The organism is Streptomyces sp. NPDC039465, from assembly GCF_055639315.1.
On the sequence record NZ_JBVKAP010000001.1, the window covers coordinates 1319945 to 1377615 of the forward strand.

Annotated in this window: 44 protein-coding genes and 1 other RNA gene (1 of these 45 cut by a window edge); 14 read left to right on the forward strand and 31 right to left on the reverse strand. The window is 71.3% G+C overall.

The genetic code is table 11. The features are described 5' to 3' along the window. Window positions 1-255: 255 nt before the first annotated feature. The 10 genes from ACZ7LT_RS05925 to ACZ7LT_RS05970 form a co-directional block, all read right to left on the reverse strand. Complete coding sequence (locus tag ACZ7LT_RS05925; RefSeq protein WP_017237029.1) at window positions 256-537, reverse strand: HU family DNA-binding protein; 282 nt, start codon at window positions 535-537, stop codon at window positions 256-258. A gap of 313 nt (window positions 538-850) precedes the next feature. Next, window positions 851-2284 carry an NAD-dependent malic enzyme gene (locus tag ACZ7LT_RS05930; protein ID WP_471234703.1) on the reverse strand — a complete coding sequence of 478 codons (1434 nt, stop codon included), beginning with the start codon at window positions 2282-2284 and terminating at the stop codon, window positions 851-853. Window positions 2285-2649: 365 nt separating this feature from the next. Beyond that, window positions 2650-4926 (reverse strand): HelD family protein, encoded by a 2277-nt coding sequence (locus ACZ7LT_RS05935; RefSeq protein WP_471234704.1) that lies wholly within the window; start codon window positions 4924-4926, stop codon window positions 2650-2652. Between the two features lie 75 nt (window positions 4927-5001). Then, the gene (locus tag ACZ7LT_RS05940; RefSeq protein WP_471234705.1) at window positions 5002-5775 is read right to left on the reverse strand and encodes an anti-sigma factor family protein; all 774 of its coding nucleotides are present in this window, start codon (window positions 5773-5775) and stop codon (window positions 5002-5004) included. Then, the gene (locus ACZ7LT_RS05945; RefSeq protein WP_471234706.1) at window positions 5772-6359 is read right to left on the reverse strand and encodes a sigma-70 family RNA polymerase sigma factor; all 588 of its coding nucleotides are present in this window, start codon (window positions 6357-6359) and stop codon (window positions 5772-5774) included. Before ACZ7LT_RS05945 ends, ACZ7LT_RS05940 begins: the two co-directional genes overlap by 4 nt. A 118-nt stretch (window positions 6360-6477) precedes the next feature. Further along, window positions 6478-7029, reverse strand: a complete 552-nt coding sequence (locus ACZ7LT_RS05950) for a CGNR zinc finger domain-containing protein (protein WP_471234707.1) — start codon at window positions 7027-7029, stop codon at window positions 6478-6480. Window positions 7030-7092: 63 nt separating this feature from the next. Beyond that, window positions 7093-7605 carry a GNAT family N-acetyltransferase gene (locus ACZ7LT_RS05955; protein ID WP_471234708.1) on the reverse strand — a complete coding sequence of 171 codons (513 nt, stop codon included), beginning with the start codon at window positions 7603-7605 and terminating at the stop codon, window positions 7093-7095. Between the two features lie 45 nt (window positions 7606-7650). Next, window positions 7651-8799, reverse strand: a complete 1149-nt coding sequence (locus tag ACZ7LT_RS05960; RefSeq protein ID WP_471234709.1) for a uroporphyrinogen-III synthase — start codon at window positions 8797-8799, stop codon at window positions 7651-7653. A gap of 87 nt (window positions 8800-8886) precedes the next feature. Next, a complete protein-coding gene (locus tag ACZ7LT_RS05965; RefSeq protein WP_471234710.1) occupies window positions 8887-10239 on the reverse strand; it encodes a nitrate/nitrite transporter in 1353 nt (450 codons plus the stop codon). A gap of 109 nt (window positions 10240-10348) precedes the next feature. Then, window positions 10349-11320, reverse strand: a complete 972-nt coding sequence (locus tag ACZ7LT_RS05970; RefSeq protein ID WP_471234711.1) for a LysR family transcriptional regulator — start codon at window positions 11318-11320, stop codon at window positions 10349-10351. 82 nt (window positions 11321-11402) lie between these two features. On the opposite strand from ACZ7LT_RS05970, the gene ACZ7LT_RS05975 reads away from it, so the two are divergent. After that, a complete protein-coding gene (locus ACZ7LT_RS05975) occupies window positions 11403-12665 on the forward strand; it encodes an MFS transporter (protein ID WP_471234712.1) in 1263 nt (420 codons plus the stop codon). 49 nt (window positions 12666-12714) lie between these two features. Here the strand turns inward: ACZ7LT_RS05975 and ssrA are convergent. The 5 genes from ssrA to ftsE all read right to left on the reverse strand — a co-directional run bounded on the left by ssrA (window position 12715) and on the right by ftsE (window position 16653). Next, window positions 12715-13084: a transfer-messenger RNA gene (gene ssrA / locus ACZ7LT_RS05980) on the reverse strand. Window positions 13085-13173: 89 nt separating this feature from the next. Then, complete coding sequence (gene smpB / locus ACZ7LT_RS05985; protein WP_471234713.1) at window positions 13174-13716, reverse strand: SsrA-binding protein SmpB; 543 nt, start codon at window positions 13714-13716, stop codon at window positions 13174-13176. A gap of 18 nt (window positions 13717-13734) precedes the next feature. Then, window positions 13735-14931 carry a S41 family peptidase gene (locus ACZ7LT_RS05990; protein WP_471234714.1) on the reverse strand — a complete coding sequence of 399 codons (1197 nt, stop codon included), beginning with the start codon at window positions 14929-14931 and terminating at the stop codon, window positions 13735-13737. A gap of 67 nt (window positions 14932-14998) precedes the next feature. Further along, on the reverse strand, window positions 14999-15916 hold the full coding sequence (gene ftsX, locus ACZ7LT_RS05995; RefSeq protein ID WP_471234715.1) for a permease-like cell division protein FtsX: 918 nt from the start codon (window positions 15914-15916) through the stop codon (window positions 14999-15001). A 47-nt stretch (window positions 15917-15963) separates the two neighbouring features. Then, window positions 15964-16653, reverse strand: a complete 690-nt coding sequence (gene ftsE, locus ACZ7LT_RS06000; RefSeq protein WP_019886767.1) for a cell division ATP-binding protein FtsE — start codon at window positions 16651-16653, stop codon at window positions 15964-15966. A gap of 234 nt (window positions 16654-16887) precedes the next feature. Here ftsE and ACZ7LT_RS06005 point away from each other — a divergent pair, with 234 nt between their 5' ends. Next, window positions 16888-17082, forward strand: coding sequence for a hypothetical protein (locus tag ACZ7LT_RS06005; RefSeq protein ID WP_471234716.1), 195 nt, complete (start codon window positions 16888-16890; stop codon window positions 17080-17082). A 64-nt stretch (window positions 17083-17146) separates the two neighbouring features. Here ACZ7LT_RS06005 and ACZ7LT_RS06010 read toward each other — a convergent pair whose 3' ends face one another. The 4 genes from ACZ7LT_RS06010 to ACZ7LT_RS06025 form a co-directional block, all read right to left on the reverse strand. After that, window positions 17147-18238, reverse strand: a complete 1092-nt coding sequence (locus ACZ7LT_RS06010) for a hypothetical protein (protein ID WP_471234717.1) — start codon at window positions 18236-18238, stop codon at window positions 17147-17149. Between the two features lie 399 nt (window positions 18239-18637). Further along, window positions 18638-19744, reverse strand: coding sequence for a peptide chain release factor 2 (gene prfB, locus ACZ7LT_RS06015; protein WP_189204980.1), 1107 nt, complete (start codon window positions 19742-19744; stop codon window positions 18638-18640). A 48-nt stretch (window positions 19745-19792) separates the two neighbouring features. Continuing rightward, on the reverse strand, window positions 19793-21028 hold the full coding sequence (locus ACZ7LT_RS06020) for a serine/threonine-protein kinase (protein WP_471234718.1): 1236 nt from the start codon (window positions 21026-21028) through the stop codon (window positions 19793-19795). Between the two features lie 107 nt (window positions 21029-21135). After that, window positions 21136-22830 carry a serine/threonine-protein kinase gene (locus tag ACZ7LT_RS06025; protein WP_471234719.1) on the reverse strand — a complete coding sequence of 565 codons (1695 nt, stop codon included), beginning with the start codon at window positions 22828-22830 and terminating at the stop codon, window positions 21136-21138. A 508-nt stretch (window positions 22831-23338) separates the two neighbouring features. Here ACZ7LT_RS06025 and ACZ7LT_RS06030 point away from each other — a divergent pair. The 4 genes from ACZ7LT_RS06030 to ACZ7LT_RS06045 all read left to right on the forward strand — a co-directional run bounded on the left by ACZ7LT_RS06030 (window position 23339) and on the right by ACZ7LT_RS06045 (window position 30458). Continuing rightward, window positions 23339-26689, forward strand: coding sequence for an FHA domain-containing protein (locus ACZ7LT_RS06030; RefSeq protein WP_471234720.1), 3351 nt, complete (start codon window positions 23339-23341; stop codon window positions 26687-26689). A gap of 226 nt (window positions 26690-26915) precedes the next feature. After that, window positions 26916-28250 carry an ABC transporter substrate-binding protein gene (locus ACZ7LT_RS06035; protein ID WP_471234800.1) on the forward strand — a complete coding sequence of 445 codons (1335 nt, stop codon included), beginning with the start codon at window positions 26916-26918 and terminating at the stop codon, window positions 28248-28250. Window positions 28251-28269: 19 nt separating this feature from the next. Continuing rightward, window positions 28270-29610 (forward strand): carbohydrate ABC transporter permease, encoded by a 1341-nt coding sequence (locus ACZ7LT_RS06040; RefSeq protein ID WP_471234801.1) that lies wholly within the window; start codon window positions 28270-28272, stop codon window positions 29608-29610. Then, window positions 29607-30458: a carbohydrate ABC transporter permease gene (locus ACZ7LT_RS06045; protein WP_471234721.1), complete on the forward strand. Its 852-nt coding sequence runs from the start codon at window positions 29607-29609 to the stop codon at window positions 30456-30458. The genes ACZ7LT_RS06040 and ACZ7LT_RS06045 overlap by 4 nt, the downstream gene beginning before the upstream one ends. Window positions 30459-30484: 26 nt before the next feature. On the opposite strand, the gene ACZ7LT_RS06050 is transcribed toward ACZ7LT_RS06045, so the two are convergent. Further along, entirely contained in the window at window positions 30485-31105 is a 621-nt protein-coding gene (locus ACZ7LT_RS06050; RefSeq protein ID WP_471234722.1) for a TetR/AcrR family transcriptional regulator, read from the reverse strand. A 118-nt stretch (window positions 31106-31223) separates the two neighbouring features. Between ACZ7LT_RS06050 and ACZ7LT_RS06055 the strand changes: the two genes are divergently transcribed. The 3 genes from ACZ7LT_RS06055 (at window position 31224) to ACZ7LT_RS06065 (ending at window position 34353) form a co-directional block, all read left to right on the forward strand. Continuing rightward, window positions 31224-32168, forward strand: a complete 945-nt coding sequence (locus tag ACZ7LT_RS06055) for an ABC transporter permease (protein WP_471234723.1) — start codon at window positions 31224-31226, stop codon at window positions 32166-32168. Then, window positions 32161-32928, forward strand: a complete 768-nt coding sequence (locus ACZ7LT_RS06060) for an ABC transporter ATP-binding protein (protein ID WP_471234724.1) — start codon at window positions 32161-32163, stop codon at window positions 32926-32928. The genes ACZ7LT_RS06055 and ACZ7LT_RS06060 overlap by 8 nt, the downstream gene beginning before the upstream one ends. Window positions 32929-33255: 327 nt before the next feature. Further along, complete coding sequence (locus ACZ7LT_RS06065; RefSeq protein ID WP_471234802.1) at window positions 33256-34353, forward strand: glycosyltransferase 87 family protein; 1098 nt, start codon at window positions 33256-33258, stop codon at window positions 34351-34353. An 88-nt stretch (window positions 34354-34441) separates the two neighbouring features. On the opposite strand, the gene ACZ7LT_RS06070 is transcribed toward ACZ7LT_RS06065, so the two are convergent. Further along, the gene (locus ACZ7LT_RS06070; RefSeq protein ID WP_471234725.1) at window positions 34442-39388 is read right to left on the reverse strand and encodes an NAD-glutamate dehydrogenase; all 4947 of its coding nucleotides are present in this window, start codon (window positions 39386-39388) and stop codon (window positions 34442-34444) included. Window positions 39389-39882: 494 nt separating this feature from the next. Between ACZ7LT_RS06070 and ACZ7LT_RS06075 the strand changes: the two genes are divergently transcribed. Next, a complete protein-coding gene (locus tag ACZ7LT_RS06075) occupies window positions 39883-40440 on the forward strand; it encodes a DJ-1/PfpI family protein (RefSeq protein ID WP_471234726.1) in 558 nt (185 codons plus the stop codon). Between the two features lie 159 nt (window positions 40441-40599). Here the strand turns inward: ACZ7LT_RS06075 and ACZ7LT_RS06080 are convergent, their stop codons facing one another. Together ACZ7LT_RS06080 and ACZ7LT_RS06085 are read right to left on the reverse strand one after the other, a co-directional pair. Further along, a complete protein-coding gene (locus ACZ7LT_RS06080; RefSeq protein WP_471234727.1) occupies window positions 40600-41259 on the reverse strand; it encodes an HAD family hydrolase in 660 nt (219 codons plus the stop codon). A 52-nt stretch (window positions 41260-41311) separates the two neighbouring features. Continuing rightward, window positions 41312-41818, reverse strand: a complete 507-nt coding sequence (locus ACZ7LT_RS06085) for a DUF6912 family protein (protein ID WP_471234728.1) — start codon at window positions 41816-41818, stop codon at window positions 41312-41314. A 650-nt stretch (window positions 41819-42468) separates the two neighbouring features. Between ACZ7LT_RS06085 and ACZ7LT_RS06090 the strand changes: the two genes are divergently transcribed. Further along, window positions 42469-42840, forward strand: coding sequence for an Rv3235 family protein (locus ACZ7LT_RS06090; RefSeq protein WP_471234803.1), 372 nt, complete (start codon window positions 42469-42471; stop codon window positions 42838-42840). 68 nt (window positions 42841-42908) lie between these two features. Here ACZ7LT_RS06090 and secA read toward each other — a convergent pair whose 3' ends face one another. Next, window positions 42909-45728 (reverse strand): preprotein translocase subunit SecA, encoded by a 2820-nt coding sequence (gene secA, locus ACZ7LT_RS06095; protein ID WP_471234729.1) that lies wholly within the window; start codon window positions 45726-45728, stop codon window positions 42909-42911. 249 nt (window positions 45729-45977) lie between these two features. Here secA and ACZ7LT_RS06100 point away from each other — a divergent pair, with 249 nt between their 5' ends. Both ACZ7LT_RS06100 and ACZ7LT_RS06105 read left to right on the forward strand, forming a co-directional pair. Further along, window positions 45978-46550: a GNAT family N-acetyltransferase gene (locus ACZ7LT_RS06100; RefSeq protein ID WP_471234730.1), complete on the forward strand. Its 573-nt coding sequence runs from the start codon at window positions 45978-45980 to the stop codon at window positions 46548-46550. Window positions 46551-46649: 99 nt separating this feature from the next. Then, window positions 46650-47813, forward strand: a complete 1164-nt coding sequence (locus tag ACZ7LT_RS06105; protein WP_471234731.1) for a winged helix-turn-helix domain-containing protein — start codon at window positions 46650-46652, stop codon at window positions 47811-47813. On the opposite strand, the gene ACZ7LT_RS06110 is transcribed toward ACZ7LT_RS06105, so the two are convergent. The 7 genes from ACZ7LT_RS06110 to mtnA form a co-directional block, all read right to left on the reverse strand. Continuing rightward, window positions 47806-48561 (reverse strand): response regulator, encoded by a 756-nt coding sequence (locus ACZ7LT_RS06110; RefSeq protein WP_019886813.1) that lies wholly within the window; start codon window positions 48559-48561, stop codon window positions 47806-47808. The two genes, ACZ7LT_RS06105 and ACZ7LT_RS06110, sit on opposite strands and share 8 nt — an antisense overlap. A gap of 192 nt (window positions 48562-48753) precedes the next feature. After that, window positions 48754-49443, reverse strand: a complete 690-nt coding sequence (gene hpf, locus ACZ7LT_RS06115) for a ribosome hibernation-promoting factor, HPF/YfiA family (protein WP_471234732.1) — start codon at window positions 49441-49443, stop codon at window positions 48754-48756. Between the two features lie 334 nt (window positions 49444-49777). Further along, window positions 49778-50506 (reverse strand): ComF family protein, encoded by a 729-nt coding sequence (locus ACZ7LT_RS06120; protein ID WP_471234733.1) that lies wholly within the window; start codon window positions 50504-50506, stop codon window positions 49778-49780. Between the two features lie 155 nt (window positions 50507-50661). Further along, window positions 50662-52518, reverse strand: a complete 1857-nt coding sequence (locus ACZ7LT_RS06125) for an LpqB family beta-propeller domain-containing protein (RefSeq protein ID WP_471234734.1) — start codon at window positions 52516-52518, stop codon at window positions 50662-50664. Continuing rightward, on the reverse strand, window positions 52508-54490 hold the full coding sequence (gene mtrB, locus ACZ7LT_RS06130; RefSeq protein ID WP_471234735.1) for an MtrAB system histidine kinase MtrB: 1983 nt from the start codon (window positions 54488-54490) through the stop codon (window positions 52508-52510). The genes ACZ7LT_RS06125 and mtrB overlap by 11 nt, the downstream gene beginning before the upstream one ends. A gap of 1 nt (window position 54491) precedes the next feature. After that, a complete protein-coding gene (gene mtrA / locus ACZ7LT_RS06135) occupies window positions 54492-55169 on the reverse strand; it encodes a two-component system response regulator MtrA (protein ID WP_009333493.1) in 678 nt (225 codons plus the stop codon). A gap of 15 nt (window positions 55170-55184) precedes the next feature. Further along, the gene (gene mtnA / locus ACZ7LT_RS06140) at window positions 55185-56333 is read right to left on the reverse strand and encodes an S-methyl-5-thioribose-1-phosphate isomerase (protein WP_471234736.1); all 1149 of its coding nucleotides are present in this window, start codon (window positions 56331-56333) and stop codon (window positions 55185-55187) included. 182 nt (window positions 56334-56515) lie between these two features. Here mtnA and ACZ7LT_RS06145 point away from each other — a divergent pair, with 182 nt between their 5' ends. Continuing rightward, a protein-coding gene (locus ACZ7LT_RS06145) for a DUF7847 domain-containing protein (protein WP_471234737.1) crosses the window boundary here: on the forward strand, window positions 56516-57671 show its 5' portion. The gene runs 77 nt beyond the window's last position; only the first 1156 of its 1233 coding nucleotides appear in the window; its start codon is at window positions 56516-56518; its stop codon lies beyond the right edge, outside the window.

Here is a 57671-nt window from a genome sequence, read left to right on the forward strand (position 1 = left end):
GGGACAGCACAGCATGGACAAGCTCGTGGAGCTGGGCGCGAAGGTCGAACTCCCGGGCGGCACGGTCGTCTGACGACCCGCCGGCACCCGGCCCACGGTCGTCTGACGACCCGCCAGCATCCGGCCGTACGGCCGTAAACGGCCCCTCGCCGGCGCGAGGGGCCGTTCGCGTGTCTGTAGCGCCCGCACACGGGCAAACAGAAGGGCGGCCACCCCCTGACAGGGTGGCCGCCCTCGCAAGGCCTACAGGCTTGCTTACTTGCCCTTGGCGGCTTCCTTGAGCTTCGAGCCCGCGGAGACCTTCACGCTGTAGCCGGCCGGGATGTTGATCGGGTCGCCGGTCTGCGGGTTACGAGCGGTGCGAGCGGCACGGTGGGTGCGCTCGAAGGTCAGGAAGCCGGGGATGGTGACCTTCTCGTCGCCCTTGGCGACGACCTCGCCGACGGTCTCGGCGAGAGCGGCCAGCACGGCGTCGGCGTCCTTGCGGGTCACCTCGGCGCGGTCGGCCAGGGCGGCCACCAGCTCACTGCGGTTCATGTTGTTACTCCCGTGTTCTTCTTGCTGTTAGGCGTGCCACGCGGCGGTGCCGCACATTGGGCACAGCGAAGCCGATGCTGCCAGGGCCCTCGGACAGTCCCCGGACCCGGGTCTACTGACAGACCCTCGCGCCCAAATACGCATCCTGCCCCCACCAGCGGCGGGAAAGCCAATCCGGCACCCTCCGGAGTCACACGAAAAGCGCCACGGCCTCGCCGTGGTGACGTTCCGTCGACTCCGCCGGAACTCTTCGGAGCCGAACCGCCACCCTAAAGGCGGGTTTACGGCCCGAAGGAGCGCGACGCGCCGGAGGTCAGACTGACGTGGGGGCCGTCACAGAGGCGCCCGCGGCCTTCGCCGCCGTACGGACCGCGCCCGCGACGGCGCCCGCGACCTTCTCGTTGAAGACGGACGGGACGATGTAGTTCGGGTTCAGCTCTTCCTCGGTGACGACGTCCGCGAGGGCCGTCGCGGCGGCGAGCATCATCTCGGTGTTGACCGTCCGGGACTGCGCGTCCAGCAGGCCGCGGAAGACGCCGGGGAAGACCAGCACGTTGTTGATCTGGTTGGGGAAGTCGGAGCGGCCGGTGGCCACGACCGCCGCCGTCTGACGGGCGATCGCCGGGTCCACCTCGGGGTCCGGATTCGCGAGCGCGAACACGATCGCGCCGTCGGCCATGGCCGCGACGTCCTCGGCGCCCAGCAGGTTCGGGGCGGAGACGCCGATGAAGACGTCGGCGCCGACGACGGCCTCCTTGAGGGTGCCGGTGACGCCCTCGGGGTTGGTGTTGTCGGCGATCCAGCGCAGCGGCGTGCCGGGCGCGGCGTCCACCAGGTCCTCGCGGCCGGCGTGCACGACGCCGTGGATGTCGGCGACGACGGCGTGCTTCACACCGGCGGCGATGAGGAGCTTCAGGATGGCCGTACCGGCCGCGCCCGCACCGGACATGACGACCCGTACGTCTCCGACGGCCTTGCCGACCACGCGCAGGGCGTTGGTGAGCGCGGCGAGGACGACGATGGCGGTGCCGTGCTGGTCGTCGTGGAAGACGGGGATGTCCAGGGCCTCGCGCAGCCGGGCCTCGATCTCGAAGCAGCGGGGCGCGGAGATGTCCTCGAGGTTGATGCCGGCGAAGCCGGGGGCGATCGCCTTGACGATCTCGACGATGGCGTCGGTGTCCTGGGTGTCCAGGCAGAGCGGCCAGGCGTCGATGCCGGCGAAGCGCTTGAAGAGGGCCGCCTTGCCCTCCATGACGGGCAGCGCGGCCTTGGGGCCGATGTTGCCGAGGCCGAGGACGGCGGAGCCGTCCGTCACGACTGCGACGGAGTTGCGCTTGATGGTGAGGCGGCGGGCGTCCTCGGGGTTCTCGGCGATCGCCATGCACACGCGCGCCACACCGGGCGTGTAGATCATGGAGAGGTCGTCACGGTTGCGGATGGGGTGCTTGGACGCCATCTCGATCTTGCCGCCGAGGTGCATCAGGAACGTACGGTCGGAGACCTTGCCGAGGACGACGCCCTCGATGCCGCTGAGCTTCTCGACGATCTCGTCCGCGTGGGTCGTCGAGGTCGCCGCGATGGTGACGTCGATGCGCAGCTTCTCGTGGCCGGATGCGGTCACGTCGAGGCCGGACACGGAGCCTCCGGAGGACTCCACGGCCGTCGTGAGCTGGGAGACCGCGGTTCCGCTCGCGGGCACCTCCAGCCGGACCGTCATCGAGTACGAGACGCTGGGCGCCGTTGCCATGGCCGAGTTCCTCTGCTTTCCCTAGCTTCATTGCTACGCCGCCCCGGCTGGTTGCCCGGCGGCGCCCTCCGATGGTCGCACCTACCAGCGGGTAGCAGGTAATGCGGTCATTTTGTTTTCGGAAAGTATTTTCCACCATACGAGAATTGAGGGGGAAACAGAAGAGGTCCGTGCCACCGGTGCGGTGACACGGACCTCTTCTGTAGATACGTACTAAGTGGCACCGACCCGCCATGCTCGCCTCGCGGCAAGTGGTCGCTCGCAGCGACGAAGGTTGGGCCCGGGGGCTTGGATCGAGCCGGTGCCACACACAGGCTAACAAACCACCCTGGCAAGTGATTCCGCCACGGCCTGTTGACCTGAAATCAGTCTCTGAGCAGATCCGGGACGCCGTCCGCGTCGGGCTCGTCGCGCGGTCCCGAGACCACCGTCAGCTGCTGGGTGGCCCGGGTCAGCGCCACGTACAGCACCCGCAGGCCCGCCGGGGACTCGTCCGCGATCTCCGCGGGCGAGACGACGACCGTGGCGTCGTACTCCAGGCCCTTCGCCTCCAGGGAGCCCAGCGCCACCACGCGCTCGCCGAGGCCGGCCAGCCAGCGGGCGGCCTCCTCCCGCCGGTTCATGGCCACGACGACGCCGACGGTGCCGTCCACGCGCGCGAGGAGCCGCTCGGCCTCCTCCCGTACGGTCTCGGCCGTCGTCTCGGCCCCGGCGGTGACGAACCGGGGCTCCACGCCCGTGGAGCGGACCGCGCGTGGCGACTCCTTGCCGGGCATGGCCAGGGTCAGCACCTTCGCGGCCAGCTCGGCGATCTCGGCCGGGTTGCGGTAGTTGACGGTCAGCTCGAAACGGCGGCGCGGGCGGGTGCCCAGCGCCTCGTCACGGGCCTCCGCCGCCTCGTCCGGCGTCGACCACGACGACTGCGCCGGGTCGCCGACCACGGTCCAGGTGGCGTGCCGACCGCGGCGGCCGACCATGCGCCACTGCATGGGCGTCAGGTCCTGGGCCTCGTCGACGATGACATGGGCGTATTCGGTGCGCTCCTGCGCCAGCCGCTCGGCCCGCTCGCGCTGCGTCTCCTCGCGTACGGGCATCAGCTCCTCCAGGCCGGTGAGCTGGTCCAGCGGGTCCAGTTCGCGCTTCTTGCGGGGCCTGGCGGGGGTGCCGAGCAGGGTCTGGAGCTCGTCGAGCAGCGCCACGTCGTGGACGGAGTAGGCCGGGCGGCGCAGCGAGCGGGCCAGTCTGCGCACCTCGCCGGGGTTGAGGACGCGGCGCGCCCAGCGGCCGAGCCGCTTCTCGTCGCCCATGGCGGCGAGCACCTGCCGGGGGGTGAGCTCGGGCCACCAGGCGTCGAGGAAGGCGAGGAAGGAGTCCTCGGTGGAGACGTCCTCGTCGAAGGAGGAGCGCAGCTCGGCGGCGAGTTCGGGGTCGCTGTGGCGGGTGGCCGAGCCGGACTTGGTGTACAGGGCGTCGAGCAGCAGCCGGCGGGCGCGGGGACGCAGCAGATTGACGGGCGCGGTGCCGCCGAGGACGGAGTGGCGGATGCGCTGGAGATCGTCGGCCTCCAGCTCCAGGCGGCGCCCGAAGGCGACGACCCGCAACCGCTCGGGGCTGTCGCCGCCTTCCAGGGCGCCTCGGGTGGCCTTGCGCAGCACCTTCAGCATCCGGGAGGAGCCCTTCACGCGCGCGACGGCCGGGTCGTCGTACGTGGTGGCCTCCACGCCGTCGACGAGGGAGCCGACGGCGCGGATGGCGACCTGTCCCTCCTCGCCGAGGGAGGGCAGGACGCCCTCGGTGTAGGAGACCAGGAGCGGGGTCGGGGAGACGATGAGGATGCCGCCCGCGTACCGCCTGCGGTCCTGGTAGAGGAGGTAGGCGGCGCGGTGCAGGGCGACCGCGGTCTTGCCGGTGCCGGGTCCGCCCTCGACGTAGGTGACGGAGGCGGCGGGGGCCCGGATCACGAGGTCCTGCTCGGCCTGGATGGAGGCGACGATGTCGCGCATGGTGTGTCCGCGGGCCTGGCCGAGGGCGGCCATCAGGGCGCCGTCGCCGATCACGGGGAGGTCCTGGCCGCCGAGGGTGGCCTTGAGCTCGGGGCGCATCAGGTCGTCCTCGACGCCGAGGACCTTGCGGCCCTTGGAGCGGATGACGCGGCGGCGGACGACCCGGCCGGGGTCGACGGGGGTGGAGCGGTAGAACGGCGCGGCGGCGGGGGCGCGCCAGTCGATGACGAGGGGGGCGTAGTCGGAGTCGAGGACGCCGATACGGCCGATGTGAAGGGTCTCGCCGATCTCGGCCGTGTTGTCGGCGCGTACGGCGTCCTCGGCGGGCTCGATGGAGGTGTAGGCGCCGTCGGGGCCCTTCTTGCCGTCCTTGCCGTAGAGCAGGTCGATACGGCCGAAGAGGAAGTCCTCGAATTCGTTGTTGAGCCGGTTGAGGTGGACTCCGGCCCGGAAGACCTGGGCGTCGCGCTCGGCGAGGGCGCCGGGCGTGCCGACCTGGCCGCGCTGGGCGGCGTCGTTCATGAGGAACTCCGCCTCGTGGATCTTCTCCTCGAGACGGCGGTAGACCCGGTCCAGATGTTCCTGTTCGACACCGATCTCGCGGTCCCGGACCGAGTCAACGGCTTCCTGCGCGGCCACGGGGCCCCCTTCTGACGTGCACTGGGCAGCCGTCGAGCGTACGCGAAGGGGGGCCGTCGTGTCAGGCGGTGGGGGTCAGGCGTCCACCTCCACCAGGCGTGTTCCGTCGAACGTACGGACTTCGAAGTGATCGATGTCGTTACGGTCCATGGCCGCGCCGCCGTGGACGTAGAGGGGATTGCGGGCGGATTCGTTGGTGCTGTCCTTGATCCCGTAGCCCCATTTCGGTACGGCCCAGGAGGTGACGACCTCTTCCTCGCCGGTCTTGGAGACGGCGATGAGGTTGCACTTGAGGGGGCCCTTGACGTTCTTGAGCTCCAGGACGGTGTGGGTGCCCCAGCCCTTCTTCTCCAGGCCGACGGTGGCGCTGACCTGGGTGGTGGCGTCGGTCGCCTGGAACTTCTCCTCCATGTGGTGGAAGAAGGCGTCCTCGGCCGGGCTGGTGGGGTGGGGGTGGGGCGCGGCCTGGTTCTCCGTACCGCCGCCGGAGGTGGCGACGACGGCGACGGCCGGGCCGCCGATGATCAGCGCGGCGGCGGCCGCGATCATGTACATGCTCCGGCGGCGGCGCTGGGCGCGCTTGACCGCGACCTCGTCGACGAGCCGGTCGAGGAGCTGGGGCTCGGGGACGGGTGCGAGGGGCCGGGCGGCGGGCGGCGGTCCCGGCGGCTCGGCGAGCATGGCCAGCATCGGCTCCATGCCGGAGAACTCCTCCAGATGGGCCGCGCAGATGCGGCAGCCGGCCAGATGCGCCTCGAAGGCGGTGGCCTCGGCGTCGTCCAGGATGCCGAGCACGTACGCGCCGGCCGCGTCGTGCACCGACTCCTGTTCGTATCCGTACGCCGTCATGCCGAGACCCCCCTCTCCTCCAGCGCGAGCTTCATCGAACGCAGTGCGTAGAACACCCGGGACCGGACGGTCCCGCTGGGTATGCCGAGTGTCTCGGCCGCCTCATTGACGGTACGCCCCTTGAAGTACGTCTCGACCAACACTTCCCGGTGAGCCGGGGTCAAATCGTCGAGCGCATCCGAGAGCGTCATCAACCACAACGCCTTGTCGATCTCGTCCTCCGCGGGCATGACCTCGAGCGGTGACGGATCGACCTCCTGCGGCCGGGCCTGCCGGCTGCGGTGGCCGTCGATGACGATGCGCCGCGCGACCGTCACCAGCCAGGGTCGGACAGAGCCGGCGGCCCGGTTGAGCCGGCCGGCGTTCTTCCAGGCACGGATGAGCGTCTCCTGTACGACGTCCTCGGCTCGCTGGCGGTCGCCGGCGACGAGACGGAGTACATAGGCGAGCAGCGGGCCGGCATGTTCGCGGTAGAGCGCCCGCATCAGCTCCTCGTCGGGTACCGAGGGGTCGAGGCGTGGTGTCTGAGCGCGATGCCGGGCCCGATGCGGACGGTCATCGGCCACGGCCGCATCCTTGCGCACCTGAACCTCCCGGTCGAGCCCCTGTCTGACTGCTTGTCGTCCCTGATTACGCAGGGCGGCGGGGATCGACTCAAAGGCGCGCGAGAATTTTTTCCCGGGCTCCTTTCCCGGGCTCCGGTCAGACCTTCGCGGCGGCGCTCCGGCGCCGGTGGCGGGCCACCCGTTCGCGGTTGCCGCACAGTTCGCTGGAGCACCAGCGGCGGCGGCGCCCGCGGGATGTGTCGAGGTAGAGGCGGCGGCAGTTGTCGCCTTCGCACTGGCGCAGCCGGGTGCGGGCGACGGGGTCGGTGAGGAGGTCGACCGCGTCGCGGGCGACGGCGGCGAGGAGGGCGGGACAGTCGGGCTCGGCGTGCAAGACCCGTACGAGCTGGCCGTGTTCGTCGTGTACGGCGCGGGGTGCGGGCGGGGTGCCGGCGGCGGCGAGGGTGTTGAGCCGGTCGAGGTCCGGGGCGGGGCCGCTCGCGCCGCCGAGCTGGGCGTGGGCCAAGGTGTCGACGCAGGCGCGCAGTTCGCGGAAGCCGGTCAGCCAGTGCTGGTCGAGGGCGTGGAGCGGGGTGGTGGCGGGGACGAGGCCGGTGGCCCTGAGCCAGTGGTCGAGGGCGCGGGGGGTGTCGAGCGGGTGCGCGGCAAGGTCCAGGCAGATCCGCCCGGAGTCGAACCGTAGTGTCATGGTCCTGTCACCGCCTCGGAGATCGGGGGTCCCGACCAGGGTGCCCGCCTCGCGCGGCGACGGCTACGGCGCCGGCGGGTCGTTGTGCAGGATCCGCTGGAAGAGGTGGTGATCGCGCCATTCGCCGTCGATGTGCAGATAGCGGGGCGCGGTCCCGTACCGCTCGAAGCCGCACTTGGCCAGTACGCGCTGGGAGGCGGCGTTGTCCAGGACCGTCCCGGCCTCCACGCGGTGCAGCCCGAGCTCCTCGCGGGCGGCCCGGCAGACCTCTTCGACGAGCCGGGTGGCGAGCCCCTGCCCGGCGTACTCCTCGTCGACCCAGTAGCCGAGGCTCGCGCTGCAGAACGGCCCGTGGGCGATCCCGGAGAGGGTGGCGACGCCGGCGATCCGCTCCCCGTCGACCGCGAACCAGCTGCGCGCGCCGGGCGCGGCCAGCCGCGCGGCCTGGGCTTCGGCGGTGTAGTAGGACGGGTCGCGGCGGGGCTCCCAGCGCTGCTTGTAGGCGCGGTTGCGGATCAGGGCGGCGGCCAGCGCGGGGGCGTCGGAGGGTTCGGCGGGGCGGATACGCAGGGACATGGCCCCTACGGTAGACACCGCTGTCACCGCTGGGCCGAATGACTCTCAGACTCCGGCGTCCTCCGCGTACTTGGTGTCGGCCACGGGGTCCAGGGCCAGCCGGTAGCCCCGCTTCACCACCGTGTGGATCAGCTTCGGCGCGCCCAGGGCCGTCCGCAGCCGGGCCATGGCCGTCTCGACCGCGTGCTCGTCGCGGCCCGCGCCGGGCAGCGCCCGCAGCAGGTCCGCCCGGGAGACCACCCACCCGGGGCGCCGGGCCAGGGAGTTGAGCAGCGCCATCCCGGCCGGCGGGACCGGCCGTAGGACCCCGTCGACGAGGACCGCGTGGCCGCGGATCTCGACCTGGTGGCCTGCGACCGGGAACGTACGGGCCCGGGACGGCAGCTCCTGGCAGAGCAGCTGCACCAGCGGCCCGAGCCGGAACCGCTCGGGCTGGAGCGTGTCGACCCCGCGCGCCTGCAGGGGCAGCGCTGTGACCGGCCCGACGCAGACGGCGAGGACGTCGTGGGACAGCGCGTCGAGCAGCCCGGGCAGTACGCCGCGCTCCTCGGCCCGGGTGAGCAGCGAGGCGGCCGCCGGGGCGCTGGTGAAGGTGACCGCGTCGAGCGCCCGGGTCAGGGTCGCGTCCAGGAGCCGGTCGAGCGGGGTGATGTCCTGAGGCGGCATCCAGCGGTAGACGGGGACGCCGACGACGTCCGCGCCGCCCGCACGCAGCGCCTCCACGAAGCCGGGCAGCGGCTCGCCGTGCAGCTGGAGCGCGACCCGGCGGCCCGCCACGCCCTGGCCGAGGAGCCGGTCGAGCACTTCGGCCATCGACTCGGACGACGGCGACCACTCCTCGGTGAGCCCGGCGGCCCGCACCGCGCCCTTGACCTTGGGGCCGCGGGCCAGCACCTCCGCCCCGCGCAGGCAGTCGAGGAGCTCTTCGCCGAAGCCCCAGCCGTCGGCCGCCTCGACCCAGCCGCGGAAGCCGATCGCGGTGGTCGCGACGACGACGTCCGGGGCGTGGTCGATGAGTTCCTTGGTGGCGGCGAGGAGTTCGGTGTCGTCGGCGAGCGGCACGATCCTCAGGGCCGGGCCGTGCAGCACGGCGGCCCCGCGGCGGCGCAGCAGGGCGCCGAGCTCGTCCGCGCGCCGCGCCGCCGTGACACCCACGGTGAACCCCGCGAGGGGGCCCTGTTCTTGCTCGTACATGACGAATGAGCCTGACGCGGAAGCGTGACAGCCGCGGTTCACCGGTATTTCTCCGCCGTTACGGACCGCTCCCGAATCGGCCATGGATCACACCTTGGCGTAACCGGGCTGCTGCTTTTCCTCCGCGCCCGCGGCATTCGCCGGTACGGACCCGGGCCGGCGAAGGTATACCGCGTAGGTGACGGCCATGCACGCCGCGTAGAAGGCGAGGAAGGCGACGAAGGCCGCGGTGCCGGTCCCGGCGGTCTGGAAGGACTGCCGGAAGGCGAGGTTGATGGCGAGCCCGCCGAGGGCCCCGACGGCGCCGATGAGCCCCATGGAGGCGCCGGACAGCCGTCGCCCGTACGCCTCGGCCCGCTCGCCCGACAGGCCCTTGCGGTGCCCCTGGGCGAGGAAGATGGCCGGGATCATCTTGTACGTGGAGCCGTTGCCGAGGCCGCTGAGGACGAAGAGTCCGATGAAGCCGACGAGGAAGACGGTGAGCGACTCGATCACGGAGGCGTAGATCACCACACTGGTCGCGGCGGCCATCGCGGCGAAGGTCCACAGCGTGATCCGGGCGCCGCCGTAGGTGTCGGCGAGCGAACCGCCGACGGGCCGGATCAGGGAGCCGAGCAGCGGGCCGATGAAGGTGAGGGAGGCGGCCTGCAGCGGGGTGCGGCCGAACTGCGTCTGGAGGACCAGGCCGAAGGCGAAGCTGTAGCCGATGAAGGAGCCGAAGGTGCCGATGTAGAGGAACGCCATGATCCATGTGTGCCGGGCCCGCACGGCTTCCTTGACGGCCCCGGTGTCGTTCTTGACGGGCGTCAGATTGTCCATGAAGAGCGCGGAGCAGACGGCGGCGACGACGATCAGCGGGATGTAGACGCCGAGCACGATCCGGGGGTGGGCGGCGCCGGCGGTGCCGATCACCAGCAGTCCGATGAGCTGGACGACCGGTACGCCGATGTTGCCGCCGCCCGCGTTGAGGCCGAGCGCCCAGCCCTTCTTCCGCAGCGGGAAGAAGGCGTTGATGTTGGTCATGGAGGAGGCGAAGTTGCCGCCGCCGACTCCGGTGAGCGCGGCCACCAGCAGGAACGTGGTGTACGACGTGCCGGGCTCCATCACCGCGAAGGCGAGCCCGGTCGGCAGGAGCAGCAGCAGCGCGCCGACCACGGTCCAGTTCCGGCCGCCGAAGGCGGCGACGGCGAAGGTGTACGGGACCCGGATGACGGCGCCGACCAGGGTGGCGGTGGCGATCAGGAAGAACTTCCCGGCCGGGTCGACGCCGTACTCCGGCCCCATGAACAGGACCATGACCGACCAGAGGCTCCACACGGAGAAGCCGATGTGCTCGGAGAAGACGGAGAAGAGCAGATTCCGCTTGGCGATCCGCTCTCCTGTCTCGCGCCAGAAGGTCTCGTCTTCCGGTTCCCACCGTTCGATCCACCGGCCGCCCATCAGGTACCTCCACGGTGTCGGGGGGCCGGTGCTCCCGGCCTCTGCTTTGACGCTAGGGAGGCCTCGTTTCGGACCGGTGGCAGGAAGTGACCGGTGCGCAACCTTGCTCTCACCCACGGCCTCCCGGTGCTGTGAGCCCGAGGTGGTCGGCGGGCAGCCAGGCGCCCTCGGGGATGCGCAGCCAGCCCTCGCGGGCGCCGAGCTCGGCGGCGGCGGCGCGCAGGGCGTCCAGGCCGGGATGGCGCAGGCCCTTGCGCCAGACCAGGAAGACCGGGGAGAGCGGCACGGGGTCGGTGAGGCGGCGCAGCACGGATCCGGGCAGCTCGGGGAAGCCGATGGTGGCGAGGACGGGGGTCCGGGTCCTGGCCATGACCCGGCGGAACTCCTCCTTCCCGACGGCGACGGGGGCGGGCGGCGCGATGCCGATCCCGCGCCCTTCGAAGAGCCGCTCGGCGAGCCCGGTCCACTCCAGCGTCCCGGGGTTGCCCGCGCCCGCGTAGACGGACTCCCCGGCGAGGGCGTCCAGCGGGACGGCCGGGCGCTCGGCGAGCGGATGGTCGTACGGCAGGAGCACGGCCAGCGGCTCGTACCGTACGGGCTGCTGGGCGAGGCCGGCCCGGATCGCGGGCTCCAGACCGCCCACGTACCCGAAGGAGACGTCCAGGCGCCCGGCGAGCATCTCGGTGGCCGCGCGGGTCAGTCCGCTCTCGAAGCGGGCCATCAGCTCGCAGTCCGGGGCGAGTTCCCGGGCCCGGGCGAGGACCTGTCCGGAGATCATGCCCTCGGTGTTGAGATCGACGAGCAGGGGCCGCGCGTCGACCCGGAAGGCGGCGACGAGCGCGTCGTGCGCGTCGAGCACACCGCGCGCGTACGGCAGCAGCCGCTCCCCGTCGCCGGTGAGCGCCACCTGCCGGGTGGTGCGGACGAACAGCTCGACACCCAACTCCCGCTCCAGCCGCCGGATGTCCCGGCTGAGCGCCTGCTGGGCGACGTAGAGCCGGGCGGCGGCACGGGTGAAGTGCAGCTCCTGCGCGACGGCGACGAACGCGCGCAGCAGCCGTGGGTCTATGTCATGGGCCACGCCGCATTCAACAACACAAACGCGTGAATGGCGACGGATCAGGTGTTGGACCCTGGCAGGGCGCGGCCCCGAACCTTGATCCATGCCGCAGACGACGACCTCCCCACGGATGACCACGGCCGGCGGACTGCTGGTCCTCGCCCCGCGGCCCGGCCGCCCGCGCCGTCCCCGCAAGGCCCCCGGGCCGTACCGGCGCCTGCTGGCCGCCCCGGGGGCGCGGGCCTTCACCGCCGGGAATCTGATCGCCCGGCTGCCCATGGGCATGTTCGGCGTCAGCGCGGTGATCATGATTTCCGGGGCGTACGGCTCGTACGCCCTGGCCGGGGCCGTCACCGCCACCGGTCTCGCCGCCACCGCGCTCGTCGCGCCGTGGACCGCGCGGCTCGTGGACCGCCACGGGCAGGCGAGGGTGGCCGTGCCCGCCACCGCCGTGGCGGCGCTCGGCTCGCTCGCGCTGCTGCTGTGCGTGCACCACCACGCCCCGCCGTGGACGCTGTTCGCCGCGTACGCGGCGACGGCCACCACGCCGAACACGGGCGGGATGTCCCGGGCCCGCTGGGCCCATCTGCACCGCGGCGACCCGGCGGCCCTGCACGCGGCGAACGCCTTCGAGCAGGCCGTCGACGAGCTGTGCTTCATGCTCGGACCGGTGATCGCGGCCTTGCTGTGTTCCGCGCTCTTCCCGGAGGCGGGCACGCTGGTCGGCGCGGTCCTGCTGTTCACCGGCGTCCTGGTCTTCGCCGCCCAGCGCGCCACCGAGCCGCCGGTCGCCCCCCGTACCACCGCGGGCTCCCCACTGCGCGCCCCCGGCATGCCGGCGCTGCTCGCGGTGTTCGGGGCGACGGGTGCGGTGTTCGGCGCGATGGAGGTCGTGACGATCGCCTTCGCGGACGGGCCGGTGGCTGGCCCGGTCCTCGCGCTCCAGGCGGCCGGGTCGTGCGCGGCGGGCCTGGTCTTCGGCCGGGCGCGCCGCTCGGCGGGCCTGCGGGCCTGCCTCGCCGCGATGGCCCTGCTGATGCCGCTGCCGCTGCTCGGCGCGGCCACCGGCTCGCTGCTCGCGGTGGCCTGCGGGCTGCTGGTGGCGGGGATGGCGACGGCCCCGACGATGGTGACGGCGATGGCGACGGTCCAGCGGATCACCCCGCGCGGCCAGCTGAACGAGGGCATGACGCTCGCGGTCACGGCGATCCTCGGCGGTATCGCGGTGGGCTCGGCGACGGGCGGCTGGACGGTCGAGCGGTGGGGCCCGGCGTACGGCTACGCCCTGCCGGTAGCCGCGGCCGCCCTGGCGCTCGCCCTCTCGGGCCTGGTCCCCACTGGGCCCCGGACGGGCGTCCGGACATGACGAAGGCCCGGCAGCCATGACGGCCGCCGGGCCTTCGCCCACATGGGATGAGTGGAGATGGCGGGAATCGAACCCGCGTCCAACGGTGCTAAACCAGGGCTTCTCCGTGTGCAGTCCGCTGCGATTTTCTCGGCCCCGGAGATCACGCGGACAAGTCTCCGACGGGCTCAGTCACTGTTTGATTTCCTCCTGGGCCCCGTGACCGGGCTCAGAAGTTTAGTTCCCTAGCTGATGCCAGGATCCGGGTCGGGAACAGCCCCGGGCTGACACTTCGCAAGTCGCTACTTAGGCAGCGAGGGCGAAGGAATCGCGCTTGGTGTTGGCGATTATTGGTTGCGACATATGGTTTACGAGATCATTGCCGCTTCCTCGACACGCTTCCCCTGCTTCGACATCCGCTGTCGAAACCGATCATCCCCATGTTGATTTTTCAAAAGTGCACCCGCTGTGAGGTGCGTGGCCCATCGTACGTGACCAACACGTACGCTCGCCAGCGTATTCCCGGTGGTCAGCCGAGCTGGGCCGCCCGCTGACGGCGGCGGGCCGCCGAGATCGCCCGGCTCGCCTCTCGCGTGTCCTGCTTCTCGCGGAGCGTCTGGCGCTTGTCGTACTCCTTCTTGCCCTTGGCGAGCGCGATCTCGCACTTCACCCGGCTGCCCAGGAAGTACAGCGCGAGGGGCACGATCGTGTGACCCGTCTCCGACGCCTTCTGCTCCAGCTTGTCGATCTCGGCGCGGTGCAGCAGCAGCTTGCGCTTCCGCTTGGCCGAGTGGTTGGTCCAGCTGCCCTGGGAGTACTCCGGGACATGGATGTTGTGGAGCCAGGCCTCGTGGCCGTCGATCTGGACGAAGCCGTCGACGAGCGACGCCCGGCCCATCCGCAGCGACTTCACCTCGGTGCCCATGAGCACCACACCGCACTCGTAGGTGTCGAGGATGTGGTAGTCGTGCCGCGCCTTCTTGTTCTGCGCGATGAGCTTGCGCTCCGGCCCCTTGTCCTGGCTCTGCTTCTTCGCAGGCTTGCCCTGCACGTTGACGAGTCCCTTTGCCATAGTGCAGTCATTTTCGCACTACGAGGCCCCTCCGAGGCCACTCAATACTGTCCGGGCCCGCTGCTCGGCCCGTCCCCCTGACGCATCGCCCACCACCAGGTCCGGCGTGATGCCCCGGCCGTCCACGCTGTGACCCGCCGGTGTGCGGTAGTGGCCGACGGTCAGCTCGGCGACTGACCCGTCGGGCAGCGCGCTCGGCATCTGCACCGCCCCCTTGCCGAACGTACGCGCACCGACCGTGACGGCTCGGCCACGGTCCTGGAGGGCGCCGGTGAGCAGCTCCGCGGCGCTCATCGTGCCGCCGTCGACGAGGGCGACGACCGGCCGGGCGGTGTCCCCGCCCGCGTCCGCGTAGAGGGCACGCTGCTCGCCGTCGACGTCGTACGTGGCGACCAGGCCGCCGTCGAGGAAGGCGGAGGCGGCCTCGGCAGCCTCCGCGACCAGCCCGCCCGCGTTGCCCCGCAGGTCCAGCAGGACCCCGGCGCCGGCCGGGGCGGCCCGCACCGCCTTGCGTACCCGCTCCCCCGCGCCCTTGGTGAACGCCGTCACCTTGATCAGCACGACCCCGCCGTCGAGCCTGCGGACGGTGACGGGGTCGGTGACGAGGGTGGCCCGGCGCAGGGTCCGGGTCCAGGCGCGCCCGCCGCGCTCGCCCCCGAGGACGACGGCGGATCCTACGGCGGCGCTCCCGCCGTCCCTGTCGCCCCGCAGCAGCGCGACGGCCTCGGAGACCGGCAGTCCGTCCACCGCGCGGCCGTCGATCGTACGGAGCCGGTCACCGGGCCTGATCCCGGCCCGCGCGGCCGGCCCGCCGTCCCGGACCCGGGCCACCTCGATGTGCCCGTCGGCGGCCTTGCGGGCCGAGAGGCCGACGCCGGTGTACGCGCCGCCGAGCGCCTGGGTGAACTCCTCGTACTCGCCCGGGTCGTACACCGCGCCCCAGCGGTCGCCGCTGCGGCTGACGAACTCCTCGGCGGCCTGCGTACCGGACTTGCCGTCCGCGATGGCGTCGGCGGTCGTACGGGCGAGCGCGTCGCGGTCGATGGTCGTCCGGTCCGCCGGCGCCGAAGCCGCGCGCAGCCGGGGCTCCGTACGCTCCGCGCGGGGAAGGGAGTCGGTGGCCACGGCGGTGGCGAGGACGCTCGCGAAGACCAATGTGAGGGCCGCCCCGCGGCCGAAGCGGCGGGGCCTGAGACAGAAGGACGGGCCCGGCATGCCGCCCACTCTAGGACAAGCGAAGGGCGCCGTACGGTTGTTGCCCGTACGGCGCCCGGGGCGCATGTCACACCTTGAGGTACTTGCGGAGCGCGATGAAAGCGGCCAGCGCCGGCATCAGCAACCCGATCGCGAGGACCAGCGGCAGCTTGGTGAGGACGGCGTCCCAGCCGATGAAGTTGACCAGTTGCATCTTGTCGGCGAGCGCCAGGCCGTGGTCGATGAGGAAGTAGCGGCCGACCAGCAGCATGACGGAGGCGACGGCGCCACCGAGCAGTCCGGCGAAGGCGGCCTCCATGATGAACGGCATCTGGATGTAGAAGCTGGACGCGCCGACCAGCCGCATGATCCCCGTCTCACGCCGTCGGCTGAAGGCCGACACCCGCACGGTGTTGACGATCAGGATCAACGCGATGACCAGCATCAGCGCCATCACGTAGAGCGCGACGACGTTCATGCCGTTCATCAGGTCGAAGAGGTTCTGCAGGATGTTGCGCTGGTCCTGGACGGACTGCACACCGTCCCGGCCGGCGAAGGCGGTTGCCACCACCTTGTACTTCTCCGGGTCGTGGAGCTTGACCCGGAAGGACTCCTGCATCTGGTCCGGGGTGATGGTGGAGGCGATCGGGGTGTCGCCGTACTGCTCCCGGTAGTGCTTGTACGCCTCGTCGGCGCTTTCGTGATGGACGGTGTCGACGATGTCCATCTTCTTCAGATCGCCCTCGATCTGCTCCTTCTGCTGCGCGGTGACCGCGCCCTTGGCGCACTTGGGCGAGGTACCCGCATCGCTCTTGTTGCAGAGGAAGATGGAGACGTTGACCTTGTCGTACCAGTAGTCCTTCATCGTGCTGACCTGCTCGCGCATGAGCAGGGCGCCGCCGAACAGGGCGAGCGAGAGGGCTACGGAGACGATGACGGCGAAGGTCATCGTGAGATTGCGCCGAAGACCGACGCCGATCTCGGACAGTACGAACTGAGCGCGCATGCGACTCTTTCAGCCTTTCCTTCTAGCTGCTGCTACCGGCCACTTGCTCAGTGCTGGTAGCCGTAGACGCCGCGCGCCTGGTCACGTACGAGACGGCCCTGTTCGAGCTCGATGACTCGCTTGCGCATCTGGTCGACGATGTTCTGGTCGTGGGTCGCCATGAGGACGGTGGTGCCGGTCCGGTTGATCCGGTCGAGCAGCTTCATGATGCCGACGGAGGTCTGCGGGTCGAGGTTTCCGGTGGGCTCGTCGGCGATGAGGAGAGCGGGCCGGTTGACGAACGCCCGGGCGATGGCGACGCGCTGCTGCTCACCACCGGAGAGCTCACCGGGCCGGCGGTCCTCCTTGCCGCCGAGACCGACGAGGTCGAGGACCTGCGGCACGGCCTTGCGGATCTCACCGCGCGGCTTTCCGATGACCTCCTGGGCGAACGCCACGTTCTCGGCGACGGTTTTGTTGGGGAGCAGCCGGAAGTCCTGGAAGACGGTGCCGAGCTGGCGGCGCATGTGCGGCACCTTCCAATTCGACAGCCGCGCCAGATCCTTGCCGAGGACGTGCACCTGCCCATGGCTGGCGCGCTCCTCCCGCAGGATCAGCCGGAGAAAGGTGGACTTTCCGGAGCCGGAGGATCCCACCAGGAAGACGAACTCACCCTTCTCGATCTCCAGGGAGACATCCCTGAGGGCGGGGCGGTTCTGCTTCGGGTAGGACTTGGAGACACTGTCGAATCGGATCACGGGTGCACCACGGTCGGCAGGGAGTAGGTGTGCGTGACCATACGCGAACGGGGATGACCCGTGCAGTCGCGGTCAGGTCTTACGTCCTTTATCCTTTTTGTCCCCCGGGGCGGAACGGGTGGAATCCGACGGGGCGCGCCGAAAGCCCGAAGAGCTGGCACAGTGGTAGGGGAACGGTTGCGTTTCCCAGAGCGTTGTGCGGAGGGAACCGCCACGCGGGAGGAGGAAAAGCGCATGACCTACGACCGACTGGTGTGCGCGAACTGCGCGGCCCCGGTCGCCGAGGGCCGCTGCCCCGTGTGCCGGGCGAACCGTGAACGTCTTCAGCAGCAGGGACCGCTGGGTGGCCTGTCCCCCACGGCGCTGCTCACGCTTCTGGTGGTACTGATCGCGGCGATGACGCTGCTGGCGGCGTACCGCACGGCGTAGAACGAACTACGGAAGGGCCCGGGGTGCGAACTGCACCCCGGGCCCTTCTGTCGCTTACGGGCGATTACGCGGCGGTACGACCGCCGGCGACGAGACGCGGCAGCATACGGAAGCCGATGCCACCCGCGATCATGGTCGCGGCCCCGATCAGCAGGAACGAGGTCTCGGCGGCGCCGGTCTCGGCCAGCTCCTCCTTGGCCTTGCCCTGCTCGACCGGCTGAGAGCCGACGTTGTTGGTGCCCGGATTGTTGTCCACGCACTCGGCGCCGTCGAGGTCGACGGTGCAGGTGCCGGGGTTGCCACCGGTGGAGCCGTTGGAACCGTTGCCGGAGGTGCCCTCGGAGCCACCCTCGGAACCGCCCTCGGAACCGTTCGAGCCGCCCTCAGAGCCGTTGGAGCCGGTCGAGGTGCCGGTGGACGTGCCGGTGGAGGTACCCGTCGACGTGCCCGTCGAGGTGCCCGTGGACGTACCGGTCGACGTACCCGTGGAGGTACCCGTCGACGTACCCGTCGAGGTGCCCGTGGACGTACCGGTCGAGGTGCCGGTGGACGTACCGGTCGAGGTGCCGGTGGACGTGCCGGTGGACGTGCCGGTCGACGTGCCCGTCGAGGTACCCGTCGACGTACCCGTCGAGGTGCCCGTGGACGTACCGGTCGAGGTGCCGGTGGACGTGCCGGTCGACGTACCCGTGGACGTACCCGTCGAGGTACCCGTGGACGTACCCGTGGACGTACCGGTCGACGTACCCGTGGACGTACCGGTCGACGTACCCGTGGAGGTACCCGTCGACGTACCCGTGGACGTGCCCGTCGACGTACCCGTGGAGGTACCCGTGGACGTGCCCGTCGAAGTACCCGTGGAGGTACCGGTCGACGTACCCGTCGAAGTACCCGTCGAGGTGCCCGTCGACGTACCCGTCGTGGTTCCGACGATCGTGTTGCCGTCGGTCGTGTTGCCGTCGGTCGTGCCGCCCTGGGTGTCGTTGATACCCAGGCCCACCTCAACACCGTTGCTGTTGGCCTCGACCTCGGCGTTGAGGCCCGCGACCTCGATGCCGACGGCCGAAGCGGCGCCCGCCGCGGTCAGGGACGCACCGGCGGCGATCACCGCGCCTGCGGCTATCCGCGCCACGCGGACCCGCGTCTTCTTGGTCATCTGCTCGCTACCCCCAGTAGCTCAATCTCGTTATTGGAGCAGCGCCCGGGGCCACAGGCATCGGGAGTTGAGTTCTGGCCCCCCGTCCACACACGCCCCAGAAATGCGCATGCCATTCGTCACCCTGGCGAGTTTCCGTAGACCCGTCAAGGTCGTTGCGCGTGCGATGCCTGGATTGACCCCACTTGCCCGGCCTGCACGAATGCAACTGTGACGTAAACGCGGAACTTCGGCCCCGCTCAACCCAGTTCCCTTGTCGACAAAGCGAGCCGCAAACCAACTTTCCCCTTGCGCCCGCGAATTCCCACGCGTACCCACGCGCACCCGCAGGCACGCGAACGGCGCCGCACCCGCTGCTCGCGGATCCGGCGCCGTAGACGCTCGATGTTCGTACTGCGGTTACTTCTCCTGCTGCTTCCGCCAGCGGATACCGGCCTCAAGGAAGCCGTCGATCTCGCCGTCGAGCACGGACTGCGGGTTGCCGACCTCGAACTCCGTCCGCAGGTCCTTGACCATCTGGTACGGGTGGAGGACGTACGAACGCATCTGGTTGCCCCACGAGCTGCCGCCGTCGCCCTTGAGGGCGTCCATCTTGGCGCGCTCCTCCTGGCGCTGACGCTCCAGCAGCTTCGCCTGAAGAACGTTCATCGCGCTCGCCTTGTTCTGGATCTGGGAGCGCTCGTTCTGACAGGAGACGACGATGCCCGTCGGGATGTGCGTGATGCGCACCGCGGAGTCCGTCGTGTTGACGCCCTGGCCACCCGGGCCAGATGCGCGGTAGACGTCCACGCGCAGGTCGGACTCGTCGATCTCGACGTGGTCGGACTGCTCGACGACCGGGAGGATTTCCACGCCCGCGAAGGACGTCTGGCGACGGCCCTGGTTGTCGAAGGGGGAGATACGGACGAGGCGGTGGGTGCCCTGCTCGACGGAGAGCGTGCCGTAGGCGTACGGCGCCTTGACGACGAAGGTGGTCGACTTGATGCCGGCTTCTTCCGCGTACGACGTCTCGTAGACCTCGGTGCCGTAGTTGTGCCGCTCGGCCCAGCGCAGGTACATGCGCTGAAGCTGCTCCGCGAAGTCGGCGGCGTCGACGCCACCGGCCTCGGCGCGGATGTTGACCAGCGCCTCACGCTCGTCGTACTCGCCGGAGAGGAGGGTGCGGACCTCCATCTCGTCGAGCGCCTTCTTCACGGACTCCAGCTCGGCCTCGGCCTCGGCACGGGTGTCCGGGTCGTCCTCGGCCTCGGCGAGCTCGAAGAGCACCTCGAGGTCGTCGATACGACTCCGGAGCGCCTCGGTCTTGCGGACCTCGGCCTGGAGGTGGGAAAGCTTGCTCGTGATCTTCTGCGCCGCCTCCGGGTCGTCCCAGAGGGACGGGGCCGCGGCCTGCTCCTCGAGCACGGCGATCTCTGCCCTCAGCTTGTCGAGGTCCAGGACGGCCTCGATCGACCCCATGGTCGAGGAGAGGGACTTCAGCTCTTCGGATACATCGACGACTGCCACGCGTCCAGCGTAACGGCTCGCGCCCACAGCCAGTCCCCCCGGACGCGACTAGGGCTGCTCGGGTGTGGACTGCTTGGAGTCCTGCGGCGTCGCTCCGGCGTCGTCGCCGCTGGTCGCGAGCCAGCCGCCGATACCGACCGCGGCCGCCAGGGCGGTGCCCGCGAGGGCGAGGGTGAGGCGGCGTTTGCGAACCGTTTCCGCCTTGTGGCGGGCCGCGCCGGGGCGGGGGGTGCCGGTGGGGCGGGGGACGCGGGCGGTGCCGCGGGGGCCGCCGGAGAGTTCGTCGGGGGCCGGGACCCGCATCGAGGTGTGGGTGTCGCGGTTGGAGTCGGGGGCCGAGCCGGGGACCAGGGGGACCGCGCCGCGGCGGCGGGGCTCGCTGGGGAGGGTGGGGTACTCCGGCTCCTCGTACGCCTCGGTGGGCTCCGCGTCGGGCTCGTCGACGTCCAGGGGCGGGATACCGGCCAGGAGAGGCAGGACGTCCCGCAGGCGGCTGGCCAGCTCGGAGGCGCGCAGGCGGGAGGCGGGGGCCTTGGCGAGGCACTGGACGAGCAGCTGCCACAGCTCTTCGGGGATGCCCGGGAGCGGGACGACCGTCTCGGTGACGTGGCGGCGCAGCACGGCGCCGGGGTGGCCACCCCCGAAGGGGGTGAAGCCGGCCAGCAGCTCGTACAGGACGGTGGCGAGGGCGTAGATGTCGACGGCGGCGCGGGGCGGCAGGCCCTCGACGATCTCGGGGGCGAGGTAGTCCGGGGTGCCGATGATCCGGGTCGCCTTGGTGCGGCGGGGGGTGTCGATGAGCTTGGCGACGCCGAAGTCGGTCAGGAGGGCGGGGTGGGAGCCGCCGGGGCCGAGCGGGCCCTCCATGTCGAGCAGGATGTTCTCCGGCTTGACGTCACGGTGTACGACTCCGGCGGCGTGCGCGGCGGCCAGGCCGTCTGCGACGTCGGCGATGATGGCGACGGCGGCCTCGGGGGCGAGACGGCGCTCGCGGTCGAGGCGGGTGCGCAGGTCGGTGCCGCGGACGAGGTCCATCACGAGCGCGAGGTCGTTGCCGTCGACGACGAGGTCGCGGACGGACACCACGCGCGCGTGGTCGAGCCCGAGGAGCGCGGTGCGCTCCTGGACGAACCGCCCGACGAGCTCCTGGTCGGAGGCGAGGTCCTCGCGCAGCAGCTTGATCGCTACGGGGCCCTCGGGGCCTTCCCCGAGCCACACCGTGCCCGCGCTGCCGCGGCCCAGGATCTGGTGGGCGGTGTACCGGCTGCCGATTTTCCGTGCCAAGACTGCTCCCTCAGCGGCTGGCGTTCGCGACAAAGTTACGCGGCATCAGGCGCTGGTCTCGACTTCCGAGGGGAAATCACCCCTCGGAAGTCGACAAATCGACAGTGTTACTGCCCCGTACCGCCTGTCTCGCCCGTACCACCGGTGCTGCCGGCGTCGGAGCCCAGCTCGGAGATCCAGCCGGTCACGGTCGAGATGCCGTCGCCGATGGCCTGCCAGTAGCTCTTGCCCTGGGCGATCCAGTCCTGGAGCGGGGTGAGCTCCCAGATCAGCCATCCGGCCACCACGAACAGGATGATCGTGAACAGGCAGCCCTTGAGGCAGCCCAGGCCCGGGATGCGCATCGGGTTGGCGCCGCGCTGGCGCGGCGGTCGCGGCTCGCGGGGCGGGCGCTGGGCCGGAGGCTGCTGCGGCGGCGCGTACTGCTGCTGCGGGGGCGGCGGGGCGTACTGCTGCGGCTGAGGCTGCTGGTACTGCGGCGCGGGCGCGTACTGCTGCTGGTGCTGGGGCGGCCGCTGCGGCTGCCGCTGCGGCGGCTGGGGCTGCTGCTGGTACTGCGGCGGCTGCGGGGGCTGCTGCGGCCGGCGCTGGGGGCGGCGGCGCAGCGGGTCGTCGTTCGGGTCCAGGTACTGGACCTGGGTCTGCTCGTTGCGGTCGCGGGCCGCGCGCAGCTGGTTCTGCCAGGGGTGCGGTTCCTCCGGCTGCCCGGGGGACTGCGGCGGACCGTCCGGATGCGGGGGTACGGGGGGCATGACCGCGGTCGCGTCGGCGGCGCCCGGCGCGCCGGCGGGCAGGACGCTGGTGGCGGCCGCCGGGTCGTACTGGGAGGCGCCGCTCGGGAGCACCTGGGTCGGGTCGGCCGCGCCCGGGGTCTGCGGGACCGGCGCGGGGGCCGGGTCGGGCGCGAGCAGCGCGCCGACGCCCTCGGCGGCCTCGATCTGCGCGGGCGTGGCGTGGACGCCGATGCCCGCCGCGACCGTGCGCAGTCCGCGGGCGAGGTTCTCGGCGCTGGGCCGGTGGTCCGGCTCCTTGCTCAGGCAGCGCTCTATGACCGTCCACAGGGGGCCCGGGACGGTGGAGGGGCGCCGGGGCTCCTCGCTGAGGTGGCGGTGCAGGACCTCCAGGGCCGTGCCGCCCGCGAACGGGGGCCGGCCGGTGACCAGCTCGTAGAGCAGGATGCCGGCGCCGTAGATGTCCACGGCGGAGGTCTGCGGGCGGCCCTCGGCGGACTCCGGGGCGACGTACGCGGGCGTGCCGACGAATTCGTGGGTGCGTGTCAGGCCCGGGGAGTCGGCGAGGCGTGCGATGCCGAAGTCGGTGAGCATCGGGTGCATCTGGCCGTCGCGCTCGGCGAGCAGGACGTTGGCCGGCTTGAGGTCGCGGTGGACGACGCCGTCGGCGTGGCTGGCGGCGAGCGCGTCGGCGATCTGGGCCGTGAGCAGCGCGGCGGCGACCGGGGTGAGCGGCCCGCTCTCGCGGATGTAGCGGTGCAGGTCGGGGCCTTCGACCAGGTCCATGACGAGGGCGAGGACATCGCCTTCGACGACCAGGTCGCGGGTGCGCACGATGTTGGGGTGCGTCAGCCGCAGGAGGACCGAGCGCTCCCGCAGGAAGCGCATCACGATGTCCGCGTCGTTGGCGAGCTCCTCCTTGAGGACCTTGATCGCCACGGTCTCGCCGGGCTGGCCCGGCACGGCGGCCTCGGCGCCCGCCGTCTCCCTCTGGCGGGCTCGCCAGACGGTGCCCGTGGCGCCGCGTCCGAGCGGCTCCTCGAGCAGGTACTTGCTGCCGACTGGCCGCACGTCACGCGCTCCCTGCTGATCGTGGTCCTTGCGAGTCCGGTCCCGGGTCCTCGTGGATCGGTTTCCGTCTTCCTGATCTGTTTCCTGATCTGTGACCCGCCTGGGTGTCCGACCTACTTTAGTGCCGCCGAACGGATCACAGGTCGGTCCTCCGGGGGTCCGGAACGGGACCTTCTTTTGTCCGAAACAAGACGCGTGGGTACCAGGGATGGTTGCCGCACCTGATCGGAAGACGTACCCAAGCAGGCATTTTCGGTCGTCAAGCCGATCGGCCGACGATCGCCCACGGACCATTCAAGATCACTTAGGGGCGGCCCACGGGCGTGTTGTCAGTGGCAGGTGCGAGGATGCACACAGCACGTCGCATCGTGGGGTCGGGAGCCTCGCGAAAGGGGTGGGAACCCCGCGATCCGTGCAGACCTGTACCGGACGACGCGTCCGTGCCGGGTGGGGGGAATCCAGGGCGGCTCCCCTGCCGGGCACCCCGCGCAGAAGGGACCGCTGGACGATGCAGATCCGGCTGACCGTCCTCGCGCCGCACAGCGGTGCCTCCGCGGCACGCGCCTGCGACGTGCTCGTCACCGCCCCCGCGGGCACCGCTCTCGCCGCGGTCGCCTCCGGGCTCGCCACGGTGGTCTCCGGTCCCGACACCTCCGGCGCGGTGGTGCTCTACGCCGGTCAGGAGCGGCTCGACGCCCAGCGCTGCGCGCTCGGCGAGCCCCCGCTGGTCGACGGGGCGGTCCTCTCCCTCCAGGTTCCCGGCGGCGGCGACGCCCCCGCCGTGGACGCCCCCGCCCAGCTCCATGTGGTCGCCGGACCGGACGCGGGCGGGGTGCATCTGCTGCACGGCGGACAGATCCGGATCGGCCGCTCCGCCGACGCCGACGTCCCCCTCGACGACCCGGACGTCTCCCGCATCCACTGCGCGATCACGGTCGCCGACGACGGCCGGGTCACCGTCGCCGACCTCGGTTCCACCAACGGCACCTCGCTCGATGGCACCGACGTCGGCACGCGCCCGGTGCGGCTGGCCCCGGGCGCGCTGCTGCGGGTCGGCGAGTCCGCCCTGCGGCTGGCCGGGCCGGGGGCCGGAACGGACAAGGTGCCCACGACCCCGGACGGCGAGGGCCATCTGCGCATCTGCCCGACGACGGCCGGGGAGTACGGCGCGGGCGCGGCACCCGGCCCGTACGGCACCGGCGCGGCGGGCGGCCCGGCGGCGGGTGAGAACGGCGTCCGGACCGCCCCGAGTGGCGGCACCCCGGGCGGCGGCAGACCGTACGGCTCCGGGGGCCTCACGCGCGCGACCGGCCCCAGCAGTGACTCGTACCTCGTCGAGGGCGTCGTCGAGGGCGTCGTCGAGGGCGGGACGGAGACGGCCGACGGCGGGCACGCGCGCGCCGGGGAGTTCGACGACGCCGACGGTGAGCGCGAGGCGCACAGCCGTACGCGCGCTCCGCGCCCCCAGGCCACCCCCGCGCGCGGGACCCGGCTGCCCGAGGGCGTCGCCCGTAAGCGGGGCATAGGGGCGTGGGCGCGGCGGCTCACCGGCGGCCGGGGCGATCTGCCCGCCGCGACGGACGCGGGCGCGGGCGCGGCGGCCGCCTCGGCCCTTGACCGGCGGCCCGTGCCCGAGACCTGGCCCGACCCGGCCGCCGTGCTGCTGACCGCGCTCGGCCCCGGCCCCCGTCTCTGGGAGCGCGGTGTCGGCCACCCCGAGGCGCTCGTCGTCCGGCTCGGGACCGCCGACCGGGCCGATCTGGCCGGCGTGCCGGTGACCGTCGCGCTACGGGAGGCCGGTTCGCTCGGTCTCGCCGGGCCGAAGGACCGGCTCCCCGGGCTCGCCCGGTCGGTCGTCGCCCAGCTGGCCGCGCTGCACTCCCCGGCCGACCTGGAGATCGTGCTGATCAGCGCCGACCGGACGCGCCCGGTCGAGGAGCGCCGCCGCGCCTGGGGCTGGCTCGGCTGGCTCCCCCATCTGCGGCCCGCCCATGGCCAGGACTGCCGTCTCCTCCTCGCGTACGACCGCGACCAGGCCGCGGCCCGCACGGCCGAGCTGACCCGCCGCCTCGACGACGGCCCGCTCGGGCCCGGCTGGGCCAGCGCCGACCGCAAGGCGGTCGCGGAGGCCGCGGCACGCTTCGAGGGGCCGTACACCGTGGTGATCGTGGACGGCGACCCTGGTTCGGCGGCGCTGCGGGAGACGACCGCGCGGCTCGCCGGGGCCGGGGCGGCCGCGGGGATCCATCTGATCTGCCTGGCCGACGCCCCGGCCGCCTCGCCGCTCTCCCCGGTCGCCGCCACCTACGAGACCGCCTGCGCGCAGTCCCTGGCCTTCCGCGAGTGCGGCGCGGTCGGACTGTTGAGCGGCGACGTGGCTACGGCGCTGCGGCTGCTGCGCACGGCCGGCGGCCAGGCCGCCGGGCACGGCACGCTCGCCACGGTGGACGCGGTCTCCGTGGCCTGGGCCGACCGGTTCGGCCGGGCGCTGGCCCCCCTCCGCACGGAGGGGACGGGGGGCAGCGGCCGTGGGGCCGCCGCCCTGGCGCTGCCGCCGTCCGCGCGGCTCCTGGACGAGCTGGGTCTTGCCCGCGCCACGCCCGCGTCGCTGATGGCCCGCTGGGCGTCGGCGCCGGAGGGGACGCTGGTCCTCGGCGCGGGGCCGCGTGGTCCGGTCGCCGTGGACCTGACCGCCGAGGGCCCGCATCTGCTGGTCGAGGGACCGGCGGGCAGCGGTCGTACGGAACTGCTCCGCTCGATCGCCGCCTCCCTGGCCGCGGGCGGCCGGCCCGACCGTCTCGCCCTGCTCCTGGTGGACGGCGCGGGCGGCGAAAGGGGCGACGGCCTCGCCCCCTGCACCGACCTCCCCCATGTCACCGAGCACCTGGTCGCCAGCGACCCCGTCCGGATGCGGGACTTCGCCCAGGCCCTGGGCGCCGAGCTGAAGCGCCGGGCCGAGATCCTCGGCTCCGAGGACTTCGCCGCGTGGCACACCCGCCAGGAACTCTCCGCGCGGCTCGTGGGCCAGCGGGCGCCGAGCGCGGCCGAGCACACGTCCCGCCCGGACGACGGCGTGCCGACGCCCGGCGCCGTCGCCGACCGGCAAACCCAGGACGCCCGTGCGCCCGAGACCGGCCGCTCGGCCGGTCAGGCCGACCACGGCGCCGCCGAGCACGCCGGAGCGGACCATCCCTCCGGGGGCGGGCGCCTCGCCGTACGGACCGATGCCCCGGCCCCCGCCGGTACGCCCGGCCGTCCCACCCTGCCCAGCCAGGCCGGGCCCGGCGACGGGCGGCACGGCGAGGGCGGACCTGGGGGCAAGACGACGGCGCTGCCCCGGCTCGTCGTACTCGTCGACGACTACGACGCGCTCGTCGCGCCCGCGCTCGGATCCACCGGCCGGCCCTCCGCCGGGTCGGTCGTACGCGCCTTGGAGGCCATCGCTCGCGGCGGCGCCCGGCTCGGGGTGCATCTGATCGCGGCCTCGGGACGCCCGGAGCGGACGGCGGACACGGAGCTGGCGCACGGCGCCCGGCTGCGGGTGGTCCTCGACGCCCCCGGTACGGGAGGGCCCGACGAACCGTCCCCCGGACGGGGACGGCTCGGGCACCCGGACGGCCGGGTGACCCCCTTCCAGGGCGGTCGCGTGACCGGCCGTATCCCCCGTACGGCGACGATGCGGCCCACCGTGGTGCCGCTGGAGTGGGAGCGGATGGGCGATCCGCCGACCCGTCGGCCGGTGCGTGAGCTGGGCAACGGCCCGACGGATCTGGCGCTCCTCGCCAGCGCGCTGGAGCGCGCGGCCCGCTCGGTGGACGCCACCCCACCCGTCCCGCTCAGCCCGGCGAGCCGCACCTGAGCCACACCTCAGCCGGCCCTGCGCCTCACCCGAGCCGCACCTGACCCCACGTCACGAGCCCATCACGATCACCCACTTGCGGAGGAAGGCGGTATTGCGGGTCCCTGACGGCCGGGCTAGACCTGTCGGACGGGACGAGCACGCGCACGAAAGAGACGGGGCATCGATGCGACGTACACCTCTTCGTCAGCGAAGCAAGACCGCAGGGCACACCCCCCGGGCCGCGATGGCCGTCACGGCCGTCACCTCACTGGCCCTCGCCCTCGCCGGGTGCGGCGCGGACGGCGGCGGCAAGGACCCGAAGTCCTCGCCCAGCAGCGGCAAAAGCACCGGCGCCACCCTGTCCTTACCGTCCCTCAAGGGCGAGAAGATCCAGGTCGCGGCCGTGTGGACCGGCCCGGAGCAGGAGAACTTCACCAAGGTCCTGAAGGAGTTCGAGAAGCGGACCGGCGCGACGGTCACCTTCGTACCGGCCCAGGACCCGATCGTGAACTTCCTCGGGACGAAGATCGCGGGCGGCAGCCCGCCGGACGTGGCGATGCTCCCGCAGGTGGGGGCGGTCCAGCAGGCCGTGGCCCGCAAGTGGGCCAAGCCGGTCGGCCCGGAGGCCAAGGCACAGCTCACGGCCAACTACTCGAAGGGCTGGCAGGACCTCGGTGCGGTCGACGGCACCCAGTACGGCGTGTACTTCAAGGCCGCCAACAAGTCCCTGATCTGGTACAACAACGCCGCGTTCGAGAACGCGGGCGTGAGTGAGCCGAAGACCTGGAAGGACTTCCTGTCGACGGCCGAGACCGTCTCGGCCTCCGGGGTCACGCCGGTCTCGGTCGGCGGCGCGGACGGCTGGACGCTCACCGACTGGTTCGAGAACATCTATCTCTCGCAGGCCGGACCGGCCAAGTACGACCAGCTGGCCAAGCACGAGATCAAGTGGACCGACCCGTCGGTGACAGCGGCGCTGACCACCCTGGGTGAGCTCTTCGGCAAGCCGAATCTGATCGCGGGCGGGGCGAACGGCGCGCTGCAGACCGAGTTCCCGCTCTCGGTCACCCAGACCTTCACCGGCGGCGACCAGCCCAAGGCGGCGATGGTCTTCGAGGGCGACTTCGCGGCGATCAACATCGCGCAGACCCCGGCCAAGATCGGCACGGACGCGAAGGTGTTCCCCTTCCCGGCGGTCGGCGGCGCGGCCCCGGTGGTGACCGGCGGCGACGCGGCGGTGGCGCTGAAGGACACCAAGGGTGCCCAGGCCCTGCTGACCTTCCTGGCCTCGGCGGACGCCGCGAAGATCTGGGCGGAGGCGGGCGGTTTCCTCTCCCCCAACAAGGCGCTGGACCCGGGCGCGTACCCGAACGACGTGCAGCGGGAGATCGCCAAGGCCCTGATCGCGGCGGGCGACGACTTCCGGTTCGACATGTCGGACCAGATGCCGCAGTCGTTCGGCGGCACGCCCGGCAAGGGTGAGTGGAAGGCGCTCCAGGACTTCCTCAAGAACCCCAAGGACATCCAGGGCACCCAGCAGCGGCTGGAGGCCGACGCGGCCAAGGCGTACAAGAGCTGACGCCGTGGGCTCCCCTTCGGTGAAGGATGCCGGTACGCAGGCCCGTGCCGGCATCCGTATCCCCCGCGCCAGGGGCGTGACCGGCACGCGCAGGAGCGTCGCGGCGGGCTTTCTGCTGCCGGCGCTGGTGCTGCTCGGCGCGCTCGTCGTCTACCCGATCGGGTACTCGGTCCAGCGGTCGTTCTTCGACCGCGACGGCAACTCCTTCGTCGGCCTCGGCAATTACGTCGAGATCTTCACCGACGACACGATCCTCACCGCGGTCAAGAACAACGCGATCTGGGTGGTGTTCGCACCGGCCGTCGCCACCGCCCTCGGTCTGATCTTCGCCGTGCTGACCGAACGGGTCCGCTGGGGCACGGCGTTCAAGCTGATCGTCTTCATGCCGATGGCCATCTCGATGCTCGCGGCCGGGATCATCTTCCGGCTGGTGTACGAGCAGGATCCGGAGCGCGGGGTCGCCAACGCCGTCTGGGTGGGCGTGCACGACACCTTCGCCGAGTCGTCCGTCTTCCCCAAGGCCCGTCCGCTGCCGGTGCATCCGCTGAAGGCGGCCGGCGACGGCGCGTACCTCACCAAGGAGCCGGTGCGCGCGGGCAGTCCGGCGCGGCTGCCGCTCGTCGGGGTCGCTCCGGCGCAGATGCCGGGGGACGCGAAGCCGGCGAAGGTGCCGCAGGCGCCCGCCGAAGGGGTGTCGGGCACGGCCTGGCTGGACTTCACCCGCGGGGGCGGCGGGAAGCCGAACGCCGTCGACGTCCAGGAGCTGGGTCTGAAGGGCCTGCGGATCGAGGCGGTGAAGGACGGGAAGGTCGTCGCCGCCACGACGGCGGCGGCGGACGGCACGTTCGCCCTGCCCGCGGCCGCGGACGGGGCGCTGCTGCGGCTGCCGGGCAGCAACTTCCGGGAGCAGTACAACGGCGTCGACTGGCTCGGCCCCTCGCTTGTCACCCCGGCCATCATCGGCAGTTACGTGTGGATGTGGGCCGGGTTCGCGATGGTGCTGATCGCCGCGGGTCTGGCGAGTGTGCCGCGTGAGCTGATGGAGGCGGCCCGGGTCGACGGGGCGAACGAGTGGCAGGTCTTCCGCCGTGTGACGGTCCCGCTGCTCGCCCCGGTGCTGGCGGTGGTCCTGGTGACCCTGATGATCAACGTGCTGAAGATCTTCGACCTGGTCTTCATCATCGCGCCGGGCTCGGCCCAGGACGACGCCAATGTGCTGGCGCTTCAGTTGTACCGCTCGTCGTTCGGCACGGACGCGGACCTGGGGGTGGGCAGCGCCATCGCGGTGCTCCTGCTGTTGCTGGTGATCCCCGTGATGCTCTTCAACATCCGCAGGATGCGAAGGGAAGGCCGACGATGAGCTCTCTGGGGTCCCGGATCGCCGCGCGCACCGCGGGCGGCGCCCTGCGTGTCTTCCTCATCCTGGTCGGCCTGTTCTGGCTGATGCCGACGGTGGGGCTGCTGCTGTCCTCCCTGCGCGGCCCGGCCGACATCGCGTCGGGGGGTTGGTGGCAGGTCTTCACCACCCCGGCGCAGCTGACCACCGAGAACTACTCGGCGCTGCTGGCCAACGACACGATCACCGACTCGTTGCTCTCCACCATCCTGATCACGGTTCCGGCGACGCTGCTGGTCGTGGTGGTCGGCTCGCTGGCCGGGTATGCCTTCGCGTGGATGGACTTCCCGGGGCGCGACTGGTGGTTCCTGGTGGTCGTGGGGCTTCTGGTGGTTCCGGTGCAGGTGGCGCTTGTGCCGGTGTCGAAGCTCTTCGGTGAGATCGGGATCTTCGAGACGACGCTCGGTGTGGTGCTCTTCCATGTCGCGTTCGGGCTGCCGTTCGCGATCTTCCTGTTGCGGAACTTCTTCGCGGAGATCCCCCGGGAGCTGCTGGAGGCGGCCCGGCTCGACGGGGCGGGTGAGATCCGGCTGTTCACCCGTGTGGTGCTGCCGCTCGGCGGCCCGGCCATCGCCTCGCTCGGCATCTTCCAGTTCCTGTGGGTCTGGAACGACATGCTGGTCGCGCTGATCTTCGCGGACTCGGAGTCGCCGCCGATCACGGTCGCGCTCCAGCAGCAGGTACGGCAGTTCGGCAACAACATCGATGTGCTGGCGCCGGGCGCGTTCGTGTCGATGGTGATTCCGCTGGCCGTCTTCTTCGCCTTCCAGCGGCAGTTCGTGTCCGGGGTGATGGCGGGCGCGGTGAAGTAGGCGGGCACGTACGGAGGTCGGCGGCCTCAGGCCTTGAGCGCCCCCACCGCCGCGCGCGCCAGGTCGTCCAGGTAGCCCTTGGGCAGTTCCGTACGGACCACGACCAGGCGCCAGTAGAGCGGTCCGACGATCAGGTCGAGCGCCCGGTCCGGGTCCGTGCCGGCCGGCAGGTCGCCGCGGGCGACGGCGTCGTGGACGACCTGGGCGACCACGCCCTGCTGGCTGTCCAGCAGGGCGGCCTTGATCGCGTCGGAGATCTCGGGGTGGCGGGCGGCCTCCACGAGCAGGTCGGGGATGACCTGGGAGGCGACCGGGTGGCGCAGGGCGTGCGCGGCCACCTCCAGCAGGGCGCGAACGTCGCCGTGGAGCGAACCGGTGGCAGGGGCCGGCAGCCCCTGGGTGGCCACCGCGCCGACCAGGTCGAGGACGAGCGACAGCTTGGACTTCCAGCGCCGGTAGACGGCGGTCTTGCCCACGCCCGCGCGGCGGGCGATGCCCTCGATGGACATCCGGGCGAAGCCGACGGCGGCGAGCTCCTCGAAGACGGCGGCGCGGATCGCGTCGGTGACGTCCTCCCGGAGCACGGCGGCTCCGGCGGGGGCGCGTCGGGGCGTGCCGGTCGGCTCTGGGGTCATGGCCAGGATCATAGCCAACACCTTCGTGACGACGAGACGGTTGCGTTCCGACGTACGAGCGTCCTACTCTCGCCGTAGCGACGATACGGGTCCGTCCCGTCGTTGCTCTCGACGCACTCCGCCGTCGGAAGTGAGGACAGTGACCACCCGTACGACCCCCGCCCCCGCCCCTGCCCCCGTCACGACGGCCACCCCCGCGCTCCCCGGCCAGGACCTGCGCGCGCTGGCCCTGCGCCACGGGCTGACAGTCAGCGGCGCGCGCCCCTCGCTCCCCGCGTACGTCCGCGGGCTCTGGTCCCGCCGCCACTTCATCGGCGCGTTCGCGACGGCCCGGCTCACGGCCCAGTACAGCCAGGCGCGCCTCGGCCAGCTCTGGCAGGTGGCGACCCCACTGCTGAACGCCGCCGTCTACTACGTGGTCTTCGGCGTCCTGATGAACGTCCAGCGGGACATCCCGGACTACGTCCCGTTCCTGATCACGGGCGTCTTCGTATGGACCTTCACGGCGCAGTCGATCAACGCCGGCACGCGCGCGATCAGCGGCAACCTCGGGCTCGTACGGGCCCTGCACTTCCCCCGCGCGTCCCTGCCCATCGCGCTCGCGCTGCAACAGCTCCAGCAGCTCGCCTTCTCGCTGGGCGCGCTCGCGGTCATCCTGTTCTGCTTCGGCGAGTTCCCGACCTGGAACTGGCTGCTGGCCGTGCCCGCCCTCGCCCTCCAGGCGCTGTTCAACACCGGTCTCGCGCTGGTCATGGCCCGGATCGCGGCCCGTACGCCGGACGTCGCGACACTGATGCCGTTCGTGCTGCGCACCTGGATGTACGTCTCCGGTGTCATGTGGAGCATTCACCACCTGGAGGCCGCCGGTCGGCTGCCGCACGCGGTGCTGACGCTCCTGAAGTGCAATCCGGCGGCCGTCTACATCGATCTGATGCGTCTCGCGCTCGTCGAGAGCTTCACCGCCGACCAGCTGCCGCCCCATGTGTGGACGCTGGCCCTCGGCTGGGCGCTGCTGCTGTTCGTCGGCGGCTTCATCTATTTCTGGCAGGCGGAGGAGACCTACGGCCGTGGCTGAACGCACCCCCACCGTCGTCGCCGACGGGGTCCACATCACGTACACCGTCCAGGGCGGCCGCGCCGGCAAGGGCGGCGCCACCTCGGCGCTCAGCCGGATCGCCACCCGCCGGGCCGCCCCCGGGGCCCGTACGGTCCACGCCGTGAAGGGCGTCAGCTTCGCCGCGTACAAGGGCGAGGCGATCGGCCTGATCGGGTCCAACGGCTCGGGCAAGTCGACCCTGCTCAAGGGCATCGCCGGGCTGCTGCCGACCAGCGAGGGCCGGATCTACACCCAGGGGCAGCCCTCGCTCCTCGGGGTGAACGCCGCGCTGATGAGCGATCTGTCCGGGGAGCGCAACGTGGTCCTCGGCGGTCTCGCGATGGGCATGTCCCGCGCCCAGATCAGGCGGCGCTACCAGGAGATCGTGGACTTCTCCGGGATCAACGACAAGGGCGACTTCATCTCGCTGCCGATGCGGACGTACTCCTCGGGCATGGGCGCCAGGCTGCGCTTCTCCATCGCCGCCGCCAAGAGCCATGACGTGCTGCTGATCGACGAGGCGCTGGCGACCGGGGACGCGGCCTTCCGCCGCCGCAGCCGGCAGCGGATCGAGGAGCTGCGGGCGCAGGCGGGCACGGTCTTCCTGGTCAGCCACAGCAACTCCGCCATCACCGAGACCTGCGACCGGGCGCTGTGGCTGGAGGCGGGGACGCTACGGATGGACGGCCCGGCGGCCGAGGTCGTCGAGGCGTACCAGGCCTTCACCGGGAAGAAGTGACCTGCGGACCGAAACAGGCGCAGAACAGGCGTAAAACCGGCGCAAAAGGAGGCTAGAAGGAATTAAAACGATCAAATACGGCTAAAGTCCGCCTCGATGAAGACGCATCGGTTCCGCTCCCGCCGCGCGGCCCGCGCACCGCGCACCCCGCGAAGTCCCCACGGGTCTTCCAGTCCCCTCAGCGCCCTCAGTCCCGTCTCCACGCTCACGTCCCACCTACCCATCGGGACGCTCGGGTCCCTCACGCCCCCGGGGGAGGTGGACACCTCCGCCGAGCGACGCGCCCGCGCGGCCCTGGGCATCCTGTGGGCGCTCACGCGCACCGGCATGCTCATCCTGCTGCTTCGGGACAGCCTCGGCGTACGGGGCGTCGCGCGCGAGGTCTACGTCCTCTACCACTGGTGGTACAGGCACCTCACCGAGGGCTCCTTCCCGGTCGACGACGTCACCTGGCAGTACCCGCCCGGCGCCGGGCTCGTCTTCCTCTCCCCCGCGCTGCTGCCCTGGCTGACCTACTTCCAGGCCTTCGTCGTCCTCACCCTGCTGGCCGACGCGGCCGTCTCCGTCGCGCTCGCCCGCGCGGGCACCCAGGGCGCCTGGGTCTGGGTCGCCGGGCTGCCTCTGCTGCTGCACGTGCCCCTGGCGCGCTACGACGTACAGGTCACCGCCCTCGCCGTGTTCGCCCTGCTCGCGCTGGGCGCCGGCCGCTCCCGGCTCGCCGGCGTCCTCGCCGGGTTCGGCGCCATGGTCAAGATCTGGCCCGTGCTCGCCCTGACCGGCGCGCCCCGGGGCCGTACCACCCGCGAAAGCTTGTTCGCCGCGGCCGTCACCGTCGTCGCCCTGCTCGCCGTCCTGTCCATCGGCTTCTCCCACAGCCTGGACTTCCTGCACCAGCAGGGCAGCCGGGGCGTCCAGATCGAATCGCTCGGCGGCACGGCCCTGGCGCTGGCCCATGCGATCGCGGACTGGCCGGGCTCGGTCGCCTACCGCTACGGCGCCTTCGAGTACGTCGGCCCGTACGTCTCCAGCGTGGCCCGCCTCGCCCTGCTGCTTACCCTGGCCGCCCTCTGCTGGCTGGTGTGGTGGCGCCTGCGGGCCCGGCGCTGGAACCCCGCCGTCCCCTTCGACGCCGCGCTCGCCGCCGTCCTCCTCTTCACCGTCACCAGCCGGGTCATCAGCCCCCAGTACATGATCTGGCTGCTCGGCCTGGCCGCGGTCTGCCTCACCTCGCGCCACACCAGCCAGCGCACGGTCGCCCTGCTGCTCCTGCCCGCCGCCGGGCTGAGCGCGCTCGCCTACCCCGTGCTGTACGAGGAGGTGCTCACCGGCTCCGCGCTCGGCTGCGTGGTGATGGTGGCCCGCAACGGCCTGCTGCTCGTGGCGGCGCTGCTGTCGTGCCGACGGCTGTGGCTCGCTACCACATAGCGCAGGGCGCCCACCGGCCGGAACCGGTGGACGCCCTGATTACGAAGGAGTGAACCCCGAAGGGCTCACGCGACCCTCACACGGCCCCTCAGGCGTGCGTACGCAGCAGCTGACGCATGGTCCGCATCGCGACCGACAGGTTCGCCAGGTCGAAGGCGTCCGAGCTCTGGATCTCCTCCAGCGTCGTGCGCGCCCGGCCCAGGATGGCCGCGTTCTTCTGCTCCCAGGCCTTGAACCGCTCCTCCGGCGAGGCGGCGCCGTTGCCCGCCGACAGCACGTCCGAGGTGAGCGCCGCGTGGGCGGCGTACAGGTCCTCGCGGATGGAGGCACGGGCCATCGACTGCCAGCGGTCGTTACGCGGCAGCTCGATGATCCGGTCCATCAGCTGGGTGATCCGCAGCCGGTCGGCCAGGTCGTAGTAGACCTCGGCGACCGCCATCGGCTCCTTGCCCGTACGGTCCGCGATCGCGACGATGTCGAGCGTCGGGAAGGCCGAGGAGAACCCGGCGACCCGCAGGGCCAGCTCCTCCGGGACGCCCGCCTCGGTCAGCTCGTCCACGATCGACTGGTACCACTCCAGGTCCGCGCCGCGCAGCATCTGCGGGAGCTCCGACCAGACGTGCTCCACCCGGTCCGCGAAGAACTCCACGGTCTCGGCGAGCTCCAGCGGCTGCGGCCGGTTGCCCAGCAGCCAGCGCGTACCGCGCTCGACGAGCCGGCGGCAGTGCAGCCGGATCCGGGTCTGGACATCGGCGGCGACCTTGTTGTCGAGCGCCTCGACGGCGTCCCAGACGGCGTTCAGGCCGAAGATGGCGCGGGCCGCGGTCTGCGCCCGGACGATCTCCTCGATCGACGCGCCGGTCTCCTCCCGCAGCCGGTGCAGGAAGGTCGAGCCACCGGTGTTGACGGTGTCGTTGACCAGGATCGTGGTGACGATCTCGCGGCGCAGGGCGTGCCCGTCGATCGCGTCGGGGAACTTGTCGCGCAGCAGCGACGGGAAGTACGCGTGCAGCAGCTCGCGCAGGTACGGGTCGTCCGGCAGGGAGGTCCGGATCAGCTCCTCCGCCACCGTGATCTTGGTGTAGGCGAGCAGGACGGCGAGCTCCGGCTGGGACAGGCCCTTGCCGGCGTTGAGCAGCTCGCGGATCTGACGGTCGTTGGGCAGGAACTCCAGGCTCCGGTCGAGGTGTCCGTCGCGGCCCAGCCGGCGCATGAAGCGCTGGTGGGCGTGGAGCAGCGACGGCGACTGGGTGACGGCGTTGGCCAAGGCCACGTTCTGCGCGTAGTTGTTGCGCAGGACCAGGGCACCGACCTCGTCGGTCATCTCCGCGAGGATCTTGTTGCGCTGCTTGACGGTCATGTCGCCGTCGGAGACCAGGCCGTTGAGCAGGATCTTGATGTTGACCTCGTGGTCGGAGGTGTCCACACCGGCGCTGTTGTCGATCGCGTCGGTGTTGATCCTGCCGCCGTGGCCGCCCGCTCCGACGCGGGCGAACTCGATCCGGCCGAGCTGGGTCAGACCCAGGTTTCCGCCCTCGCCGACGACCTGGACCCGCAGGTCCTCGCCGTTGACCCGGATGGCGTCGTTGGCCTTGTCGCCGACGTCCGCGTGGGTCTCGGCGGACGACTTCACGTACGTACCGATGCCGCCGTTCCACAGCAGGTCCACCGGCGCCTTCAGGACGGCCTTCATCAGCTCGGCCGGGGTCATCTTCGTGATGCCCGACTCGATGCCGAGGGCGGCCCGCATCTGCGCGTTGACCGGGATGGACTTGGCCGTACGGGGGTGGATGCCGCCGCCCTGGGACAGCAGCTCCGGGTTGTAGTCGGCCCAGGAGGAGCGGGGCAGGTCGAACAGGCGGCGCCGCTCGGCGTACGAGGTGGCGGCCTCCGGGTTCGGGTCGATGAAGATGTGGCGGTGGTCGAAGGCCGCGACGAGCCTGATGTGCTCGGAGAGCAGCATGCCGTTGCCGAACACGTCACCGGACATGTCACCGACGCCGACGACCGTGAAGTCCTCGGTCTGGGTGTCGTGGCCCAGCTCCCGGAAGTGGCGCTTGACGGACTCCCAGGCGCCGCGCGCGGTGATGCCCATGCCCTTGTGGTCGTAACCGGCGCTGCCGCCGGAGGCGAAGGCGTCGCCGAGCCAGAAGTCGTACTCGATCGCGACGTTGTTGGCGATGTCCGAGAAGGTCGCGGTGCCCTTGTCGGCGGCGACGACCAGATACGTGTCGTCCTCGTCGTGGCGGACCACCTCGGCCGGCGGGACGACCTCGCCCGCGACCATGTTGTCGGTGATGTCGAGCAGCGCCGAGATGAATGTCTTGTAGCTCTCGATGCCCTCGGCGAGCCAGGCGTCACGGTCGGCGGCCGGGTCCGGGAGCTGCTTGGCGACGAAGCCGCCCTTGGCGCCCACGGGCACGATGACGGTGTTCTTCACCATCTGTGCCTTGACCAGGCCGAGAATCTCCGTACGGAAGTCCTCACGCCGGTCGGACCAGCGCAGGCCGCCGCGCGCGACCTTGCCGAAGCGCAGGTGCACACCCTCGACCCGGGGCGAGTACACCCAGATCTCGAAGGCCGGGCGGGGCGCCGGCAGGTCCGGGATGGCCTGCGGGTCGAACTTCATCGACACGTAGTCGTGCGGGGCACCGTCGGCGGTCTTCTGGAAGAAGTTGGTCCGCAGCGTCGCCTTGATGACGGTGAGGAAGGAGCGCAGGATGCGGTCCTCGTCCAGGCTCGCGACCTGGTCCAGGGCGCCGTCCAGCTCCTCCAACAGGCCGTCGATCAGCTCCGTGCCGGCCCGCTGCCGCTCCGGCGACATCCGCGCCTCGAAGAGCGAGACGAGCAGCCGGGTGGTGTGGACGTTGTTGCGGAGGGTGTCCTCCATGTAGTCCTGGCTGAAGGTCGAACCGGCCTGGCGCAGGTACTTGGCGTAGGCGCGCAGCACCATCGCCTCGCGCCAGTTCAGCCCGGCGCTCAGGACCAGGGCGTTGAAGCCGTCGTTCTCGGCGCGGCCGGTCCAGGTGGCGGCGAAGGCCTCCTGGAACCGCTCCCGGGCGTCGTCGCCGAGGTAGTCGCCGTTGGTGCTGGGCATCCGCAGGCCGAAGTCGTAGACCCAGGCCTGGGTGCGGTCGGCACAGCGCAGCTCGTACGGGCGCTCGTCGACGACCTCGACGCCGAGCCGGTTGAGGACCGGCAGCACGGCGGAGAGGGAGACCTGCTCACCGGTCCGGTAGATCTTGAAGCGGCGCTCGCCGGGGCCGCTGCCCACGGGCTCGTAGAGCGAGAGCGCGAAGTCCTTCTTGGTGCGGTCGAGCTGCTCCAGGTGGACCAGGTCGGCGACGGCCGCGCGCGGCGAGTGGTCGGCCTTGTAGCCCTCGGGGAAGGCGTGGCCGTAGCGGCGCAGCAGCTCCGCGGCGCGCTCCTCGCCCAGCTCGGCGTTGAGGGCCTCGGCGAAGCCGTCGGCCCAGGAGCGGGCGGCCTCGACGAGCCGGGTCTCGATGCGGTCGACGTCGGCGTCGGTGAGCGCGGTCAGCTCCGTGCCCGGCGGGACGCGGACGACGAAGTGCAGCCGGGACAGGATCGACTCGGTGTTCCAGGCGGTGAAGTCGACGCTGGTGCCGCCGAGCTCCTCCTTGAGGATGTCGATGATCCGCAGGCGCACGCCGGTGGTGTAGCGGTCGCGCGGCAGGTAGACCAGCGCGGAGTAGTAGCGCCCGTACTCGTCCTGGCGCAGGTACAGCCGCAGCCGGCGGCGCTCCTGGAGGTACAGCACGGAGGTGACGATCGAGCGGAGCTCGTCGACGGGGGTCTGGAAGAGCTCGTCGCGCGGGTACGTCTCCAGGATCTGGAGCAGGTCGCGGCCGTCGTGGCTGTTGGGCGAGAAGCCGGCGCCCTCGAGGACCTCGGCGACCTTGCGCCGGATGACCGGGACGCGGCGGACGGACTCGGTGTACGCGGCCGAGGAGAACAGGCCGAGGAAGCGCCGCTCGCCGACCACGTTGCCGTCGGCGTCGAACTTCTTCACACCGACGTAGTCCAGGTACGACGGGCGGTGGACGGTGGAGCGGCTGTTGGCCTTGGTGAGGATGAGCAGCTTGTGCTCGCGGGCCTTGGCGCGCGCGTCGGCCGGGAGCCGGCTGAAGGAGGGCGAGACGGGGTGGGCGTGGTGGTCGTCGCCGGAGTGGTGCGGGTCGGAGCGCAGGATGCCGAGGCCGGTGCCGGGGACGGCGGCCAGCGCGTCTCCGTTGACGAGGTCGTACTCGCGGTAGCCAAGGAAGGTGAAGTGGTCGGCGGAGAGCCACTGGAGCAGCTCGCGGGCCTCCTCGACCTCGGTCGGGCGCAGGTCGGAGGCGGTCGGCTCGTCCGGCAGCGACTCGGCGATGCGCAGCGCGGCGTCGCGCATCTTCTCCCAGTCCTCGACGGTCTCGCGGACGTCGGACAGGATGCGCAGCAGGTCGGTGGTGATCTGCTTGAGGTCGGCGCGGTCGGTCTCGCGGTCGATCTCGACGTGGATCCAGGACTCGACGAGGGCGTCGTGGGGCAGCTCGCCGCGGGGCTCCGTGGTGAGGACCTCGATGAGCTTGCCGGTGACGTCGCGGCGGACGACGAACTGGGGGTGGATCACGACATGGATGCCACGGCCCTGGCGGGAGAGTTCGTTGGTGACGGAGTCGACCAGGAACGGCATGTCGTCGGTGACGACCTCGACGACGGAGTGGCTGCAGGTCCAGCCGTTCTCCTCGACGGTGGGCGTGTGCACGCGGACGTTCGCGGTGCCCTGCGGGCGGTTCTCCGCCAGCCGGTAGTGCGAGACCGCGGCGCCGAAGACGTCGACAGGGTCGCGGTCCGTGAGGTCCTCGGGAGCGGTGTGCAGGTAGTAGCGCTGGAGGTAGTCGAGCAGGGTGTCCTGGCTGGGACGCTCCCCGTTGTCTGACCCCGTCGGAAGTTGCCCCCCGACCGGGCTGTTCTCAGCTACCCGGGCGGCCCGTGCGAGCAGCTCGGCCTTGGCTTCGTCCAGCTTGGTCTGCATGTCCTCTGGCTCCTGTCGCGCGCCGTTGCGTGACGTAGGGGAAAGAAATGACACAACGCCACGACGCGGGGTCTCCGGTCGAGGTCGACGTTATGCCGGGATGAGAGATCTCCGGGCCGTTATAGGCCAATCTTGGCGGCGAACCCGGACAGGGAAGATCAACGACCGCCCGGGCACGGTGGCACTCCGGGCGCAGGCCGGGGGCTTCGCTGCCCCCACGGCGTATCGCGCTGATCACGTCCCCAGGCTATCGCTCTCCACCCCTGCCTCGTCATGAGCCTTATGTGTACAAAAGCAGGACCAGAAGTTTGACACTCTGGACAGCGACACAGGCTGTACGGTGCCGCCGGCCCCCGCCGTCGGAATCCGGCCCATGACCGCCCCGCCGACTTGGCAAACCGGACCGCCGGCTGCACGGTGACCTCGGCACGAGGCCCACGATCCATCTCCGTCCCCCTCCGTCCCTATCCGTCCACATCCGGGGAGCGTCAGCCATGGCAGACAAGATCCTGATCGTCACCGGCGATGCGGCCGAGTCGCTGGAAGTGCTGTACCCGTACCAGCGACTGCGCGAGGAGGGGTACGAAGTCCACATCGCCGCTCCCTCCCGCAAGACGCTGCGCTTCGTCGTGCACGACTTCGAGCCGGGGTACGACACGTACACCGAGAAGCCGGGCTACACCTGGCCCGCCGACCTGGCCTTCTCCGAGGTGGACCCCGGCGACTACATCGCCCTGGTCATCCCGGGCGGCCGGGCGCCCGAGTACCTCCGCAACGACCCCGAGCTCCGCAAGATCGTGAAGTCCTTCTTCGACTCGGACCGCCCGGTGGCGCAGATCTGCCACGGGCCGCTGCTGACAGCCTCGATCGACAGCCTCCGGGGCCGCAGGGTGACGTCCTACCCCGCCCTGGAGCCGGACATGGAGGCGGCGGGCGCGACGTTCCAAGACGTGGAAGCGGTCGTCGACGGCACACTGGTGTCGTCCCGCGCCTGGCCGGACCACCCGGCCTGGATGCGCGAGTTCCTGAAGGTCCTGCGGGCCGGGGCCTGACAGAACGGCCAAGGTGGTTGTGGGCATACGTCCTGCCAGGGGCGGGACGGGTGGGCACAACCACCCACCGGGCCGCAGCCGGCCGACCACCGCACCGCCCGCGCGGCAGGGCCGCACCGCTCCCCTGGACCAGCCGCCGGCCGGCCACCGCACCGCTCCCTAGACCAGCTCGTCCGCGACCGCCACGGCCTCCGCCAGCGTGTCCACGACCGGCACCCCCACCGACTCCAGGCTCGCCCTGCTGTGGGACCCCCCGGTGTACAGCACAGCCCGCGCCCCCACGTGCGCCGCCGCCACCGCGTCGTCCGCGGCGTCGCCGATCACGACGACCTGCTCCGGGACCACGTCCACGAGCTCCCGCAGATGGCGCACCATGTGCTCCGCCTTGCCCGTGTTGGACTCACCGACCCGCCCGTCGACCCGGACGAACCGCTCCTCGATCCCGTGGCTCCGCACCAGCGGTATGAGCCGCTCGTGCGGGGCCAGGGAGAGCAGGGACTGCGTCCGCCCCGCCTCCTGCCGCTCCGCCAGCAGCAGGGCCGCCCCCTCGGTGAGCCCGCACGCGTCGGCCCGCGACCAGTAGTGCCGGTGGAACGTCTCGTCCATGACGAGCCACTCGTCGTCGGTGGGCAGGCGCCCGAGCAGCCGCTTGTAGAAGAGCGGCACGGGCACGGTGTAGAGCTCCCGGTAGCGGGCGAGGGTGATCGGTTCCATGCCGAGCTCCATGAAGGCGGCGTTGGTCGCCCCGATGACCGCCTCGATGTCGTCGAGCAGCGTGCCGTTCCAGTCCCAGACCAGATGCTTGCTGTGCTTCCCCATGCCAGAAGACGGTACCGGCACCCTCCGACAACGCCCCCGGTCGAGCGACCTCTCAGCCGATGAGCTGCGGGATCTCCTGCACGCCGAACCACAGCAGCTCGTGGTCCTCGGCCCCGTCGACGGTGAACTGGGCGTCGTCGTCGCCCTGGTCCGCCGCGCCCAGCGCGTCCGCGGCTGCGGACACGTCCGCCTCGGCGCCGTTCGCGTCCGCGTGCACGGCGGCCGCCTTGCCCAGCGGTACGGGGCCGGGGATGCGCACCTCGCCGAGCGAGGAGGGGTCGAGGCCGCGGTCGGGGTCGACGGTCGCGGCCCCGTCCGGTACGTCGACGGCGACGACGACCCGGCGCCGGGCGGCCTTCGGGTCGCCCGCGATCAGCCGCAGCGAGGCGGCGGCGGCGCGGTTGAGCGCGGCGTACTCGAGCTCCTCGATGTCGTCGGAGACGTACCACTCGCGCAGCGCGGGGGTCACGGCGTACGCGGTCAGCGGGCCGGGGCCCAGCTCGCCCGCCCTGTGCGCCTGGGCCAGTCCGGGCAGGGTGAGGGGGACGTACACGCGCATGGCTCGCCGCTTTCGTAGTCGGAAACGCCCTCAGGATACGTGTGGAGTCCCCCTTCGGGGTCCTGTGATCACCCTTCGTTCCCGTCCACCTCAAGGCCGCTGCATCAGCGCTCCGCGCGGCCAGCACGGCCCGTCGTCACCCTGATAGGTGAACCGTGCCGGGGCCTCGCGAGGCCCGCTCGTCGCGTTGCGACCGCGGAGCACGCCCCCGTAGAAGATCACCAACAGAAGTTACCGCGCGGTATGGCGCCGCGCGGGGCGAACGGGGGTCCTCCATGAACAGGAACATCACCGACACCACGGCCCCGGTCGCGGGGGCGGCCAGGGCAGCCGTCTCCGCAGCGGCCGGGGAAACCGTCCCCGGACAGCTCGCGGCCTCGGCCGAGACCGTCGCGGCGGCCGTCCCCGGACCTGCGGCCGCCGCCGAGACCCTCGCGGCAACCGTTCCCGGGCAGGCCGCGGCCTCCGCCGAGACCCTCGCAGCAGCCGTCCCCGGACCTGCGGCCGCCGCCGAGACCCTCGCGGCTCGGACCGAGGCTCGGGCCGCCGCCCGCCGGGACCAGCGGGGTCGCGGGGCCACACGGCCCCTGTCGCCCCGCCCGAGCAGCCGTCCGGCCTCCCGTCCCGATGCCCGCTCGGCACAGCGCACAGTGGGCCGCCAGGGCGGCGCACCGGCCCCCTCGCCTGCGCGACCCCTCCCCCCGCACGCTCTGTTCGCTCAGCGCCTCCTGGCCGTCCTGAGCGGGGAACGCCCCATCCACTGGATGCTGGGCCAGACCGTCGGCGAGGCGTACGAGCAGTTGGTGCTGCTCGCCCCCGGCGCCCCGTTCAGGGGCCGCGGCAGGCGCCCGGTGGTCCATCGCTGCGGCGCGTTCCCGCTGCGCCCGGGCATCGTCGAGGCGTACGCCACGATCGCGACGGGCGAGCGGATGCGGGCGATGGCGTTCCGTCTGGAGCTGGGCAGCGACCGGCGCTGGCGGTGCGCGGCCGTCGAACTGGACGGCGCCCGGTCGCCGGTATGACGGTGGGGCCGGGCACCCTCCGGTGCCCGGCCCCACCCGTACCGCCTGTCGCGCTGTCGCGCTACGCGCTACTTCTTGCGGCGGCGGCCGCCGCCGCTGCTCTTCTGCGCCTTGCGGCGCTCGGCGCGGGTCATCCCGTCGCCGGACGCGGCACCGCCGTCGGCGTCGAAGTCGCCCTCGACGATGCTTCCGTCACCGTCGACCTTGGGCGCGGAGAAGTGCAGCCGGTCCGGCCGCTGCGGGGCGTCCAGGCCCTTGGCCCGGATCTCCGGACGGGCGGCGCCCGCCGGCACGGCGTCATGCTTGTCCAGCGAGGTGCGCTCGGCCGCGTCCTGCACCGGCACCTCCTCGACCTGCTGCTCGACCTGGACCTCCAGGTTGAACAGGTAGCCGACGGACTCCTCCTTGATGCCTTCCATCATGGCGGTGAACATGTCGAAGCCCTCGCGCTGGTACTCGACCAGCGGGTCCTTCTGGGCCATCGCGCGCAGGCCGATGCCCTCCTGGAGGTAGTCCATCTCGTAGAGGTGCTCACGCCACTTGCGGTCGAGCACGGAGAGGACCACACGGCGCTCCAACTCGCGCATGATCTCCGAGCCGAGCTGCTTCTCACGGGCGTCGTACTGCTCGTGGATGTCGTTCTTGATGGACTCGGCGATGAACTCGGCGGTGATCCCGACCCGGTCGCCGGCCGCCTCTTCCAGCTCCTCCACGGTGATCTTCACCGGGTAGAGCTGCTTGAAGGCGTTCCACAGCCGGTCGAGGTCCCACTCCTCCGCGAAGCCCTCGGCGGTCTCCTGGCGGATGTAGTCGTCGATGGTGTCGTCCATGAAGTGGCGCACCTGCTCGTGCAGGTCCTCGCCCTCCAGGACGCGGCGGCGCTCGCCGTAGATGACCTCACGCTGGCGGTTGAGCACCTCGTCGTACTTCAGGACGTTCTTACGCGTCTCGAAGTTCTGCTGCTCGACCTGCGACTGGGCCGACGCGATCGCGCGCGTGACCATCTTGTTCTCGATCGGGACGTCGTCGGGCACGTTGGCCATGGCCATCACGCGCTCGACCATCTGCGCCTTGAACAGCCGCATGAGGTCGTCGCCGAGAGAGAGGTAGAAACGGGACTCGCCCGGGTCGCCCTGTCGGCCGGAACGACCGCGCAGCTGGTTGTCGATACGGCGCGACTCGTGGCGCTCGGTGCCGAGGACGTAGAGCCCGCCGAGCTCCTTGACCTCCTCGAACTCCGCCTTCACGGCCAGCTCGGCACGCTCCAGGGCGGCCGGCAGGGCCGCGGCCCACTCCTCGACGTGCTCGACCGGGTCCAGGCCCGCCTGGCGCAGCTCCGCCTCGGCCAGGTCGTCCGGGTTGCCGCCGAGCTTGATGTCCGTACCACGGCCGGCCATGTTCGTGGCGACCGTGACGGCGCCCTTGCGGCCGGCCTGCGCGACGATCGTCGCCTCGCGGTCGTGCTGCTTGGCGTTGAGCACTTCGTGCTGGATGCCGCGCTTGGACAGCTGCTGGGAGAGGTACTCGGACTTCTCGACCGACGTCGTACCGACGAGGATCGGCTGGCCCTTCTCGTGCTTCTCCGCGATGTCGTCGACGACGGCGGCGAACTTGGCGACCTCGGTCCGGTAGATCAGGTCCGACTGGTCCTTGCGGATCATCGGCCTGTTCGTCGGGATCGGGACGACACCGAGCTTGTAGATCTGGTGGAACTCGGCGGCCTCGGTCATGGCCGTACCGGTCATGCCGGAGAGCTTGTCGTAGAGGCGGAAGAAGTTCTGCAGGGTGATCGTGGCGAGCGTCTGGTTCTCGTCCTTGATGTCCACCCCTTCCTTCGCCTCGATCGCCTGGTGCATGCCCTCGTTGTAGCGGCGGCCGGCGAGGATACGGCCGGTGTGCTCGTCGACGATCATGACTTCGCCGTCGATGACGACGTAGTCCTTGTCCTTCTTGAAGAGTTCCTTGGCCTTGATCGCGTTGTTCAGGTACCCGACGAGGGGGGTGTTCACCGACTCGTAGAGGTTGTCGATGCCCAGCCAGTCCTCGACCTTGGCGACGCCGGCCTCGTGGATGGCGACGGTGCGCTTCTTCTCGTCGACCTCGTAGTCGCCGGTCTCCTCGATGCCCTTGAGCTGGTTTCCGGGCTCGCCCCTGGTCAGGCGGGTGACCAGCTTGGCGAAGTCGCCGTACCACTTGGTGGCCTGGTCGGCCGGGCCGGAGATGATCAGCGGCGTACGGGCCTCGTCGACGAGGATGGAGTCGACCTCGTCGACACAGGCGAAGTTGTGGCCGCGCTGGACGAGCTCGTCCTTGGACCACGCCATGTTGTCGCGCAGGTAGTCGAAGCCGAACTCGTTGTTCGTGCCGTACGTGATGTCGCAGTTGTACTGCTCGCGGCGCTGCGCGGGCGTCATGTTGGCGAGGATGCAGCCGACCGTGAGGCCGAGGAACTTGTGCACCCGGCCCATGAGCTCGGAGTCACGCTCGGCGAGGTAGTCGTTCACCGTGATCAGGTGCACGCCCTTGCCGGAGAGCGCGTTGAGGTACGCAGGGAGCGTGCCGACGAGGGTCTTGCCCTCACCGGTCTTCATTTCGGCGACGTAGCCGAGGTGCAGCGCGGCACCGCCCATGAGCTGGACGTCGTAGTGGCGCTGACCGAGAACACGCTTGGCCGCTTCGCGGACGGTGGCGAAGGCCTCGGGCATCAGGTCGTCGAGGCTCTCGCCGTCGGCGTACCGCTGCTTGTACTCCTCGGTGAGCGCCCGCAACTCGGCGTCGGAGAGGCTGACGAAGTCCTCTTCGATGGAGTTGACCTGGTCCGCGATGCGGTGCAGTTTGCGCAGGATCTTGCCTTCGCCTGCACGCATGAGCTTGTTGAAGACGGACACTGAGGCTGGTCTCCTTGCCGGTCGGGCCTGGCACTGGGTCTTGTCATGGACACGGACAGGGTCGGTGGGCGGGCCCCACCGCAACGGCCATCGTAAGCGAGGACCCCGCCACACAGGGAGGTCCATCGTTCTCGCCGCCGACCGCCGCCCTGAGAGAACAACGCCCAGGACGCTCGGAAGGTGCCGCTCCCCGACCGCCGGAACCGAAAAGTGTTCGCCTCGCCACCGTCGGCTCATCACAATCCCGCCATGGAGCCCATCACTCTCACCACCCGCCGCCTGCGGCTGAGCACCTTCGTGCCGGAGGACGCCGACACTGTCCACGCCGCCTGTCAGGACCCCGACATCCAGCGCTGGACGACGGTCCCCTCGCCGTACGAGCGTCAGCACGCGGACGACTTCCTGCGCCGCCTCGTCCCGGACGGCTGGTGCGACGACACCGCGTACACCTTCGCCGTGCGCCCCCTGGAGGGTGGCCCGCCGCTCGCCGCCGCCGCCCTTCACGACCCCCGCTCGGGCAGCTGGGAGGTCGGGTACTGGACCGCCAAGGAGCACCGCGGCCGCGGCTACATGCCCGAGGCCGTCCAGGCCATGGCTCACTGGGCCTTCACCCAGCTGTCCTGCACGCGTCTGGTGTGGAAGGCCGAGGTCGGCAACACCGGCTCGCGCGCGGTGGCCGAGAAGGCCGGCTTCACCGTCGAGGGCGTCCTGCGCGCGGGGCTGCTGAACAAGGGCACCCTCCGGGACTGCTGGGTCGGCTCGCTGCTCCCGTCCGACGTCGGGCTCCCGGGCGCGGTGCCATATCTGCCGCCTCGTGCCTGAGGGCCGGGATTCCGGAGGCCCAGGTTCCGCAGGTCCGGGATTCCCGGTGCCCGCAGGGAGCCCGGGGGAGTGTCAGTGGCGCCCTCTAGGGTGCGGAGCATGACGCCTGTGCCGCCGCCCGCCGCCGAACTGTCCGCCGACGAAGCCCGCCGCATCGCGCTGCGCGCCCAGGGGTTCCTGGGCGCGCCGGACCGGCGAGGGGGCGTCCGGGGTGTCCTGCGCCACCTCGGCGCCGTCCAGCTGGACACGATCTCCGTGCTGGCCCGGTCGCACGAACTGATCCCTTACGCACGCCTGGGCGCCGTCGGCCGCGACACGGTCGAGCGGGCGTACTGGACCGATGCTCACGCGTTTGAGTACTGGTCGCACGCGGCCTGCATCCTGCCCGTCGAGGAGTGGCCGCACTTCGCCTTCCGCCGCCGCGCCTACCGCGACCGCCCGCAGTGGTACCACGACCTGCCCGACGGGGCCTACGACGCGGTGATCAAGCAGCTGCGCGCCGAGGGGCCGCTGACCGCGACGGACCTGGGCGGCGCGAAGAACAAGGGCGAGTGGTGGGACTGGTCGGAGTCGAAGGTCGCCGTCGAGCGTGCCCTGATGTACGGCGAGGTGGTGTGCACCGAGCGGCGCGGCTGGAAGCGGGTCTACGACCTGGCGGAGCGGGCGATCCCGGACACCCTGCTCCATGACGACCTGGACGACACCGAGTGTCTGCGTCGGCTGGTCCGGCTGGCCGGTCAGGCACTGGGCGTGGGCACGCGCGCGGACATCGCCGACTACCACCGCCTCAAGGGCGAGCAGTTCGACGCCGTCGTCGCCGATTCCGGTCTTGTGCCGGTCGCGGTCGCCGGCTGGCCGAAGCCCGCCTGGGCGGACCCCGAGGCCCTGGCGTCCGAGCCGCGCGGCCGTCACCGTACGACGCTGCTCTCGCCCTTCGACTCCCTGATCTGGGAGCGGGCCCGCACGGAGCGGATCTTCGGCTTCACGCACCGCCTTGAGGCCTATGTGCCCAAGGCCAAGCGTGTGCACGGCTATTTCGCGATGCCGCTGCTGTCGGGCGGGCGGCTGCTCGGCCGGGTCGACCCGGCGCGCGAGGGCAGCACGCTGGTCGCGAAGCGGGTCTTTCTCGACACCCCGAAGGCCGTGCGCCCCATGGCGCAGGCCCTGCGGGAGGCGGCCGAGTGGGTCGGCTGCGACGCCGTACGGGTCGAGTACGTCGACCGCCCCGAGCTCACCGCCCAGCTGGTCGCCGAGCTCACCTGATCTCGAGGATCTTCTCCCGCATCGCGTAGACCACCGCCTCCATCCTGGAGTGCAGCTGCAGCTTCTCCAGGATGTTGCGCACATGGTTCTTCACGGTGTTCTCGGAGATGAACAACTCCTTGGCGATGTCACGGTTGTTCATGCCCGTGGCGACGAGCTTGAGCACCTCCAGCTCCCGGTCGGTCAGCCGGGGGGCGGGGACCAGCCGCCGCTCGTCGGTGCGCTGGATCATCGACTTGAACTCGGTCAGCAGCTTGGAGGCCATGGACGGGCTGATCTGCGACTGGCCGTCGGCCACCGCCCGGATCGCGGTGGACACCTCGTCCGTGGAGATCTCCTTGAGCAGGTAGCCCGTCGCGCCGGCCTTGATCGCGTCGTAGAGGTCGGCCTCCTCGTCGCTTATCGTCAGCATGATGATCTTCGCGCTGGGGGCGACCTCCTTGATGGAGGTGCAGGCCTCGATGCCGCCGCGTTTGGGCATCCGTACATCCATCAGGACGATGTCCGGCAGCAGATCGGCCGCCTTGTCGACCGCTTCCGCCCCGTCACCGGCCTCACCTACGACCTGAATGTCCTCTTCCTGGGCGAGGACGATCTCCAGCCCTCGCCGGAAAAGGGCATGGTCGTCCACCACCAGCACGCGGATCGGCTCCGTACGGGACCGCTCATTGGCCGAATCCCTTCCGTCGGGAGTGGCCGCGCAATCGGGCTTCCGGCCGCCGTGCACGGGTCCGAAGGTGTCCGCCATCGTTCCTCCCCCTGAAGGCCGTGGCCTGAATTCATGGTCGATCGCCAACCGCTGTTCAGAGCCCACCGGTTGGCGCGGGACGCCATGATTTCATGCCCGGACGACAGCGCGGTGTTCCCGTGGTTGCAGGAGGGTGCCCTTGGAGCGCGAAGAGCGCTCCAAGGGCACCACTGGGGACGGTGTCGGCCGCCGTCAGCCGCCGAGCGCACCACCCGCGCCGCCGCCCTCGGAGCCGGCCAGCGGGTCGGTCTCGAGGTGGATGACGCCGTAGTCGTAGGCATGTCGCCGGTAGACGACACTCGGCAGCTTCGTCTCGGAGTCGACGAAGAGATAGAAGTCGTGCCCGACCAGCTCCATCTCGTAGAGAGCCTGGTCGAGCGTCATCGGGGCTGCGGTGTGGGTCTTCTCCCGGACCACCAGCGGTCCCTCGCCCTGCACTTCGAGCGAGCCGATCTTCGTGGTGGGCACCCCGTTCGCCCGCTCTTCCCCGACCGGTTCGCCGCTTCCGTTGAGCAGTGCCACGCCGGGCACCACATCGGCGACCTCCGCCGCGGACAGCCGGCCGTTGCCCCGGCGGGTGTGACGCTTGTCGTGCTGCCTGCGCAGCCGGGCCTCCAGCTTGCCCGTAGCCAGGTCAAGCGCTGCGTACGGGTCGCCGGCGGCCGCTTCCGCCCGGATCACCGGGCCTCGGGAGTGGAGGGTGATCTCAACGCGGTCCGACCTGTCGGCCTGCCGCGGGTTGTGTTCCTTGGACACCTCGACGTCGAGGCTGATCACCTTGCCGTCGAGCTTCTGGATCTTCTCCAGGTTCAGCTTCTCGGCCACGTGCTTGCGGAACCGCTCGGGCACCTCGGTCTTGCGGCCCTTGACGACGATGTCCACGCAGAACTCCGTTCCCGGATCGCTCCTCCCGGCTCTCTCGCCGGTGAGCTTCTCCCTTTGCACCAGACTCCGGTGATTACCGGAGTCTCGGACTGGCGACTTTCACCTCCTCCTCCCCAGTCGGCAAGATCCCCACCCCACCGATCTTCGAGGTTAGTCCGCCCTGAACTCCCGTCCTCCAGGCGCACCCGTGCATTCGGTGAGGCGATGGCAATTCGCCATTCCTCACAACCGAACATAGCTCGATCGGACGGGTGTCGGCACCCTCTACCAGGAGGTACCTCCGTTCAGGTGCTTTCGGCCTCTCACTACCTGCAACGTTGCAACTTCCCCCTCAGTTCCGGTTTATTTCGAATGACAACGGAGAAACTGCGACCACCGCAGCCGTCGGCGGTTCGAATCGAGGGAATTGGCCGCCGCTCACGGCACTCAGTGCCCGCGCGGCCTCCGCCAGCGAAGCGCCGGTCGTCATGAGGTCGTCCACCAGCACCGGCCGTCCCCCCTTGAGCAGCCGCTCCCCGCCCGCCACGACCTCGAGGGCCCCCGCCATGTTCGCCCGCCGGGCCCGGGCTCCCAGCCCCGACTGGTCGGCCACCGCACGCCGCTGCCGTAACACCGGCACCACGGCACACGCCGTCCCCGTACGCCTCAGCGATCGGGCCGCCGCAAGGGCGATCCTGCGCGCCGGATCGTGGCCACGTGCCCGTACCGCGCGCCGGGAGGAGGGCATCGGTACGAGGAGTAGGGGACGGCCCCCGCTCCCGCCACAGGCCCCGTCGGCGGCGCGCACGGCCCCGGCGAGCGCGATCCCGAGGGGGCCGGCGAGACCGAGCGCGCCACGCTCCTTGTGGGCGAGCAGCACGGCCCGTACGGCATCGGCATAGGGCGCCGCGGCATACACCGCCGGCAGCCCGGGAGGCTCGGGCACGGGCCTGACCCGGCGCGCCGCGGAGCCGTGCAGCGCCCGGGCGCAGGACGCGCACAGCGGCGTACGAGGCCTGTCGCAGCCGCCGCAGGCAGTCGGCAGCACCAGCCCGGCGATCTCGCGCCACCACCCCCGCATGGCTCCACTCTGCCCACGCAGGGAGTATCCGGCCACCCCTGTGGACAACGCCCCCGGCGCGCAACACCCGATCGCGGCACCGCGTGCAGACATGGCGAAGGGCTCCGGCGCGCGCGGCGCTACGGAGCCCTTCGGGGAGTTCGGCGAGGGCAGGTCTAGCCGGGGTAGACCGGCGAGACCCCTGTGTCGACCATCAGCTGCCAGTTCACGCCGCCGACCAGCCGCGCGATGCCGTCGCCGGAGTCGGCGACGAGCGGAGCCCGGTCGTCGTTGGCCGCGGCGACCGCCGTCACCTGGTTGAGCCCGGGCAGCAGCCCCGCCGCCGACGTCGAACCGTCCGTGCGGAGATAGCGCACCTGCTCCACCCCGCCGGCCTCCTTGCCGACCACGACCAGCCTGCTCGGCCCGGCCCAGGACACGGCGGTGACCGTCTCCATGCGCGGTGCCGCGGCCTGCAGATCGACGATGGAGATGGTCTGCTGCGCCCCGCTCCCCTGCCGCTCGACCCGCCCGATCTTCAGGGTGGTCTTGTCGTCCTTGGTGAGCAGCAGCGCGATCCGGACCCCGTCGGCCGAGACCCGTATGCCCTCGACGCGGTCGTTCCCGAGCCAGGGGGCCTTCACCTCGATCGGGGCGCCCGCGCCGCCGGACAGCATCAGCAGCTGCGGGTTCGCCGGGTTGCGGTCGGCCACCCACAGGTCTCCGCGCGCGTCCCAACTCGGCGCCGACAGCCGGTCGGCGGGCCGCTTGGCCTTGCTGGTGACCAGCGGCTCCGGCAGCTCACCGTCCGACATGATCGAGGCGACCCGCAGCTGACGGCCGTCCTGGGTGACACCGGCGGCGTGCTTCTCGTCCCGCGCCACGGCGACGGTCGACAGCTTCACGACGCCGTTGCCGAACGGCCCCAGCACGTTCTCCGGCTTTCCGACCTCCTTGGCGCCCGCGTCGAGCAGCGCGAGCCTGCCCTGCGCGTCCACGAAGTACGGGTTGTCGGGTGTGCCCGAGGGACGGTCGGGGGCGAACTCCTCCGCCTGCGCCTTGCCCACCACGCAGAGCTGGGAGCCGTCGGCCCGCTGCAACTCCACCTGTTCGACCCGCACGGACGGCAAATCGGCCAGCGTGAAGAGCAGTTGCGCCGACATCCGGCGGCACTGCTCGTGCCCGACCTGGGAGGCCTTCTCGTTGAGCGGCACCACCAGCTTGCTCTGGTCGTCGGGCACCAGGGTTCGGACGCCGTCCTTCAGTGCCGTACCGGTCGGGAAACGCGAGTCGACGACCGGCTTCAGCCAGTTCGTCGGCCCTTCCAGGAGCGCGGTGACGGTCTGGGCCACCGGGTCCAGACGCGTGACCGGGTCCTGCCGCTGCCGGATGTAGACCGGATCGGCGACGACCCAGTCCTGCCCGGAGGCGAAGTAGTACTTGTTGACCGATTGGTAGTTGCGCTGGAAGTCCGATTCGCTGAGCACAAGACCGGGCGGCAGCTTGTCGATGCGCCACTGCTTGCTCTGACCGTCCGGCTGGGTCTCCAGGACCAGATGGATCGACTCGCTGTAGGCGGTGGGCGTCTTCGGCTGGTACGCGTCCCGGGCGTCCACGGTCGCGACCTGGCGGCCGGAGAGCCGGTAGCTGCGACCCTGGTTGTCCTGCCCGGTCGGCTCCGGCTGCTGACGATCGGGCGCCGTCGTGAGCACGGTGATGCGCTCCTCGGGCTTCCAGCTCTGCGCGGCCTGCTTGGTCAGATACTTCCTGGCCGTGGCGAACCCGGGATCGTCGCTGGTCATCGCCTCCAGGAAGCCGTCGACGATGTCGTTCGGCTCGGCGTTCTCCCGCGGCTGCACCGCGTACACCCGCACCTGCGAGTCGCCCGGCTTGGACGCCTTCACATTGCTGACGTCACCGCTGTCCGGCATCGACGCGCATCCGGTCAGCAGGACGCCGCCGCATGCGAGGAGCACCACCGCTCCCGTACTGCCGCGCCCACGGGCCGCGTGGTTCCGACGCTCAGCGCCCAAGGGTCCTGTCCTCCCGCTCCGCGGTCCGGTCCGTCCCGGCCGCCGGCTGCCGCGCCACCACCCGGGCACCGCTGCCCGGCAGCGCCGTGGGGTCGGCGGCCGCCTGCGGCGGCATGGGGGCGCGCGGCGGCATGCCCAGGGCCGAGCGCTCCGCCACCGACTGTCCGGGCAGGCTTCCGCGCCGGCCCGGGCCCTGCTCCTCGGCGGCCGCCCGCTCCCGGTTGCGCCGCGAGTCCTCGGGCTCCAGGGGTATCGGGGAGCCGCGCAGCGGCTCGTCCGCCGTACGGGGCAGTGTCAGCCGGAACTGCGAGCCGCCGCCGGGCTCGCCCCACGCCTGGAGCCAGCCGCCGTGCAGCCGGGCGTCCTCCACCGCGATGGACAGCCCCAGGCCCGTACCGCCGGTGGTCCGCGCGCGTGCCGGGTCGGCCCGCCAGAACCGGTTGAACACCCGGGTCGCCTCGCCCGGCTTCAGCCCGACTCCGTAGTCGCGGACCGCGACGGCCACGGCGCCGCCCGCCGAGGCCAGCCGCACCACCACGTCCCGGCCCTCGCCGTGTTCCACGGCGTTGACGACGAGATTGCGCAGGACCCGCTCCACACGGCGTGCGTCGGCTTCGGCGACCACCGGCTGCTCGTCCCCGACGACCCGGATCCGGGTCCCCTTGCGCTCGGCCAGCGGCTCGGCCCCGCCGATCACGCGCCGGACGACCTCGCGCAGGTCTATCGCCTCGGCCTCCAGGGCGGCCGCGCCCGCGTCGAAGCGGCTGATCTCCAGCAGGTCGGCGAGCAGCGACTCGAACCGGTCCAGCTGGTCTCCCAGCAGCTCGGCCGAGCGCGCGGTCACCGGATCGAAGTCGACCCGCGCCTCATGGATGACATCGGCGGCCATCCGGACCGTCGTGAGCGGGGTTCGCAGCTCGTGCGAGACGTCGGAGACGAAGCGCCGCTGCATCCGCGACAGCTCCTCCAGCTGCTGGATCTTGAGCTGTAGGTTCTGGGCCATCTTGTTGAAGGCCTCGCCGAGGCGGGCGATGTCGTCCTCGCCGGTAACCTTCATGCGCTCCTGGAGCCGGCCTGCGGAGAGCCGCTCGGCGATCCCGGCGGCCATCCGTACGGGCGTGACGATCTGGCGTACGACGAGCCAGGCGATGGCGCCGAGCAGCACGACCACGAACAGCCCGGCGGTCGCCAGGGTGCCCTTGACCAGGGCGAGCGAGTCCTCTTCCTGGGTGAGCGGGAAGAGGTAGTAGAGCTCGTACTGCGTGCCGGAGGCGTCGTTCAGCCGCTTGCCGAGGACCAGCCCGGGCTCGGAGGCCTTGCCGCTGGTGTATTTGATCCGGGTGAACGTCTGGTACGTCCCGGTGCCCTGGGCAACGGAGTCCCGCAGACCGCTGGGAATGCTCGCGGTCGGGTCCACCTCGCCGGAGGCTCGCGCACCCCGGCTGGCCGTGCCCTCGGACTCCAGGCTCAGCGCCACCACGTTGAAGGCGCTCTGGCCACCACTGGCCAGCTGCTGGACGAGATCAGAGCGCCAGTTCACGGAGCTGCCGTTCTTCCCGGCGCCGTCCTGCCCGGTCGGTCCGACCGGGGCGCTCGCCCGGTCCTGCGCGGCCGAGAAACCACCGGCCGCCTGACTCTGGGCGGCCTTCTCCTTGGCGTCCAGCAGACCGTTGCGGACCTGGCCGATGACGACGAAGCCCAGCAGCAGCACCACACCCAGCGACATCAGCAGCGTGCTCGCGACCACGCGCAGCTGGATGTTCCGCCGCCACAGCCGCATGGCGGGCAGCAGCGGCCGGCGTACCCAGCGCGCGAAGAGCCGGAGCACCGGTCCACCCGGCGCCCCGTCCTGGAGCAGCCGACCGCCCTGGAACAGGCGGCCGACCCGCGAAGACTCACGCCCCTGACCGGCAGCCCGCCCCGCACGGACTCCCGGCTTCCCGGGCTTCGGAGCAGCGCTGCCGCGGGACATGTCAGCTCGGTCCGGCCTTGTAACCGACACCACGGACGGTCACGACGATCTCCGGGCGCTCGGGGTCCTTCTCGACCTTGGAGCGCAACCGCTGGACATGCACGTTCACCAGCCGGGTGTCCGCGGCGTGGCGGTAGCCCCAGACCTGCTCGAGGAGCACCTCACGGGTGAACACCTGCCACGGCTTACGGGCCAGCGCGACCAGCAGATCGAACTCGAGCGGGGTGAGGGCGATGGACTGCCCGTCCCGCTTGACCGAGTGACCCGCCACGTCGATGACCAGATCGCCGATGGCCAGCTGCTCGGGCGCCGGCTCCTCGGACCTCCGCAGCCGCGCCCGGATACGGGCGACGAGCTCCTTCGGCTTGAACGGCTTGACGATGTAGTCGTCGGCCCCGGATTCCAGGCCCACCACGACGTCGACCGTGTCGCTCTTGGCCGTGAGCATGACGATGGGCACACCGGACTCGGCCCTGATGAGCCGGCACACCTCGATGCCGTCCCGTCCGGGCAGCATGAGATCCAGCAGCACCAGGTCCGGCTTGGCCTCACGGAAAGCGGCGAGTGCCTTGTCGCCGTCCGCTACGAACGACGGCTCGAAACCTTCACCCCGCAGCACAATCCCGAGCATCTCGGCCAGTGCGGTGTCGTCATCGACGACAAGGACGCGTCCCTTCATATCGACATCATCCCATTAGCCAATCGTTACCTGTCGTGACCTGGCACACAGCTTCTCCACCTCGTCCCCGGTGACCGGGGACACCACCCCCAGCTCGGTGACGATCGCCGTCACCAACTCCGGTGGTGTGACGTCGAAAGCGGGGTTGTACGCCTGCGTTCCGAGCGGAGCCACGGGCAGCCCGGTTCCGGTCTCCGCTCCGACGCCGACGGCGTGTGGGGCTGTGAGCTCGGTCACTTCATGGGCTGCTCTCTGCTCCACCTCGATCGACGCCCCGTCCGGGGTGTCCGGATCGATCGTCGTGCGCGGCGCCACCACGATGAACGGCACGTGGTGGTACTTCGCCAGCACGGCGAGGGGATAGCTTCCCACCTTGTTGGCCACCGAGCCGTCGGCCGCGATCCGGTCCGCGCCGATCAGGACCGCGTCCACCTCACCCGCCGCGAAGAGCGAGCCCGCCGCGTTGTCCGTGAGCAGGGTGTACGCCATCCCGTTACGGGCTGCCTCGTACGCGGTGAGCCGGGCGCCCTGGAGCAGGGGCCGGGTCTCGTCGACCCACAGTCTGCGCAGGCTGCCCGCCCGGTGCGCCTCCAGCGCCACGGCGAACGCGGTCCCTTCCCCGCCCGAGACCAGCGCCCCGGTGTTGCAGTGGGTGAGGATCCGGTGGCTGCCCCCGGGCAGGAGCTCGTCGAGGAGCGCCAGCCCGTGCGCGGCCATCCGCCTGCTGGCCTCGGCGTCCTGCCGGTGCAGCTCACGGGCGGCGGCCAGCGCGGCCGCGGCCGCCCCCTCGGGGCCCGCGCCGTTCTTGACCGCGGCCCGGTGTGCGTCGGCGGCGCGCCGTACGCCGTACGCCAGGTTCACCGCGGTGGGCCGCGCCTCCGCCAGCAGCTCCGCCGCCTCCTCGACGTCGAAGCCGCGAAGCGCGGCCAGGGCGACCCCGTAGGCCCCCGCGATACCGAGCAGCGGCGCACCGCGCACGGCGAGCGTCTGGATCGCGTCGACCAGCGCGGGCACATCGGTACAGACGAGTGTGGACTCCTCGATGGGCAGCCTTCTCTGGTCGAGCAGGACAAGTACCGGCCCTTCGGGCGGCTCCTCCCAGCGCAGGACGGGGAGGGTGGGTGGCTCAGTTCCGACGGGGGTTTGTACGTACTGATCAGCCATCCGCACAGTCTGCCCGGTGCGGCGCCGACAATGAAGGTGCACAGGAGATCCCCGGCCTGACCCGTGGTCGGGCCCCGCGTGGCACGATGGGCGCCATCCGGCCGCCCCGAGGGGCGACCGGGCACCGTGTCAGAGCCGGCTCGCCGAGCCTGCCCCGCGACCATTCCTCGAGGTGGACGACCGTGAACGACTCTCCGGGCTGGGCTTCGCCCGGATCCGCCCCCTCCGACGGCCACGACGACAACGCCTCCGTCCCCCGGCCCGCCGAGCCGGCCGACGGCAGCGGTGCCGGCTCGAAGTGGTCCAAGGAACAGCCGCCCGCCGGCCAGTGGTCCCCGCCGACCGCTCCCGGCCCCGGGCATGTTCCGCCGTCGGCGCCCGCTCCGGGCTGGGGCGGCCCCGGCCGCCAGGGCGGCTGGGGTCAGCCACCGGCGGCCAAGCCGGGTGTCATCCCGCTGCGCCCGCTCGGCGTCGGCGAGATCCTCGACGGCGCGGTCTCCACGCTCCGGGCGCACTGGCGCACCATCCTCGGGGTCACGATCACCGTCTCCGTGATCACCCAGTTCTGCGACATCCTCGTCCAGCGCTATCTCGTCCCGGCGCCGCCCCAGGCGAACCCCGACGCGAGCCCGGCGGAGGCCCTCGACGACGCCTTGGAGGGGCTGCGAGCCAGCCTCATCGGCCTGGGCCCGACGCTGCTCATCGCCCTCGTCGGCACCCTGGTCACGACGGCGCTGCTCACGATCGTGGTCAGCCGCTCGGTCCTCGGCCGCCCGGTCACGCTCGGCGAAGCCTGGGCCGAAGCCCGCCCCCGTCTTCCTCAGCTCCTCGGTCTCACCCTCCTGCTCCCCGTGATCAGCGCCGGGATCATGGCCGTGGGCCTGCTCCCCGGTGCCCTGATCGGCGACGCGGCGGGAGCCGCGTTGATGGGACTGGGCGGGATCGCCGCGATCTGCGTCATCTTCTGGCTGATGATCCGGTTCAGCCTCGCCTCTCCTGCCCTGATGTTGGAACGCCAGGGCGTCGTGGCCGCGATGCGCCGCTCGGCCAAGCTGGTCCAGGGCGCCTGGTGGCGGGTCTTCGGCGTGCTGGCCCTCACGCTGCTCCTGACCCTGCTGGTCTCCATGATCATCGCCATCCCGTTCACCTTCGCCGCCTTCGCGGCCGAGGGCGAGGGCCTGAGCGGTCTGATGTCCGGCAAGGCCCCGCAGTTCGGCTGGACCTTCCTGATCATCAGCGGGATCGGGGCGGTGATCGCCTCCTCCATCACGTACCCGATCCAGTCCGGCGTGACCGTCCTGCTCTACGTGGACCAGCGCATCCGCCGCGAAGCCCTCG

What these genes read in the sequence shown, in the direction of transcription:
- ACZ7LT_RS05925 (WP_017237029.1), bottom strand. Translation starts at nt 537, where the DNA reads ATGAACCGCAGTGAGCTGGTGGCCGCCCTGGCCGACCGCGCCGAGGTG.
- ACZ7LT_RS05930 (WP_471234703.1), bottom strand. Translation starts at nt 2,284, where the DNA reads ATGGCAACGGCGCCCAGCGTCTCGTACTCGATGACGGTCCGGCTGGAG.
- ACZ7LT_RS05940 (WP_471234705.1), bottom strand. Translation starts at nt 5,775, where the DNA reads ATGACGGCGTACGGATACGAACAGGAGTCGGTGCACGACGCGGCCGGC.
- ACZ7LT_RS05950 (WP_471234707.1), bottom strand. Translation starts at nt 7,029, where the DNA reads ATGACACTACGGTTCGACTCCGGGCGGATCTGCCTGGACCTTGCCGCG.
- ACZ7LT_RS05955 (WP_471234708.1), bottom strand. Translation starts at nt 7,605, where the DNA reads ATGTCCCTGCGTATCCGCCCCGCCGAACCCTCCGACGCCCCCGCGCTG.
- ACZ7LT_RS05960 (WP_471234709.1), bottom strand. Translation starts at nt 8,799, where the DNA reads ATGTACGAGCAAGAACAGGGCCCCCTCGCGGGGTTCACCGTGGGTGTC.
- ACZ7LT_RS05965 (WP_471234710.1), bottom strand. Translation starts at nt 10,239, where the DNA reads ATGGGCGGCCGGTGGATCGAACGGTGGGAACCGGAAGACGAGACCTTC.
- ACZ7LT_RS05975 (WP_471234712.1), top strand. Translation starts at nt 11,403, where the DNA reads ATGCCGCAGACGACGACCTCCCCACGGATGACCACGGCCGGCGGACTG.
- smpB (WP_471234713.1), bottom strand. Translation starts at nt 13,716, where the DNA reads ATGGCAAAGGGACTCGTCAACGTGCAGGGCAAGCCTGCGAAGAAGCAG.
- ACZ7LT_RS05990 (WP_471234714.1), bottom strand. Translation starts at nt 14,931, where the DNA reads ATGCCGGGCCCGTCCTTCTGTCTCAGGCCCCGCCGCTTCGGCCGCGGG.
- ftsX (WP_471234715.1), bottom strand. Translation starts at nt 15,916, where the DNA reads ATGCGCGCTCAGTTCGTACTGTCCGAGATCGGCGTCGGTCTTCGGCGC.
- ACZ7LT_RS06005 (WP_471234716.1), top strand. Translation starts at nt 16,888, where the DNA reads ATGACCTACGACCGACTGGTGTGCGCGAACTGCGCGGCCCCGGTCGCC.
- ACZ7LT_RS06010 (WP_471234717.1), bottom strand. Translation starts at nt 18,238, where the DNA reads ATGACCAAGAAGACGCGGGTCCGCGTGGCGCGGATAGCCGCAGGCGCG.
- ACZ7LT_RS06030 (WP_471234720.1), top strand. Translation starts at nt 23,339, where the DNA reads ATGCAGATCCGGCTGACCGTCCTCGCGCCGCACAGCGGTGCCTCCGCG.
- ACZ7LT_RS06035 (WP_471234800.1), top strand. Translation starts at nt 26,916, where the DNA reads ATGGCCGTCACGGCCGTCACCTCACTGGCCCTCGCCCTCGCCGGGTGC.
- ACZ7LT_RS06045 (WP_471234721.1), top strand. Translation starts at nt 29,607, where the DNA reads ATGAGCTCTCTGGGGTCCCGGATCGCCGCGCGCACCGCGGGCGGCGCC.
- ACZ7LT_RS06050 (WP_471234722.1), bottom strand. Translation starts at nt 31,105, where the DNA reads ATGATCCTGGCCATGACCCCAGAGCCGACCGGCACGCCCCGACGCGCC.
- ACZ7LT_RS06065 (WP_471234802.1), top strand. Translation starts at nt 33,256, where the DNA reads ATGCTCATCCTGCTGCTTCGGGACAGCCTCGGCGTACGGGGCGTCGCG.
- ACZ7LT_RS06070 (WP_471234725.1), bottom strand. Translation starts at nt 39,388, where the DNA reads ATGCAGACCAAGCTGGACGAAGCCAAGGCCGAGCTGCTCGCACGGGCC.
- ACZ7LT_RS06075 (WP_471234726.1), top strand. Translation starts at nt 39,883, where the DNA reads ATGGCAGACAAGATCCTGATCGTCACCGGCGATGCGGCCGAGTCGCTG.
- ACZ7LT_RS06080 (WP_471234727.1), bottom strand. Translation starts at nt 41,259, where the DNA reads ATGGGGAAGCACAGCAAGCATCTGGTCTGGGACTGGAACGGCACGCTG.
- ACZ7LT_RS06085 (WP_471234728.1), bottom strand. Translation starts at nt 41,818, where the DNA reads ATGCGCGTGTACGTCCCCCTCACCCTGCCCGGACTGGCCCAGGCGCAC.
- ACZ7LT_RS06100 (WP_471234730.1), top strand. Translation starts at nt 45,978, where the DNA reads ATGGAGCCCATCACTCTCACCACCCGCCGCCTGCGGCTGAGCACCTTC.
- ACZ7LT_RS06105 (WP_471234731.1), top strand. Translation starts at nt 46,650, where the DNA reads ATGACGCCTGTGCCGCCGCCCGCCGCCGAACTGTCCGCCGACGAAGCC.
- ACZ7LT_RS06110 (WP_019886813.1), bottom strand. Translation starts at nt 48,561, where the DNA reads ATGGCGGACACCTTCGGACCCGTGCACGGCGGCCGGAAGCCCGATTGC.
- ACZ7LT_RS06120 (WP_471234733.1), bottom strand. Translation starts at nt 50,506, where the DNA reads ATGCGGGGGTGGTGGCGCGAGATCGCCGGGCTGGTGCTGCCGACTGCC.
- mtrB (WP_471234735.1), bottom strand. Translation starts at nt 54,490, where the DNA reads ATGTCCCGCGGCAGCGCTGCTCCGAAGCCCGGGAAGCCGGGAGTCCGT.
- mtrA (WP_009333493.1), bottom strand. Translation starts at nt 55,169, where the DNA reads ATGAAGGGACGCGTCCTTGTCGTCGATGACGACACCGCACTGGCCGAG.
- mtnA (WP_471234736.1), bottom strand. Translation starts at nt 56,333, where the DNA reads ATGGCTGATCAGTACGTACAAACCCCCGTCGGAACTGAGCCACCCACC.